This is a genomic window from Kitasatospora sp. NPDC041917, assembly GCF_055589745.1.
In genome coordinates this window covers 1-57,671 of the sequence record NZ_JBVJBI010000009.1, presented here as the reverse complement: position 1 = coordinate 57,671, position 57,671 = coordinate 1, and the positions used below count along the sequence as shown (strand labels likewise).

The window sequence follows — 57,671 nt, the reverse complement described above, 5'->3', positions numbered from 1 at the left end:
TGGGCGCCGCTGGGCAGCGGTCCGGCCGGCTCGCCGATGATCAGCAGCAGCCCGTCCCGCGGTGCGGCGGCCCGCTCCAGTACGGCGGGCAGGGCGGGCCCCACCGGCGCCTCGGTGACCCAGAACACCCCGCCGGCCAGCGGGGTGATGGTCGCGGCGGCGGGCCAGCGGCTGCCGAGCGGTTCCGCTCCCCCGCCGGGCCGGCAGCGCCACCACGTCCCGTTCACGGCCGGCAGGGTGCCGTCCGGCTCGACGCTGACCACCGCGTCCGGCGCGACGACCGTCAACCCGCAGCGCCTGGCGAGCAGTTCGGCGGGCCGGCGGCCGTCCGGGCCGAGCGCCGCCAGCCCGGAGGCGGCCAGCACCAGCACGTCGGCGTCGCGTTCGCGCGCGGCCCGGGCGAGTTCGTCCAGCGAGGCCAGCAGCACGGGCGCCGCGTCCTCGGCGGCGGCGAGGAGCAGCAGGGCCCGCGGCTCGGCGCGTACCGGCGCCAGTGCCTCGGCCAGTCCGTGCGCCTCCGCGCCGGGCGGTGCGATCACGTAGTGCGGGCCGAGCGCCCGCAGCGTCGAGGCGCCCATCACTCCTCCTCCGCCAGCTGCCCGGTCTGCACCTGTACGGTCCGCCGCCGGGTGATGTACAGGCCGCGGCCGGCCGGGAACTGGCGGGGCTTGAGGTTGCCGAACAGGTAGCCCTCGGAGGGCGGGCAGGACATCAGCAGGGTGGGCGAGTTGACCTCCTGGAGCTTGCGGATCAGCGGGTCGCCCAGCGACCGCCCGATGCCGTTGGCGCCGCGCGCGACGACCACGTGGAGGCCGATCTCGGTGCCCTGGGCGAGGTCCTCCAGCAGCACGTTGAAGGGGTGGCCGCCGCTGCCCGAGCCGACCAGGTCGTAGTCGTCGACGAGGATGAACAGCTCGGGGCCGGTCCACCAGTCGCGCAGCCTGAGCCGGGCGGGGGTGATGTCGGCGGGCGGGACGCGGTTCTTCATCGCCCGGGACGCGCCGTCCACGATCTGGCGGAGCTTGTCGACGGCCACCGCGTAGCCGAGCCGGTACTCCTCCGGCACCGCGTCGTACAGGCCGCGCCGGTAGTCGACCAGCATGATCCTGGCCTCGGCCGGGGTGTAGGCGGTGGTGATGGCCTTGATCATCAGCCGCAGCAGGTTGGTCTTGCCGGATTCGCTGTCGCCGACCACCAGCAGGTGCGGGTTCTCCTCGAAGTCGTGCCACAGCGGCGAGACCTCGGTCTCCTCCAGGCCGATCGGCACCCGCAGCCGGCCCTCGGGGGCGGGCAGCCGCTCGGCGTCCAGGACGAGCGGCAGCATCCGCACCTCGGGGGCGCGCGGCCCGGTCCAGTGCGCGGCGACGGCGTCGACCAGGTCGGCGACGCCCTCGCCGAGGTCGTCGGTGTTCCCGGAGCCGTCGATCCTGGGCAGTGCGGAGAGGAAGTGCAGCTGCTCGTCGGTGAGGCCGCGGCCGGGCAGCTTGGGCACCTTGGCGGCGGCCCGCATGTTGATCATCGAGTCGACGGAGTCGCCGAGCCGCAGCTCGAAGCGGGTCTGCAGCTGGTCGCGCAGGCCGCCGGTGATCTCGCCCCAGCGGGTGGTGCCGACGACCAGGTGGACGCCGTAGTTGAGGCCGCGCTGGGACATCAGGGTGAGCGGCTGGACGAGGTCGTTGAACTCCTGGCGCAGGGTGTTCCAGCCGTCGACCACCAGGAAGACGTCGCCGTGCGTCTCGTCGGGCAGCTCGCCCGCGGCCCGGCGGCGGCGGAAGGACGCGACGGAGTCGATGCCGAGCTCGGCGAAGTACTTCTCCCGGCGGGTGATGATCCCGTTGACCTCGGCCACGGTCCGCAGCACCCGCTCGCCGTCGTGCCGGCCGGTGACTCCGCCGACGTGCGGCAGGCCGCGCAGCGCGGAGAGCGTGCCGCCGCCGAAGTCCAGGCAGTAGAACTGGACCTCGCGCGGGGTGTGGGTGAGCGCGAGCCCGGTGATCAGGGTGCGCAGCAGGGTGCTCTTGCCGCTCTGCGGGGCGCCGGCGATGCCGACGTGGCCGCCGGCGCCGGAGAGGTCGGCGGTGAGCAGGTCGCGCAGCTGGTGGAAGGGGCGGTCGACCACGCCGACCGGCAGGCCGAGGGTGCCGTGCCGGGCCCGGTCCTCGGTGGTGAGGCCGCGCTCGGGGTGCGGTACGAGCGGCGGCAGCAGCTCGTCGAGGGTGGGCGGGACGTCCAGCGGCGGCAGCCAGACCCGGTGGGCGGGCGGCCCGGCGTCGCGGAGCCGGCCGGACGCGATCTCCAGCAGCGAGCCGGCCGAGACCTGCTCCTCCTCGGTCTCGGCCGCCGCCACCGGCAGCTGCCGGGGCATCACGTACTCGGTGCCGTACGCGACGACCTGCCCGGCGATGGCGGCCTGCTGGGCGGCACGGCGCTTGGGACGGTACGGGCCGGAGACGTACGCGGCCTTGAACCGGGTGAGGGTGGAGATGTCGCTGCGCAGGAAGCCGTTGCCGGGCTGGGAGGGCAGCTGGTAGGCGTCCGGGACGCCGAGCACGCCGCGGCTCTCCATCGCCGAGAAGGTGCGCAGGCCGATCCGGTAGGACAGGTGGGACTCCAGGGCGCTCATCCGGCCCTCGTCGAGCCGCTGCGAGGCCAGCAGCAGGTGCACGCCGAGCGAGCGGCCGAGCCGGCCGATCATCACGAACAGCTCCATGAAGTCCCGGTGCGCGGACAGCAGTTCGCTGAACTCGTCGACCACCACGAACAGCGTGGGCAGCGGCCGCAGCGCGGTGCCGGCGGCGCGCGCGGTCTCGTAGTCCAGCAGCGAGGCGTACCCGGCCTCGCGCAGCACCTCCTGGCGGCGGACGAGTTCGCCGTGCAGGGCGTCGCGCATCCGGTCGACCAGGGCGGCCTCGTCGGCGAGGTTGGTGATCACGGCGGAGGTGTGCGGCAGGGTGTCCAGGCCGAGGAAGGTCGCACCACCCTTGAAGTCGACCAGGACGAAGTTGAGCACCTCGGAGGAGTGGGTGACGGCGAGCGCCAGCACCAGGGTGCGCAGCAGCTCGGACTTGCCGGAGCCGGTGGCGCCGATCAGCATGCCGTGCGGGCCCATGCCGCCCTGGGCGGACTCCTTGAGGTCCAGGTCGACGGGCCGGCCGTCCGGGCCGAGGCCGAGCGGGACGCGCAGCCGCTGCGGGATGCCGCGCTGCGCCCAGAGGGCCTCGACGTCGTGGGCGTGCAGGTCGGGGATGCCGAGCAGGGCGGTGAGGTCGAAGTCGGTGGCGAGCGGTTCGGCGGCGTCGACGCCGTCGGCGATCCGGTAGCGGGCGAGCCGGGCGGCGAGGCGGGTCGCCGCGGGCAGCGGGAGCCCGTCGGGGCGGCCGAGGTCGGTGACGACGTCCTTGCGGTTGCGGTCGGCGCCGACCATGGTGAGCCGGCCGTCCTCGATCCGCAGCCGCAGGGTGGTGCGGGCCGGGCGCCACTCCAGGGAGTCGGCGAGGTCGATCAGGACGGCGTTGCGGTAACCGGCCAGCGCGGCGCGGCTGCCGGAGTGGGCGCCGGGGCCGTCCAGGACCAGGACGGTGAACGGCTCGTCCCGGGCCGGTACGGCGTCCGGCTCGAAGCCGGGACGGCCGGTGAACTCCTCGCCGAGCAGCTGCTCGACCTCGCCGAGGCTGCCGGCGACCAGCCGGACCGGGCCCGCGCCGTCGGTGTCGGTCGGGTGCAGGGCGTGCGGCAGCCACTTGGCCCACTCCCACTCGGCCCGCCGCTCGGGGTCGGTGACGACGGCGATGCACAGCTCGTCCGGGCCGTGCACCACGGCGAGCTGGGCCAGCACCGCCCGCACCAGCGAGCGGGCGGCCTCGGGGTCGTCGGAGCGCAGCAGCAGGTGGGCGAAACCGCGCAGGTGGATCGCCATCGGCTGGTCGGCGAGCGTGCCGTAGGCGTGGATGAAGCGGCGCAGCGCGTGGGCGCAGAGCGGCTCCAGGTCCTCCACCGGCTTGGTGGCCAGCGGCGCGAGCGGGGTCGCCAGGCGTTGGGCGCCGAGCGCGATCCGGACGTCGCTGAAGTCGGGGTGGGCGGCCCGTCGCTCCCACAGCCGGGTGGTGCCGACCAGCGAGCCCAGTTCGGTCGGTGCCGGGTGCCGCCAGGCCAGGGCCTTGCGCTGGGCGTCGATCGAGCGGCGCACCTGACGGCGCATCTGGGAGAGGTAGCGCAGGTAGTCGCGGCGCTCGGCGCGCAGCTGCTGCTTGCGGTCGCTGGAGCCGCGGATCAGCTGGGTGACCAGCATCCCGACGGCGGACAGCGCCATCATGCCCATCGCGACGTAGCTGAGCATGCCGCCGCTGCCCTCGCCGCCGCCCGGGTGCAGGAACATGAACACCATCGACAGCGAGCCGAGCGCCATCGGCGCCATGCTGATCACGCTGGCCATGCCGCTCTGCTTCTCCGGCAGGCCCGGCGGTTCCTGGAGCTGGATCTCGCCGTCCGGCATCTCGGGCCCCGGACGCCGGGGCGTCCGGTTGATCAGCTCCACGCTCACTCAGGGCTCCTTCTCACCACGGCCGTTCCCTCTGGGTGACGGACGGCGCGGCACCGGAGGTTCAGCGGTGCGGGGTCCGACCGCGGCACACCGGTTGAACGCAGCACGCCGGGCAGGCCGTTCATCCGGGCGGAGAGGCGGACCACCGCCCAGCGAACCGGAGGACCGGCGTGAGCAGCAGTGTCGTGGCAGGACTGTGCCGATTGAGGTTCCATGCGCCGGGGACGGCCTTCGAGCTGGCCGTCCCCGCCGATGTGCCCCTGGCCGACCTGCTGCCCGCCGTCCTCGGGCACGCCGGGCCCGGGCTCGCCGAGGAGGGCCTGGAGCACGGCGGCTGGGTGCTCCAGCGGCTCGGCGAGGAGCCGCTGGACGAGGAGCGCACCGCCGAGGCGCTCGGCCTGCACGACGGCGACGCCCTGTACCTGCGGGCCCGCCACGAGGCCCTGCCGGAGGTGCACTTCGACGATCTGGTGGACGGCGTCGCCACCGGCATGAACGAGCGCGGCGACACCTGGCGCCCGGCCCTCACCCGGGTCCTCTCCCTGGCCCTGGCGCTGACGGCGCTGGCGGCCGGCTGGGTGCTGCTCGCCCTGTCCGGCCCGGCGGCCCCGCGCGAGGCCGCCGCCGCGGCGGTCGCCGTCCTGCTGCTGCTCGGCGCGGCCAGCGCCTCCCGGGCGATGGCCGACGCGGGCGCGGGCGCCGCGCTGGGCGCCGCCGCCGTCCCGTACCTGGCGCTCGCCGCGCTGTTGCTGCCGAACGGGCCGGGCGGGTCCGGCGGGTCCGGTGGGGGCGAGCTGCTCGGTGCCCGGATCCTGGCGGCCTCCTCGGCCGGGGCCGGGGCGGCGGTGCTGGCCCTGGCGGCGGTGGGGGCGGCGGCGCCGCTGTTCCTCGGGGTGGCGCTGGTCGCGCTGCTCGGGGTGCTGTCGGGGGTGCTGGTGCTGGCCGGGATGACGCTCGCCCAGCTGGTGGCGGTGGTCGGGGTGGTGGCCGTGCTGGTCGGCGCCTTCGTGCCCTCGCTGGCGTTCCGGCTGTCCGGGCTGCGGCTGCCGATGCTGCCGCGCAACGCGGACGAGCTCCAGGAGAACATCGAGCCGGTCCCGGCCGCCGCCGTGCTGCCCCGCGCCCTGGTCGCCGACGACTACCTGATGGCCCTGCACACCGCGATCGGCGCCGTCTGCGCCGTCTGCCTGACCGTGCTGCCCTTCGCCGACGGCTGGGCCGGCCCGGCCGAGGCCGGCGCGCTGAGCCTGCTGCTCCTGCTGCACGGACGGGCCGTCGGCAGCATCCGCCAGCGCCTGGCCGTCCTGCTGCCCGGCGTCCTCGGCGGCCTGGTGCTGCTCACCCGCGCCGCCGCCGGCGCCTCCACCACCGACCGGCTGCTCCTGCTCGCGGTCCTGCTGACGCTGACGGCCGCCCTCCTCGTCGCCGCCTGGACCGTGCCCGGCCGCCGTCTGCTGCCCTACTGGGGCCGCCTCGCGGACGTCCTGCACACCCTGTGCGCGCTGGCCCTGCTGCCGCTGGCCCTCCAGGCCTGCGGGGTCTACCACACCCTGCGCGGCCTGGCCGGCTGAGCCGGGCGGGGATCCGCGGGCCCGTCACCGTCCCCCGGTGGCGGGCCCTTCCGCTGCCCGCCCCGGTACGGGCCGGGTCAGTCGAACGGGCGGAGCGGGCCGCCCCGGTCGCCGGCCCGCTCCCGGGCGTCGAGGGCCGCCCACAGGGAGCCGGGCTCCAGCCTCATCGCGGCCGGGGCTCCCGGGTTGACGACGATCCCGAGGCCGGGGGGCAGCCGTTCCAGCAGCGTGCCGGGGCCGACCACCGCGTGCCCGGGGCTTCCCGCGGCCTCCAGCCAGGAGCGCGCGGAGAACACGACCACGGCCGGTTCGCCGTCCGGGAGTCCGAAGCCGCCGACGGTGCCGAACTCGTCCAGCAGTACGGCGACCCGGGCCGAGGCGAGCGCGCGGTAGACGTCGTCGCCCGGCCCGTACCCGGTCGCGGCCAGCTGGACGGCGGCGTCGACCGGGTCGGTCGGTGCGGGCCACTCGCGCGCCAGCGGCGACGGGCGGTACTCCGCGTTCGGCGCGAACTCCTCGACGGAACCGTCCTCGCCGGCACGCCACCGGCCGATCACCGCCCAGTCCGGTGGCTGCCCCTCGCCCTGCCAGTTCGGGTCGACCAGCCCGATCCACTGCCCCGGCGCGGCCCGGGCGGCGGCCAGGATGCGCTCGGGCACCGGCGCCGTGTCGGGTGGCGGCGTGGCGGCCGTCGGTTCGTCGTGGCCCTGTCCGGGAGCGGTCATCGCGGTCCTCGCTGTCTGGTGGCTGTCAGTCGTCGGTCAGGCCGTAGTCGGGGTTCGGGGCGAACTGCTCCGCCGTTTCGTCCCCCATCGGCTCGAAGTCCTCGTCGGCGTCGTCGTCCGGCGGCTCCACCCTGCCGTAGACGATCCACTGGCTCTCCGGGGGCACGTCCGCCTCCCCGCCGTCCAGGGCCCCCTGCTGCAGGGGGTGGTCCGGGGGGATGATCCGGACCGGCCGCCAGCGCAGTCCGGCGCCGAGCAGGATCTCGTTCTCGGCCGGGCTGTGCGAGACCTCCCGGAGGAACGCCCCCGGTGTCCGGTCGGGCAGCATCAGGTACAGCCGGATGAGCCGTTGGCCGAAGGCCCCGTGCAGCCGGCTGCCCGCCGAGACCGAGACGTACGTGGGCTCGGTGACGACCTGCCCGACCTCCAGGACGCCCGGGTGCAGCCCGGGTCCGACGTACGGCGCTCCCCTGCTCACCACGAGGTCCCCCGTCACCGGGCTCTGCTCGATGGAACTGTCCAGGTTCCCGATGACCTCCCGCACCGGGCCCGGGGGCAGGGCGGTGTGGTCCCGGCCCGCCATGGTCAGCTGCCACCGGATCTGCTTGACCTCGTAGTACGAGAACTGCTCGGCGACCTCGCCGTCCCCGGTCTCGCTCGGGGCCGTGTAGAACTCCAGCGCCCCGCGTTCCTCGTCGCTCAGCCCGCGGACGAGCTCCGCCATGGGTTCGAGCCCCTGCCGGTCGTAGTAGGCGTCGCGGCCGAGCCTCTGCTGGTCGGTCCCGAAGAGCTCCAGCTGCGCGACGCGCTCCCGGAACGCCCGCGGCATCGCGTCGAACTCGGCCGTGCTCATGGTCCAGCCCCCGTCGCGCCAGAACAGGTCGGCGGCCCGGGTGCCGTCGATGCCCGCCAGGGCCCAGCCGGACGGGTCGGCCCAGACCTCCGGGTCGTGCTCCGGGAGCTGGTGGTGCCAGCCTCCCGGCGGCGCCGCGCTGTTGTCGGAGTCGGACCCCACCGAGGAGTCGTCGCCGTTCACGATGCTCAGCCCGCCCAGGCCGTTCAGGACGCTTTCGATGTCGTCGGCCGTGTGGTCGCCGACGTGCCCGCCCGGGTTCCCGTCCGCTTCCGCGGCGGGCTCCGTCAAGCCCATCGCCGCGGTCTGCTCCGGGGTCCGGTGGTCCGGCCGGTAGGCCTCGTTCGGGACGAACTCGACCGCTTCCGCGTACCGGCCGCTCGCGTGGTCCAGTTCGATGCCGCGCACCAGTTCGACGCCGACGATGTACCGGCCGTCGATGCCCCCGGGGAACGCGACCTCCTGTTCCTCCTCCGAGAGGCCCGGACGGTTCAGGGTCTCCCGGACGTCGATGCCTCCCGGTGCGTCGATCACGTAGCGGTGCCAGGTCCCCCAGTCGACGTGCTGGGCCGTGCGGGAGCGCGTCGTGCTCACCAGGGCCGACGCCTCGTTGCTCCCCACGTAGTCCTGGAGGTCGGGGTAGCGGTCCTCCTGCCTCGGCCGCATTCCGCCCTCGAAGACCTCGGGGTAGTCGACCATGTCGGAGCGGCTCCGCTCCCACCGGTAGAGGTGGCCGGAGTCGTACCGCCACATCAGGGGCACGGACTGGGCCTCCCGCAGCGCGTCCAGGTCGACGTACCGGCTCGTCGCGACCGGGTTCGGGGGTTCCTGCGCGGCGGCGTGCGGGACGTCGTCCCTCGGCACCAGCGGGACCTCGGGCGCGCCGAACTCGGTGTCCAGGTAGGCGTTCCGCTCGTCGAGGGCGACGTCCAGCGGGCGCAGGTCGGGCCCGTGGTGGTGGTCCTCCGGCGCGCGGTACCGCTCGACCAGCCGGCCCTCCCCGTCGTAGGTGTCCACCCGGCCGTCGGCGAGGTAGCGGGTCTCCCCGCCGCCCGGGAAGCGGTGGATCTCCGTCCCGTCCGGGTGGCGGTGGATCTGCGTCCCGTCGGCGAGGTAGTGGACCTCGCGGTCCGCCAGGTAGTGGACCTCCCGGTCCGGGAGGAAGTGGATCTCCCGGTCCGCGAAGCGCTGGATCTCCGTTCCGTCCGTGAGGTGGTGGACCTCGCGGTCCGCCAGGTAGTGGACCTCCCGGTCCGGGAGGAAGTGGACCTCCTCCCCGGTGGCGTAGCGGTGGATCTCCACACCGTTCTCGTGGCGGACCTCGGGGCCGGACCGCGAGGAGCCCTCGCCGTTCCCCGTGTTGTCCAGCGCGCGTCGTACCGGCGCCGACCGTTCGAGCCGGCCGGCCGCCGGGGCGTGCGACGGGGGCGTACCGTCCGGGGCGGCGCCGGCCGGGTCCGGGTGGAACGTCCGGAACAGCCCGGTCGACCCGTCCGGGCCCGGTTTGACGTACACGCTCGCGGTCGACGGACCGTCGGGGCCGGCCGGCCTGCCGCTGACGCCGGTACGGCCGGTCGGCGCGTGGACCGGCAGTCCGGTCTGCCGGGCGACGGCCTGGGCGTGCTCGGCGGACTCACAGCTGAGCAGCGTGATCGAGGCCGGGCCGCGGCTCGGGCCGCCGTCCGGGTCGCCGTCCGCGTCGGCGTTCACGTTCCGGTGCGCGTCGGCCGCCTTCAGCGCGAGGTCGGCGAGCCGGCGCTTGAGCAGGGCGCCGACCTCGGTGCCGGTGACCCCGTGGGCCTTGGTGCCGTCGGTCAGCGGGAGGTCGAATCCCTCCGAACGGCCGTGCGCGGCGAAGAAGTAGGTGTGCTTCCCGTCCCACGGCACCTGCTGCGGCACTCCGGTCGCGAAGCCGTCGGTGGAGCGCGGCACGAAGCTCGTGACCTCGCTCAGCCCGGGGTACAGCGTCGACCGCTTCGCCCAGTCGGCCTCGTCGAAGAGCGCCTGCCCGGTCTCCCGGCCGGTGGCGTCGGTGATGGTGTGGGTGAGCAGCAGCTCGTCGGGGACGGTCCGTCCGTCCGCCAGGCGCACACCGCCGGAGGCCGGCCCGGTCTCCTCGGTGAGGTCCGTGGCGGGCTCGTCGCCGGTGCGCCGGGGCGGCGGCACGGCGGCCGTGTTGTCCGTCTCGTCGGACGCCGACTCGCGGGCCCTGAGGCGGACGTACGTGACGCCGTCCTCCGTCCGCGTCAGCGTGCGCTCGGTGACCCGCATCCGGGCCCCGGGCAGGAAGAGGACCTCCTCCTCCTCCATGTGCGAGGAGAACGGCGCGATGTCGCGGCCGTTGAGGCCGGTCGCCTCCAGCTCCAGCAGGACCCGGTACTCGTCCTGGCCGTCGTACTTCTTCATGAAGCCCAACGAGGTGCTCTCGTTGGTGCTGAAGCTCGCGAACGTCCGGTGCAGGATGACGTCGCCGCCGTACTCGGGCCCGGCGGGCCGGCCGGTCGGCCGCATCGGGTCCTCCAGGGTGCCGTCGCCGCGGAACAGCGTCCCCCTCGCCGCGGGCAGCAGCCGCAGCGCGTCCGCCAGCAGATGGCTGTGCAGCTGCATCTCCCGCTGGATGCCCGCCAGTTGCTCGGCGGTCAGGGAGTCGGCGAGACTCCACGGTTCGGTCCTCGCCCGCATGCCCTCGTGCAGCTCGGGGATCCCGGTGATCGAGCCGGGCAGCGCGGTGCCCGGGTCCCGGTAGTGCTTGGCGATCAGCGCCGCGATCTTCCCGCGGAGCGCGGGGACGGCGTCGGGGCCCGGGTTCTTGAGCAGCACGTTGATCAGCGAGTAGGCCGGGCCGGTGTAGGTGTACAGCGCCACGAAGTGCGCGGGGCCCAGCAGGTCGGTCACGTCCGTCGCCCTCGCGACGCCGTTGCGGGCCATCCACTGCAGGTACGGGGGCGCGCCGAGTCCCTCGTCCGGGTTGGTCTCGGTCAGCGACTCCCAGCGCCGCCGCGTCTCCTCCAGGACCGTGCCGTTCACCTCCTTCGAGGTGAGGGCCCACTCCAGGTAGGTGCGCTCGTGCGGCAGTCCGGCCGTCAGCTCCGCCGGTGCCGGGTGCTCGAAGGCCGGCCTCACCGGCCCGTCCCAGCCCTCCACCGGCGGGCGCAGCTCCGCCGGCGGGACCCCGGGCACGTTCCGGTACAGCTCGGCACCGTCGGTGTACCGGTGGCCGGGGAAGGCGCCGGCGAGCCGCATGCCCGCCACCACCTCGTGCAGCGAGTGCTCCCCGCCCGTCAGCAGCCAGCCGTACAGCGCCCGGGCGAACAGGTCGTGGTCGCCCTGCCCGAGGAGCCGGTACGCCTGCATGGCCTCGGCCGCGACCCGGGAGGCCGCGCCGTCCGCCGTCCTGATCCCCAGCTCCCGCAGGTCCGCCTGCCGGACGGCGTCGGCCCGCAGGGCCCCGGAATCGTCGAGCCGGAACCGCTCGTCCCGGGCCAGCCGGTGGAACTCCCGCATCACCTCGTGCAGGCTCCCGCCGCTGACGAGGTGGTCGGTGCCCTCCGCCCCGGTGGCCTCGGCGATCCGGCGCAGCGCCGCACGGGCCCGGTCGACCACCCGGGGGTCGCCCGCCGTCCACGCTCCGAGCTCCCGGTCGAAGGCCTCCGTGTGGTGCCGGTACCGCGGTTCGTCGAAGACCGTGTGCCGTACGACCGCTGCCGTGGGCGGCGGCTGGGCACCGGGGAGGACGACGGGCGGGGAGCCGTCGCCGGGGTGGAGCTGCTGGTCGAGCGGCGTGTCGGTGTCGAGCGGCGTGTCGACGCCGAACTTCACCGCTCCGTCGATCCCGCCGTGGACGTCGCCCCGGTCGGCCTCCGGGTACGCCGCCCTGCCGTCGTCGTTCAGGTAGGCACCGAGGTCCACGGTCCCGTCCTGGGCGATGCGCTGCCAGTTGCCGCCGCGGACGATCACCGGACGGCCGTGCGCGTCCATCCCGACGCCGGACGTGACCACCAGGTGGCCCCGGCCGCCGCCCGCCGCGCCGGCCGCGGGAGCCGGCGGGACGAACCAGACCTGGCCGTCGGCGGCGTAGGCCACGGCCTTGGGCAGCCGGGCCCACACGTGCTCCATGACCTCGCGCACGTACTCGCGGTCCGGCCGGACGTTGAGGTCGCAGGCGACGAAGCGCACCGGCTTCTCGCCGTCCCAGCCGTCCTCCTCGTAGAGCTTGAGCAGCCCGCCCGCGACATCCGCCGGGGCGACCACGACATGGCCCATCACGGGCACGCCGTCGGCGGTGTGCATGGCCAGGGTGAGGTAGTCGTTCGCGTGCGGGAGGTTCGGGAAGACCGACTCGGTGAGCGTCCGCCAGTCGGCGTGCCGGTCGCCGACCCAGTACAGCGCCTGGGACTCCAGCACGGTCAGCTCGGGGGCGGGTTCGTACCCGGGGTCGCGCCAGCGCTGCTCGACCTCGGTGACGGCCACCGCGCGGCCGGGGCGCTTGAGCTTGTCGACCACGTCGACCAGGGTCCTCAGGTCACCCGCGTCGACCTCGCCGCCGCCGTCGCCCTTCAGCGTCCGGACGTAGTCGACCAGGTCCGCCCTGGTCACCTGCCGGTCGGCCGGCAGATGCAGGGCCTCGCGGACGAGGTCGGCGGTGCGGCGCAGCCTGGTGAGGTGCGCCAGGGTGATCCGCTCGGTGCCCTGCTGCAGTTCCTGGGCGAGCTTGGCGGTGCGCCAGGCGTTCATGCTCGCCTCGCGGCGGGCCGCCTCCCCCGCGACCAGGTCGGTGACCCGGCCGGCGAGCGGGCGCCCGTGGTCCGCTCCGATGTACTCGGCCAGTGGCCACAGGTCGTCGTGGGTGCGCAGCTCGGGGACGTTGGCGAGCCCGGCCAGGGCCTCGTGCAGCCGCTGGTCCGCGTCGCTCGCCTTCGGGAACGGCGAGGGCGTGGTCCGCTCGGTGGCCTCGATCTGCACGTACGGCTCCCGCAGAGAGGACTGGAGGAGTTGCCGCCCGCCGAGGTCGAAGGTGCTGCCCGGCCGGATCAGGACCTCGGCCTCGCCCTGCTTGTCCGAGAACGGCTGGATGTCGAAGGCGCTGCCGCCGCCGCGCACGGAGAAGTGCAGTAGGGCGCGGTAGGTGAGCGGGAGTTCCGTGCGGGTCTGCATGAACATCATCGCCGTCTGACGGTCCATGCTGGTGCTCACGAAGTCGGGGTTGCGGAAGGTCTCTCCCCCGTAGGAGGGCGACAGCCGCCTGCCGACCGGTCCCGGCAGGCCCAGGACCCGGTCGCCGCGCCAGAGCTCGCCGGAGTACGGGGGGAGCTTGGCGAGCGACTCGGAGATCAGTTCCGCGTGTGCGATCAGCTCCCGCTCGATCTGCGGGAGCCGCTCCTTCACGGCGCTCTTCAGGGCCTTCCAGTCGTCGGCGGTGCGGTTGCGGGGCAGCTTGGTGAGCAGTGGTGCGAGCACCTGGTCGTGCTTGAGGATCGACGGCAGGCGGGCCGGGTCCGGTGTGCGCAGCAGCCCCGTGATCTGGACCTCCAGGGCCCGCTGCCGGGTGAGCGGACCGAACCTCAGGGCCACGTTGATCAGCGCGTAGGCGGGGCCGGTGTAGACGGCCAGCGCGTCGAAGTGCGCGGGGGTCAGCCGGTCGAGCACCTCCCGCGCGCTCAGCGGGTTGCGGCCCAGCCACTCGGCCACGACCCGCGAGGCCCGGGTCGGGTCGTTCGCGGCCACCGTGAACCCGTCGCGGTTGCGCTGCGCGTTCTCCACCACGTCGTCCCGCCAGCCGCCGTCGGCGCGCGGCTTGTGGAGCAGGTCGTGGTAGGCCGCCTCGTGGGGCAGCATGCCGTTCTCGCCCAGCAGCGCGCGCACCTGCTGCTGCGGGATGCCCGGGATGTGCTGGTACAGCGTCGAGACGTCGTCCAGCGCGTTCGGCGGGAGCGGGGGCAGTTCGTCCAGCAGCTGCGCGCCCTTGAGGATCTCGTACAGCGAGTGGTCGCCCAGCGGCAGCATCCAGCCGGTGAGGGCCAGCAGCATGTCCTGCGGTGCGCTGTCCACGACCTTGAGCAGTCGGAAGGCGTTCAGCATCTTCGCCGTGGTGGCCGAGATGCCGGTGCTGAGCGGCATGCCCTTGTCGCGGTGGGCCTCGCCGTACCAGGCGGACTTCTCGTTGAGCATGTAGTGCGCCCGGCCGGGCTTCCACGTCAGCGCCTCCCCGTCGCCGACGCCCTGCTGGTACGCCAGTTCCCGGGGGCTCAGCGGCATGCCGCGGTCCTGGAGGCCCTGCGCCGTCAGGTCGTTCGGCGGCACCGGCTCACGGGCCTGGCGGGCCTTCAGGCTGGCCAGGTACTCGGCACCGGCCTTGAGCGGTTCCGCGCCCTGCTTGATGACGGTGCCGGTGCCGAAGTGGTCCTTGGCGAACATGGTGTTGAGGCCGGGCAGGATCTCCAGCACGGAGCGGGTCCCGCTCCGGAGGAAGTCCTGCTGGGCCGCCAGCTCGCGCAGGTCCAGCCCCATCGCCTCGGCCGTCGCCGTGGGGTCGGGGGACTCCAGCATCCGCTGGAGCACCTGCTTGAGGCCGAACGGGGAGTCCTTGACGTAGGCCGCGTTGTAGAACGCGGTCAGCAGTTCCCGGGTGTTGCCGGTCCGCATCATGGTGCGGAACTCCGCCAGGCCGAGCTGCTCGCCGACCTGGCCGGCGGAGCCCTCCTCCGGCTTCCTGTCGGTGTTGAGGAAGACCTGGTAGAGCTCCCCCTCCGGGGTCTCGGGGTGGGCGGCCCGCAGGGCGTCGTAGAGCCGCTGAACGGCGTTGCGGGCCGCGGCCTGCGCCTGGGGGTGCGCGAAGGCGTAGGCACCCAGCCGCGCCTCGAACTCCTCGGCGCGCCGCCGGTGTTCCGGGGTCGCGTGGAGCGCCTGCTTGGGGACGCCCAGGGGCTGGAGGTCCCGCTGGTCGACGACCGGGTGCTGCGCCGTGGCCTCGGCGAGCGGCTGCGGGTCGTGCAGCTGCGGGCCGTGGACCTCGACGACCTCCACGACCGGCCCGTGGGCCGGCGGCGGGGCGTGCTCCGGCGGCGGGGCGTGGACGCCCGCCCCGTTGTCGACGGTCGGGGTGTGCGCCCCGGCGCCCTCCACCGGCAGCCTCAGATGGAGCCACTGCCCGCCCGCCTCCAGCCGGGGCCGGCCCGAGGCGTCCCAGCCGACCCGCGAGCCGACCACCAGGTGGGTGCGGCCCTGGTCCTGGACCACCCAGAGCTTGCCGTTCCCGACGTACGCCTGCAGCTCCACCCCGGGAAGCCGCTCGCGCAGGGACCGCAGCACCTGGGTGACGTACTCCTGGGCGTCGCAGGCGACGAACCGCAGCGGGCGGCCGTCCCACTCACCGGTGGCGTGGAGCTCCGCCAGCGACTGGGCCAGGTCGTCCGGGTGCAGGGGCCAGCCGTTCCAGCCCGGCGCTCCGTTCTCCGTGACGGCGTGGTAGGCGATGGTGAAGTAGCGCGGGTCCTCCTCGATCGACCGTACGCTCCGCTCCAGGTTCTCGTGCGTGGCCTGGTCGGCGAGCGGGTCCCGCAGGACGCGGACGCCGCCCTCGTGGTGCGGGGTCAGGGAGCGTGCCACCTGGATCCCGACCGGGCGCCGCGACAGCGCCTCGCCGTCCGGGTGGTCGGGCGTGAACTGCGTCCAGTGGTCCGCGGGCGACACCCCGGCCGTGGTGTCGGCGTGCGGGATCTCCAGCTCGACCGGCATCAGCCCGGACAGCGACCGCTCGTTGCCGGGGTCCTGACCGGCCGGGTCGCCGCCCTTGTGGAGGGTCACTTCGAGCTGGACGTAGCCCGTGTAACGGGCCATCGGGGTGTTCGCCTTGGCGTTGGCCACGTTCCGGCCGCCGGCGTCGGTGACGGTGCCCAGCCGCTGCCGGTAGGCGCCGCCGACCAGCAGCGAGCCGGTGCCCTCGACCAGGGCGCCGAGGTCGCCCTGGACGCCGACCTGGCCCCGGAGGTTCCACTGCCGGCCGGTCAGCTGCGTGCTCCGGTTGCCGCCGCCCGACTCGTTCGCCGGGCTCAGCGCGGCCCTGGCGCTGTCCCCGTGGTACTCCAACTGGACGAGGGAGGCTTTGACCGCCACCTGGACGTCGTCGACGAACCAGCGCCGGCTCACGGACGGGGTGCCGAGCGCCCGCTGCGGGCCGACCGCCCCGCCGGTGCCCTGGTGGGCTCCGACCGCAGGGGTCAGCAGGGCGGAGAGCTGGGCATGGCTCAGCCCGGCGGAGACCACGGGCTCCAGCCGCTTCCAGGGTCCCTCGCCGAAGAAGCGCGGGCCCTCGGTCCGCAGGAGGCCCCGCAGGCCCGCGGTGTCGCCGACCCATCGCAGCACGTCGCCCGGGCGCAGGCCGGAGGTGAAGATCTCGGCGGGCGGCACCCGCAGCTCCTGCGGCAGGACGGGCCCGCGGCGCCGTCCCGGCACGGTGGCGGCGGGAGTGGAGCGGTTGGGCTCGGTCAGCACGTCGGCGTGGACGACGGTCTCCGCGACCGTACGGCGCAGCCGCCACTGCGGGACGACGGCGTTGCCGGCCTCGGCCAGGCGGTGGACGACCCCGGGCATCCCGGACCGAGGGGGGCCGGTGACGGGGACCACCGGCCGGGTCTCCAGGGACAGCGGTACGGCGGGACGCCGCTCCATCACCACGGAGAGCCGGATCACGGCCCGGTGCGCCTCGGCCGCGAGCTTGGTCTTGACGGCCGTTCCGGTCACCACGACGTCCCGGCGGTGGTCCAGCGCGTCCTGCCGCCGGGTGTGGGCGACGCCGCCGCCGACCACGGCGGACACGCCGGTGCCCACGGTCCCCAGCACGGTGAGCCCGAGCGAGTCGGCTTGCCCGCTGCCCGAGTTGGTGCCGGCCTCGGAGCTGGTGAAGGCGGTCTGGGTGCTGGAGCCGATGTTGAACTCGACCTGGGGCGCGTCGCCCGACTTGGTCACCCGGTCCACCGAGGCGGTGATCCGCACCGTGCTGCGGCCGTGCGTCAGGACGATCTCGTGGCCCGACGTCATGGGCTTCAGCAGCGGGTGCAGCTTGTCGAAGTCGAGGGCGTCGAGGAGCTTGGCCTTCATCCCCTCCCAGTCCCGGCCGAGCGCCGCCCGGCCCTTCGGCTGCAGCTCGGCGACCACCGTGGTGACCGCCTCGGGACCGGTGTGCACCGTTCCGTCCGCGCCCTCCAGGTGGACCCGGGTGACGATGTCGGAGGAGCCGAGCCGCTTGTCCGGGAGCTGCAGGGCCGGCGGATTGTGGCCCGCCGGGGGCAGCACCACGTCGCGGTGCGGCGCGGCCACCAGGACCGGCGCCGCCGCGGTCGTCCCCGCGAGCGACCGCTGGAACCGCTCCGGCATGAACCGGACGGTGAACACGGCGTCCCCGTCGAACAGTTCGGCCGTCTCCACGCTCTTGCCGCGGCTTCCGGTCCCGCCGGTGCGCTCGATGGTCAGGCCCCGAACGCTGTCCCTGGTGCGGGCGTAGTCGCCGGTGACGGTCACGTGCGGGACGGTGCCCTTGAGCGCGGCCCCGGCCCGCCAGCGGTTCAGCCGGTCCCAGCTGTAGCCGACCACGGTGCGCTGCTGGCTCCCGAGCTCGAACTCGAAGCCGTCCACCGTCCGCCGGTGCCGCAGGGCCAGCGGGGCGACGGTGACCTCCACCTTCCCCTTCCAGCTCCCGGTGTCCACCGCCACGCTGAGCCTGCCGCCCCGGCTGAGCCGGGACAGCGAGGCGGTCAGGCCGGCCCCGTCCAGCTGGGACGCCAGGCGGACGGACGCCTGGGCCGACACCGGGCCGACCGTGCCGAGGAGCCGCTGGACCTCGTCCAGCACGGACGGGCCGCGCCGGCCGACGCCGAGCACCACGTCGGAGTGGCCGAGCCTGTCCGGGACCCGCAGGTTCGCGGGCGCCTGCCCCGTGTGCTCCGGCCCGGGCAGCGGCACGTCGGGCCGCGGCGCCGCCCCGTCGAACGGGTTGCCGATGACCCGGCTGTTCCGTGCCTGGGGCCGGGTGTGCGCCTGCTCCATGCTCAGCGAGGCCTCCAGCACGACGTGTTCGCCGTGCGGCTTGCCGTTCAGCGTCAGCTGGAGCTCGAACCGGGCGTCGTACAGCACCTGCGCGCTGCGGTACTTGCCGCTCGCGTAGCTCTTGGCCGAGGTCCCGCCCCGCCAGCCGTCCCGGTCGCGCACCTCGCGGGTGACCGTGGCGGTGCCCTGGAGGGTGTCCGTGAACGGCTTGCCGCTCTCGTCCAGCACGTTCTCGCGGGTGTGCACCGGCCCCTTGCCGAAGCCCTGGGCCGAGACGTTCCAGGTGTCGGAGTCGAGGAGCCGCTTCGACTCGAAGGTCGTGCTCTCCCGGACCGGGTTGAGGTCCGCCGACGCCTGCTCCCGCCGGTACGTCAACGCGGCGACGTGCGCCGTGACGCCGAGGCCGAGCTTGCTCAGCGGGCCGAGCGCGACCGCGGGGCTGCGCAGCGGAACGTCCTGCGTCATGCCGACCAGGTGGGCGCCGACGGCCGACTGCGAGAACGCCCGCAGGACGTCCTCCCTGACCTCGCCCCAGGCCTTCGCCCCCAGCTGGGCGCGCCCGAGCTCGTCCAGCCGGGCGTGCAGCGGTGCGACGCTGCGCACGTCGCGGACGACCGTGGTCTCGGGCAGCCCGGTGTAGGCGGCCGAGCCGTGCCAGATCCCGGACGGCGGGTGCGGGACCAGGGCGCCGGGCGGCAGCGGCGCGTGGTCCGGGTGCGGGGCGGGCTCCACCTGGCCCGGGGTGACCGGGCTGGTCTCCGACCGGTCGACGACCACCCGGAAGCCGAGCCCGGCGTCGACCGAGCGAGCCTGGACGCGCTGCACCCTGCCGAAGGCCCCGAACTCGACCTCGATCCGCGCCTCGCCCTCGAACACCACCCCGGCCGTCTTCACCTTGGTGCCCAGCGACAGTTCGTCGCCGCCGCCGTTCAGCACGACCTTCTCCCGGCCGGTCCTGACGCCGGCGCCGAGGCCTGCGCCGCCGCTCTTGGCCGATCCGGTCGCGCTGCCCACCAGCGGGAACTGCCACCCCGACTCGGTGGTGTCCTGCTCCGTGTGCGAGCGGGACGTCCCGGTGGCGATGTTGAACTCGGTGGGCGGCAGCTCCGCCGTCGGTTCGATCGTGTGGATCCGGGCGTTCTTCAGGGTGATGACGGCCTTGGGGCCGAGGAGGCCGTCCACCTCGATCGTCCTGGTCTCGCCCGACATCAGCGCCTTGAGGTCCTGGTGCAGCGTGCCCAGGTCGACCTGCTCCAGGAGCCTGGCCCTCAGCGCGGGCCAGGTGCTGCCGAAGTGCTCCCTCGCCTGCGCCTCGAAGCCCGCGACGAACTCGGCCATGCCCTTGGCGGCGGTCCTGGGCGCGTTCAGCTCGACGAGCGGGATGCCCTCGGCCTCCTCGGTCGCCCCCGGCCCGCGCCGCAGCGCCCACACGTCCGTCACGATGTGCGAGCCGGACAGCCTGCCCCCGCCCGGCCCGGCCCCGGGCGGGGGCAGCAGCGGAAGGACGGCCGGCTGCGGAGCGCCGGTCTCCCGGAGCGGAACCGCGACCTGGGCCTGCACGTCGACCGGGGGGACCGGCTCCGAGGACACCTCCCTGAACACGCCGACCGTGCGCCGGCCGAGGTCGAGGAACTCCGCCTTCAGGTGGAAGACGGTGTCGAACAGGGCGGCGGTCTCCGACGTCTTGCCACGGGCCACCATCCGGCTCGCCTGGGCGTCGGCCGTCCCGTGCTGCCAGCCGTGCTGGTAGCCGACGGTCTCGGTCAGGTCGGCCGGCTTGCCGAACTTGAACTTCGCCTGCGCGCCGACGTTCAGCTGGAGCAGGCGGTCGCCGGTCACACCGACCGAGGTCTGCCGCTCCGAGCCGTACTCGAACTCGAAGTCGTCGGCCGCCCTGACGAAGGTGCTGCGGCCCAGGTCGGCCCCGACCCGGACGGTGCCGGTCCAGGTGCCCACCGAGAAGGGCACGTCCCAGACCTCGCCCCGGGACAGTGCCGTGAGCTTGGCTTGGAGGGTCTCCGCGCCGAACAGGGTCTCGGCGAGCGTCCTGGCCGCCGCGTCCTCTCCGTGCAGCACCTGGGCGAACCGGCTCGTGAAGTGCTCCAGGAGCTGGGTGCGGGTGCTGCCGAGCCCGATCAGCACGTCCGAGGCCGCCAGGCCGTGCTCGTCGATCCGGGGCGGACGGGCGGGCAGGACCGGGCCGAGGACGGTGTGCTGCGTCCCGTTCGCCTCGGTGACGACGTCGCCCGGCTGCAGGACGGGGCCGTCGTCCTCGTGCTGTCCTTCGGTCCGCGTCGTGGAGTCGATGAACTCCCGGAAGCCGTCGAGCACTTCATCCTCGCTCGGCCGAACGACCGACCGGCTCTCCCCCTCCACCAAGTCCATGAACGCCCGGAGCCTGCCGAACACCTCCTCCTCGCCCGGCCGCACGACCGACCGGCTCTCCCCCTCCACCGAGTCCATGAACGCCCGGAGCCTGCCGAGCACTTCATCCTCGCTCGGCCGCACGACCGACCGGCTCTCCCGCTCGGTCGACTCCATGAACTCCCGGAAGCCGGTGAACAACTGCTCCTCGGCCTCGGCCCGGCTCACCTGGTTCGCCGGCTCCGGGTGGTCCGCCCGCGGGTCGGCCCCGAAGAGGTGCTCCAGCAGCGGCACCAGCTCGGGCACGTTCTCCCGCACCCACTCGGCGCCGTTGTTGCGCGCCAGCCCCGTCAACGGGTCGCTGCCGTGGTTGTGGCCGAAGTACGCCGTCACCAGCTGCGCGAAGAACTCGTGCTCGTTGCGCGCCGAGTAGTTCCCGACCCGGTTGCCGCCCCCGTCCGTGAGCCCGCCGTCCGGCCACGCCGAGACGGACTCCTCGCCGAACAGCTCCGCCAGCGCGTCGGAGACGCTCCGGTCCGCGAACGCCTGCCCCACGAGCTCCCGCTGCGCCTCGGTCAGGCCGAACTCGTGGATCGCGTGAGCCAGTTCGTGCGCCGACGTGGAGTACCCCTCCGCGTACGTCCGGTGCGGTCCCACCGGCGTCCGGGTGCCCAGCAGGTTCTCCTCCGTGATCAGCACCAGCCCGTGACCGCTCGACCCCCGGACCAGCGACCAGTCACGCCCGTCCCCCGTGCCGTGCCCGGACGCCGCGAAGCCCGGGACCTCCGTCATCGGGACGTCGCGCGGCACCACCACGACGCGCACCCCCGAGGCCAGCAGCCGATCCGCGACCTCCTTGTTCGCCAGCATCCGCACGACCAGGTCCTCGGCCGTCCGCCGCGCCGCCACCGGCTGGTGCGCCCTCGGATCGACCTCGACCAGCAGCCTGGCGGCCGCCTGCACGAAGTCCTCCGGTCCCAACTCCTCGCGCAGGCCCGTCAGGTACGCCTCGTCCGCCACGAGTTCCCGCCGGTCCTCCGACGACAGGTGGTCCAGCGCCTGCACCCACTCGTGCAGCGGCCCGGGCACCGGCATCTCCCCGCCACCCAGCCCCACCGGCGGCCGGCCCACCACGGCCTGTCCGTCCTGCCCGGTCGAAGCGGGCGCCGGGAACGTCGGCGACGGCGGCTGCTGCGGCCCCGTGCCCGTCGGCGACGGCGGCTGCGACACCGGGGCCGGCGGCGGCGGAGTGGGGGCCGGTACGGTGAGCCGCAGCTCCGACGGGAGTTCCGTGGCGACCTGGTCGACGGGAACCCCCGAGTAACCGGCCGGCACCTCGAGGACCGCGGGCACCATCTGCACGCTGCTGCCGCTCTGCCCCGCATCGGGCTTGACCATCATCCACGTACCGCCCGTGGCGACCACCGGGAAGCCGTGGGAGTCGTAGCCGGTCGAGGACGAGGCGACGAAGGTCCGACCGCCCCCGGACGGCACGGGATCGCCGATGTGGCGACCGGGGAACGGCACGAACCAGAGGTCCTCCTTGGGTGCCCGGAGGGTGACCTGCACGCCCCTCATGGAGAGGTACACGTGGAGTGTGGCCAGGTACACGCCGCCCTGCGTCGCACCGAGGCGGGGGACGGCGAGCTCGATGTCCCCCGTCCCGCTCCAGTACCCGTGCTTCTTGAGGTCCGCGATCAGACGGGCCATCTCCCAGGAGGTGACCTGGTGCCCGTCGACCGTCGGGAGCCCGTCCGCGTCGACACGGCCCACGATCTCGAACGACATGGACGAGCTCTCGACGTACCCGAACTCCGGCAGCACCGTGCCGTCCAGCACCCAGCCGTGGAACCCTCCCGAGGTGTCCGTGAGTGGCCGGCCCTGCTGGACCCAGGCGTCGCCCGGCAGTCGGTGCACGACCGGACCGGACACCGGCGGCAAGGTCGGCGGCAGCTGGGCGGCCTGTCCCGTCTGCTGCCCCGCGGCGGCGTTCCCGTCCCCCGTCGGCGATCCGGGCGCGGTGCTCCCGTCGCCCCCCACCAGGTCGTCCAGCTCGATGATCTTTCCCTCGGACTCCTGCCCCGGCTCGTGCACCGGTTGGTCGTCGGCCGGGTCCGGATCGGGGTGCGTCTCCCAGGAGGTGACCTCGGTGCTGAGCCCGACGGTGTGCGGTGCCGGGCCCACGAGCGGCATTCCCTCGCCGTTGCTCACCCTGAACTCGGTCTTCTCGTCCGCGAAGTACGGCCCGAGCTTCTCCGGCCGGCTCCCGTGCTCCAGCCAGACCCAGTTCCCGGGGCCGACGTGCACCTGCTCTCCGACGAGGGACAGGCCGACCTTCTCGGCGACGAGGAGGTGCGTGGTGCCGAGCGGCGAGGCGGCGATCCAGACCTTCCCCGCCGCCGCGAGTGCGTGGATCCTCCGGTCCATCCGCCACAGGTGGTTCAGCATCTGGTCGGCGTACGACCGGTGGGCGTCCGACGCCAGGTCGGTGGCCAGCAGGCGCAGCGGCCTGCGGACGTCCCAGCTGCCGTCCTCCACCAGCTTGAACAGGGCGTGCGCGGCCTCGGCCGGGGTGAGGGCGGTGCCGTGCAGTGCGGGGCGCCCGCCGACGGTGTCCAGCACCACGGTGAGGAAGTCGTCCCGGAACTGCAGCGTCGTCAGGAGCGGCACCAGGGCGTCGTGGTCCGCGGGCCGGTCCCCCAGCAGGTACAGGCCCGGTTCACCCGGGACCACCGGCTCGGTGTCGGCCCGCCCGACGGCCTCCCAGGCCGTCCGCAGGTCGGCCAGGGCCGAGGTGTGGTCGGTGTACTCCACGTCCTGTGCGACCGCCAGCAGCCGGCGCAGGTCGTGATCGCCCGTTCCGGTCCCGCCGGTCACCTGTCCGGTGAACCGCTGCAGGTCGTCCTGGGTGATCCGGTGGTCCGGAGACAGACCGAGTTCGGTGCGGGCCAGGGTGGCGACCAGGGACACGCCCGTGAGCTCGGCGAGGCCGTGCCCGACGGCCTCGTGCAGGGTGGCGGTGATCCGCGCGGCGTCCCACAGGTGCTCGGTCGCCCGGCGGACCAGGACCTCGTCCGGGGCGGCCGCCTGGGCCCGGCGCGCGTCCGGCAGCCCGACGTGGGCGCCCGCGGCCTTGGCCAGCTGCCAGAGGTCCCGGTGGAACCGCACCTCGGTCGCGTTGGCCAAGCGGGCCAGTTGGGACCTGAGCTTCTCGTGGAGCTGCCGGGGCCACTGCGGCGAACCGTCCTGCCACTCGAACGGCCGCGCGGATCCGTTCTCCACGTAGTCGATCCGCTCGTACGGCCCGGTGCTCGTGCTGCCGGTGCCGCTGCCCGTGACCGTGAGGACGGTATCGGGCTTCACCAGGATCTCCCGCTCCCCGTCCCGGTAGCGGGAGAAGGGCGTGATGTCGACACCGTTCTCGCCCGCCAGGCGGATCCGGGCCAGGACCCGGTGGGCCAGCCGGTACTGGGCGAGCTTCTCGTCGGGCGCCAGGAATTCCTGGGCCGTCTCCTCCAGCCGGCTGGTGCTGAGCAGCCCCGCGCTGCTCTGCTTGTTGCCGGGCTTGGCCGCCGTGAACACGCTCTCCGGGCCGTCCAGGCGGCCCAGCCCCCACTCTCCCCGGTAGACGACCCCGGTCACGGCCGGCAGCCGGTCCAACGCCTCGATGATCATCTCGGCGTGGATCCGCAGCTCCTTCTCGATCTCGGGCAGCAGTTCCCGAGCCATCCGGGAGAGTTCCGCGGTGTGCTCGGGCGTCCGGTACTTCGGTCCGGGACTGGCGATGAGCCCGCCGAGCTCCGGGTGGTCCAGGAGCATCGACGGCACCGCCTCGACCTTCCCGGTCAGCAGCGTGTCGATCTGCTTGGTCAGCGCGGTGTGCAGCAACGGTCCGTCGAACTTCAACAGCACGTTGATCAGCGGGTAGGCCTTGCCGGTGTAGATGTTGAGCGCCTCGACGTGGGCCACGCTCAGCCGCGCGCCGAGCTCCTCCCGCGTCAGCCCGTTGTCCATCAGCCACTCCCGCTCGAACGGGTACGGCACCTGCCCCGGCTCGACCATCCGCTGCCACACCCGGCGAACGGATTCCAGGCCCTCCTCCTCGAAGCCGCCGTTGCGGCGGGAGCGGCTCGCCAGGGCGTGGTACACCGACTCGTGCGGGAGCATCCCGAGCTCCCGGCGCAGGGTGCTCTCGGGCAGGCCCGGAACGTGCCGGTACATCGCGGCGGCCTCGGTCAACAGGTGCGACGGTACCGGCGGGAGCTCCCCGGCGAGTTCGGCGCCCTTGAGGATCTCGTAGAGCGAGTGGTCGCCCAGCGGCAGCATCCAGCCGACCAGCGCGAGCAGCATGTCCTCCGCCGGAACGTCCGGGACCTTGAGCGCGCGGAACGCGCCGAGCATCTTCGCCGCGGTCGCCGAGACGCCGGTGCTGAGTTGCATTCCCTTGGTGTTCCGGGTCTCGCCGTACCACGTGGAGGCCGTGTTGACGTCGTGCTTGAAGTTGCCGGGCTCCCACTGGAGGGTCCGGGAGGCCTCGGCGCCCTGGAACGTCGTCTCCCGGGGGCTCAGCGGCATCCGGATCTCGATGAGCTTGCGGTCCAGCTCGGGCGGATTCGTCTCGGTCCGCGGCGTGCGGGCGTCGGAGCTGGCCCGGTACTCCCGCTGGAGTGCCATCGGGGCCCGGTGCGCGACCGCACCGGTGGCGAAGTAGTCCTTGTCGAAGTAGCTGGTCCCGCCGGTCAGCGCGTGCGAGACCTTCCGGGTGGTGCTGTTGAGGTAGTCCAGCTGCTGCGGCACCCGGGTGGTGTCCAGTCCCAGCTCGCGCAGCCGGGCGGCCGGACTCCCGTGCTCGGTCAGGCCGTTCAGCACCTGCTTGAGACCGTACGAGCCGGGCGCCTGCGTGCTGTCGTGGGCGTAGGCAGCGTTGAAGAAGGCCGTCATCAGCTCGCGGAGGTTGCCGTTCGCCAGCAGCTCGTGGAACTCGTCCCGGGTGAGGTGCTCACCGACCTGCCCGGCCGAGGTCGGGTCCTTGCTCAGGAAGACCCGGTAGACCTGCTCGCCGGTCGGGTCGCCGTGCGCCGCCTTCAGTACCTCGTACAGCCGGTACGCACTTCCCCGGGCTGCTTGCAGCGCCCGTTCGTCCCGGTAGGCGAGCAGGCCGACGGACCTCTCGAAGTTCTGCGCGACGGTCTCGTACTCCGGCGCGTTGTACAGGTGCTTGCGGCCTGCGCCGAACTCGTGCGCCTGCGGGTCCGGCGTGACGATCCGGTGCTCGGGCGTGGCGGTCAGCGGTGCGGACCCGCCGTCCTGGTGGGACGGCAGCTCGGTGGCCACCACCTGGACGTGCTCGGCCGGGGCGTGCTCCGCCGGGGTGTGCTCGGCCGGGGCGGTGAGCCGGACCCAGTGGCCGCCCGGCTCGACGCGCGGGAGTCCGGCACTGTCGAAGCCGACGTCGCGGGTGACGACCAGCCGGCGCGAACCGTCGCCCGCGACGCGGTCGGGCACCAGCCACAGGGTGCCGCCCGGGGCGTCCACCTCGACCTTCAGCGCCGGTCGCTGCTCGCGCAGCGCGGCGACGAAACGGCCCGCGTACGAGTCCGCGCCGCCGCGGCCGGCGTCGCAGCCGGCCAGGCGCAGCGGCCGGCCGTCCCACACGCCCCGGTCGTACAGGTCGAGCGCGGTCCTGGCCAACTCGCGGGGCGGGACGGGCTTTCCGTCGACATGCGGCGCGCCGTCCGGTCCCTTGCCGTGGAAGACCAGGGTGAAGTGGGACGGGTCGGAGGGGAAGTGGGCGAGCGCCTCGTCGGTGGCGCGCGGGTCGGAGCCGCGGTCGGCCAGCCAGTGCACGCCGGGGCGGATCTCGGTCGTGACCGGCGGGCGCTCGTGGCGGGCGCCCGGGGCGCCCAGCGCCGAGGCGACGACCGCCGTCAGGTCGTCCCCACCGGGCAGGTCGGCGGTGTCCCGGGCCCGGACGGCACCTCCGCCGTCGGCCCCTCGGTCGGCGGCCCCCCGGTCGTCGGCGCCGCCGTGGTCGCCGCCCGTGGTCCGGATCAGGGCCCCCGCGGCTCCCCCGTCCGGGGAGCGGTCGCCGCCCTCCTCGGGATGTGCTTCCGTCCGGCGGCCGAAGGCGTCCTCGTGTGCGCGCTGATGGGCCTTCCAGCCGGCCGCGTCGAAGTGGGCGAGCGTCCACAGTTCGCGGTAGTGGGCGATGAAGTCGTCGCCGTACTCGCGCTTGAGGTGGTCGGTCAGGGCCTCGTTGAGGTCGTGGCGCGCCGCGAGCCCGTCGAAGCCCTTGGCGGCCTCGCGCAGGGCGGGGGCGGCCTCCTTCTCGAAGGCGGCGTGCTCGGCCAGTTCCCCGGTGAGCTCGCGGCGGCTCTCCTCCCAGTGCTCCTGGCGGCCGGCGAGGTCCTCGTGGGAACGGAAGGACTCGTCGAAGGCGCGGGCGATCCGGTCGCCGTGGCCCTCCGCCAGGCGCTCGGCGGCGTGCGTGGACAGGCCGTGCTCGCGGGCAACGGCCTGGGCCTCCGCGGTGGCCTGCCGGCGGACGGCGAGGCGGGCGGCCTGGTGGGTGAGCCGGTCGTGCAGGGCGGCGGGGTCGGTGAGCCGGTCGAGGGCGCCGCGGAGCGCGGCCGGCTCGCCGACGCGTTCGGCGGCGGCCCGGTCCGCTTCCTCGGCGAGTTCGCGGAGCACCGTGTCCCTGGCCCGCAGCACGTCGGACTCGCCGGCGCCGAACTTCTCGGCGAACTCCTTGCGCGCGGCGTCCTCGGCCCAGGATTCGGCCGCCTTCTCCGTCTCCGCGACGGCCCGGCGGATCGCCGCCTCGCGGACCGCCTGGACGGCGAACTCGTGCGGCAGCGCCCGGTCGTGCCCGGCCAGGGAGCGGGTGAACAGCTCCACGGCCTCGTCGCGGTCCCGGCGCTTGCCGGTCGCCGCGTCGAGCGGGCCGGCCGCCTTCTCGAAGTCGGCGGCGAGGCGGTCGCGCAGCCGGTCCCGGACCGCCTGCATGCTGCTCGACGACAGGTCGGGGCGTTCCGTCACCCCGGCGGCGTCGAGCAGTTCCCGGTCGGCCGGGGAGAGCCGCTCGTACCAGTCGTGGGCGGCCCGCTCGACCCGGTCCTTGGCGAGGGCCAGGGCGTTCGCCCGGTCGGTGTGCAGGGCGAGTTCGTCGCGCGCGTGCTCGGTGAGCCGCTGGAGGGCGTCCCCGGCCCGGGTGTTGGCCTCGGTGGTGAGGCTGTCCGCGTCGGCGTAGATCCGGGCGACCTCCGCCTCCGCCCGCGCCTTGAAGTCCTGCCGGACGAGGTCCACGACGGGAGCGGGGGTGCGGTCGGGGGTGTGGGCGACGCCGGTGTCGCCGTCGGTGATCCGCGGGGCGTTCCAGGCGGCCGCCGCCCGGTCGAAGTGCTGCACCGCCACCCGGACGGCCGCCTCGCGGACGGAGGCGACCCGCACCAGGCCGTCGAGGTCGCCGAGGATCCGCTCGCGCTCCCCCGGCCGGGCGGCCAGCTCCTCGTACATCATCGCCCGGGCGCGCTCGTGGACCGCTCCGCGCAGGTTCGCCGGCGCATCCTCCGGGAACCGGCCGGGGGCGTCGAGGGCCTCGTTCAACAGCCGCTCGGCCTCGTCCTCGCGCCGGTGGCCGCTGCCGTCCGGGTCGGCCCGCAGCTCCTCGGCCGCATCGGTGAGCTTGGCCTCGTACTGGTCCTGGAGGTCCCGCTGGGTCCGGCGCCACTGCTCCGCCCGCTCGCCGTCCGCCTCGGCGCGGATGTGCTCGGGGGCGTCGGTGTAGTGGTAGGAGTCCGGTTCGGTGCCGAAGCGCACGGCGGTGTCCATGGGGCGCAGGTCGCCCTCGGACTGGTGCTGGTACTCCGTCGACTTCGTCGACGCGGTCGTGGTCACGATCGGCTGGTCGCCGTCGGGCGACTTGGAGTACGTGTGCCATTCGCCGCCGCCGACGACCGCCGGGCGGCCCAGCGAGTCGAAGCCGACCTTGTCCGCGACGATCACGTGGCCGGTGCCCGAGGCCGTCTTCATGGTCGTACCGTCGAACCCTGGCGCCACCCAGACCGGCCCGTTCGCCGCGACGGCCTTCAGGTCGGCGAGCTTCGGGTGCGACCAGACCTCGGCCATCACCTGCCTGATGTAGTTCGGGTGCGCGCTGTCGAGGTTGCAGGAGACGAACTCGATCGTGCGGCGACCGCCCGACAGGTGTCCGAGGCTGTCCAGGCCCACGATCACGGCGGCCAGGTCCTTGGCCGATACGGGCACGCCGCTCTCGTCGGTGTGGATCGCGACGGTGTAGCGGTCGTTCCGGACGGGCAGCAGCGACAGCACGTCCGGCAGGTCGGCGCCCGGCTTGCCCGCGACCCACCCGGGCTGCCGCCCCTCGCCCTCGGGCAGGAAGTTGCCGCGGTCCCACGGGACGTCGCCGTCGCCGCCCGTGCGGAGGTAGTCCAGACGCTCGTGGACGACCGGCTCGGGCTTCGGCTGTGCGTCGGGCTTCGGTTGCAGGTCGGGCTGCGGCTCCGGCCGGGGCCTCGACGGCCCGTCGGACCCGTCGGACCCGTCGGACCTGTCGGACCCCTTGGTCTCCTTGGTCTCCTTGGTCTCGTTCGGGTCCTTGGGGTCCTGGGGGTCCTTGGGGTCCTTGGGGTCGTGCGAGTCCTTCGGCTTCGGGTCGAGGTCCTGCCGCTCGCGGGTGCCCTGGTTCCCGCCGTCGTCGTGCTGCCGGGGCGGTGCGGCCGGCTGCTCCGCCGTCATCGGCGCCTCGGCCGACGACTCCGTCCTGGACCGCGTCACAGGCGGGGCGGACCCCTCCGAGGTCTGCTCCGCCGTCCTCTGCTCCGCCCTCCTCTGCTCCGCTTCGTGCCTCGGTGCCTGCTCCGGCGTCTCCTTCGGGCCCCCCGTCGTGTTGGCCGGCTTCGGCGCCTCCGGCCTCTCGTTGTTCGAGGAGGACTTGGGCGCCTCGGACGACGTCCTCGTCGAGCCGTCGCCGCCGGTCGTCCTCGGACTGCCCGCCGGGGGCTTCGCCGACTTGTCCCCGGCCGGGGCCGCGGAGCCGTCGGAGTCCGTCCTCAGGTTCTCCGGCCGCGAGGCGTCCAGCGGGCCGGTCCCGGGCAGCTTGCCGCCGATGCCCTCGGGGCCGCCCACCGCCCCCGCCCCCTCCGGGCGGGAGACCCACAGGGAGGTCGGGTGGCCCATCAGGTTGGACACCACGGCCAGCGGGAAGCGCGCGTAGTTGGGGAGGTTGATGTCCTCCATCCGCAGTCGCAGCGGGCCGCCGGCGATGTGCCCGAGGTGGCCGAGCGCGCCCATGGCGACGCCGCCGTAGAAGCTCTCGACGCTGACGGTGAACTTGTGGTTCTCGCCGAAGGCCAGGTTGTACGCGCCCTCGGTGACGATGTTCTGGACGCCGCCCTTGAGGTAGTTGCCGACGCCCTCGCCGAACCGGTACAGGAACTGCCCGGCGGTCTGCGGGTGCAGGCCGTCCATCAGGCTCACCGCGCGCCCCGCGAGGTCCTGGGTGGCCTGGATGGTGTCCCGCAGGTGCTGCTGCTCCGCCTGGAGGAACTTCAGGTCCCTCATCCCGCTGTCCAGCGCGCCGCCGCCGAGCTGCTTCAGCTCGTTCTGCATGTGGCCGATCTGCTTGGTGATGCCCTGCAGTTCGGCCCTGAGCGTGCCCGACTCCATCCTTCCGCTGGCCGCGATCAGTGTCGACACCAGCTTGTTGACGGTTCCGAGGTCGATGGCGTAGCGGGCGCCCTCGCTGACGAGCCGCGAGGCGATCAACCGGCCCGCGGCGTTGGAGAGTTCCTTGTCGATGCCGAGCTCGGCGAGCTGCCGCTCGAAGGTCTCCCCCATCTTCTGGGTGAGCTTCTCGACCTTGCTGAGGTGCTCGGCGACGTTCTCGATCCCCTTCTCGCCGGCCTCCTTGCCGAACTTCTCCCCGACCTTGTCCGCGAGCTCCTTGAGGGCGTTGTCCTGGACCTTCTTCTCGGTGTTCTTCGCGACCTCCTTGGCGGTGTTCTTCGCGGCTTCCTTGGCGGTCTTCTTCGCGAGGTCCTTGGCGACGTTCTTCTCGGCCTGCTCGATGGCGGTCTTGAGCGTGAGGCTGCCCTCCTTCCGCATCAGGTTGAGGGCCTCCTTCAACGTGCCGGTCGGGAGGTTCTTCAGCAGGCCCTTGAACTCGGAGCCGGCCAGCGCCTTGAGGTCGGCCTGCAGCCCCTTGCTGACGCCGCGCCCGAAGATCCGCCCGAAGGCCTTGCCGAGACCGAAGGTGAACAGCTCCAGCGGACCGGTGAGCAGGCCGTTGATCGCGCCCATCTCGATCGACTGGATGAAGGATTCCTTCTCCCACTTGTCCTTGTGGCCCTGGCCGATCTGGATGCCCTGGATGATCCCGTCCATCAGCATGGCGGTGGTGATGGAGAGGAACTCGTGCAGCAGGAGCTGCTTGAACAGCCAGATGAAGACCTGCTTGATCACCGCGCCCGCGGTCTCGTAGGCGACGAAGATCCCCGCGAGCGAGCCGCCGAAGGTGATCGGCGACATGGCGATCGCCCAGGCGATCTGGGCCACCAGCTGGATGAGCTGGGCGATGATCATCCACTTGGCGTACTCGACCTGGTTGGCCACCTTGTGGGCGAAGTCGCCGAGCTGCTTGGCCATCTGGCCCGCCGCCGAGACGTAGTCCGTGCCGCCGGTCTCGCCGATCAACTGGCGCATCTGCTCCAAGAAGGCGTCGGCCGCCTGGCCCTCGAAGCTCTCGGCGCAGAGCTTGACCAGCTCGACCAGGTAGCCGCGGAGCTCGGGGACCTTCTCGTGGATGGCCAGGTAGTCGTCGCCCGCCATGCGCAGGTGGTCCTCGTTCGCCTCCGGCCACTTCATGCCGGTCACGATGCTGAAGAACTTCGCCAGGCCCGGCGGCAGCATGATCGACACGGTGGTGCACTCCTGGCAGTGGACGAGCGGGGAGGGGGGTGCCCGGCGGCGGAGGTCCGACGGACCGGTGGGGCCCGCGCCCGGGCACGGCGGCGGGCCGGAGGCCGCGTCAGGCGTTCTTGGCGTCCTGGTCGGCGTCGTTGAGGATGTTGGAGGTGTTCGTCCCGCCCCTCCCGGCGCTCTCGACCGTCTTCCGCACCTTCTTGAACAGCGCCGTGATCGACGTGGTGGGCTCGTCGACGTTGTCGTGGTACGTCGTGCCGATCTCGTCGTTGCCGGCCGAGTTCTTGTTGTACGCGTTGATCTCCCCGGTCTTGACCTCGAACTCCTGGAAGAGGTCGGACAGTTCGGGGTACTTGGAGAACTTGTCGGTCAGGTCCGACAGCGCGGTCAGCCTCGGCTTAGCCACGGAACTCCTCCTGCCGGTCGCGCTTGCGCCGCTCCTCGGCCGCAGCCGCGTCGGCGAACCCGGGCCGCATCTGCCGCAGCGGGGCGAAGAGGTCGTCCAGTTCGGTGCCGCCGGTCATCGAGGCCGCCAGGGTCTCGCCGAGGCCGCTGAACCCGCTCATCGTCTCGGCCACCCGGTCGCCCATGTCGGCCCGCGCGGTGTTGAGCACGTCGATGAGGGCCTTGGACAGCTCGCCCGGGGCCATCGAGCGGTAGGCGGTGGTGTGGAAGGTCAGCGACACCACCTGCCCCTGCGCTCCGACCACGGCGGTGACCAGCCGGTCCTTGGAGGTCACCGAGGCGGTCGCCGTCTCCAGCTCCTTGGCCGCCGCGGCCATCCTGGCCTGCTGTTCCCCCAGCGCGGCCATCGCCTGCTCGATCTGTGCGGTGAACGGGAACTCCACGCCCGCACCTCCCTCTCTTCCCGAGGGTGCGTCCCGGGCCCGGAGGTGTCGGGCCCGGGACGCACCGGTCCATGGGGTCGTACGGTCCTCTCTACGGCTGCGCCCGCCCGCCCGGTTCGACTCCGGCCGAGAGCGCCCCGATCAGCGGCCGATGACGCCCGTCACCGCACCGGAGTCGGTGCCCCAGACCTCCTCGTCCTCGGACAGCCAGGTGGTGCGCTGGCGCTCCTTGTCGCCCTGGCCGCCGGCGGCCCCGGCGCCGGCACCGGCACCCATCGGCGGCATCATCGGGCCGCTCATGCCGCCGGCGCCGCCGGTGGTCGAGATGCCCCGTCCCATCAGCTGGGACTCCTCGGCGGCGGCAGTCGCGGCCCGTCCCGCGGCGGAGCGGCCGGCCTGCGCCTCGGCGGCGAGTTCGGCGGCCTTGGCCGGGTCGAGCATCGCCGCCGTCCTGCCGCCGATGCCGATGGTCGGCGGGCCGGACGCACCGATGCCGCCGATGCCACCGCGGCCGCCCGAGCCGCCGAACGACTGGCCCGCCAGGTCCGAGCCACCCTTGAACGAGGTGGTGATGCCACCCGTCCCCGTCCCGGTGGAGATCCCGCCGAACGACGGCAGCCCGGTCCAGTTGCCCCCGGTGGAGATCCCCCCGCCGGGGTAGCTGACGCCGGTGCCGGGGCGGCCGGCGATGATGGCGTGCGCCTGGTCGTTCATCAGCTGCTCGAACTGGGAGACCGGCCTGCCGTCCGACCCCCGGACGATGCCGTCCTTGTCGATCGTGTCGTCCTTGCCGAGCACGACCGTGTTGCCGTTGGCGTCCTTCAGCAGGTTGCCGTCCGGGCCGGTGACGGTGCCGTCGTCGTTCCGCTTGGAACCGACCGGCACCTTGAACGCGCCCCCGCCGGTCGTGTTGTCGGTGCCCGGCACGGTCGTCGGCTTGCTGACCGTCGTCCCCGGGGGAACCATGATCGGCTTGCCGTCCTTGTCGAGCACCGGCTTGCCGTCCGGGCCGATCACCTCGCCCTTGCCGTTGACGGTGCTGCCGGGCGGCACGGTGATCGGCTTGCCGTCCTTGCCGAGGAGCGGCTTTCCCTTTCCGTCCAGCAGCGTCGACTGGCCGCCGCCACCGGGGCCCTTGTTGCCACCGATGCCGCCGGGGTTCCCGGGCACCGTCGTGGGCGGTGGAGGCGGGATCTTGCCCGTGCCGGAGCCGCCCCCGGGTCCCTTCTTGTCCTTGTTGTCACCGATCCCGCCGATCCCGCCGATCCCGCCGGTGCCGCCACCGCCCGCACCGCCGCCCGCACCGCCGTCACCCGCGCCGCCGCCGCCGGTACCGGGCGGCGGCTTGGGGCCCTCCTGGGTCGGCGGCTTGTCGGCCGGCAGCCACTTCTGCGGGGGTTCGAGCTTCTGGAGGACGGCGGCGGCGTGCGCGTACGCCGTCTTGAAGGTGGCCATCACCTCGGTCGCCTGCTTGTCCAGGACGATCTCGATCCACGAGGTCCAGATCTTCTTGGAGATCTCGTCGATCCACGCCTTCAGGGCTTCCTTGTCGTCCGGCGACGGGGCCGCTCCGGTGGCCGTGAATTTGAAGGTGCGCGTTCCGTCGCCGTTCGTGGTCATCGTCGGCGTCACGTAGGCCGTGGCCGCGCCGAAGGCCGAGTGGACGCACTCGGACGGCCAGGAGAACGACGCCCCCTTGCCGTCCTCGTCCAGGTCGTCGTTCTTGAGGGCCCACTTCGTCCCCGCCTCAAGTCGGTCCTTCGGGACCGCCCGCCAGGCGGCGTAGCCGCTGTACAGCCCCTTGTACGCGGCGCGCAGCGCCTCCCCGGTCTCGCGCAGGCACTTCGCCTTGGCGTCGGCGTCGTCGCCGAGCTCGACGTGCACCTGGATGAGCTGGTTCCGCAGCCCGATGAGGACTTCCTTGAACCGGCCCGCCGCGCTGCCCTGGAACTCGCTGCCGGCGCCCTCGACGCTGTCGGCCCAGCCCTGGACTTTCCCCTGCTGTTCCTTGACCCAGGTGTTGACGGCCGAGATGACCGTCGCCGCCTGATCGAACGTCGCGGCATTGGTGCGGTCGTTGAAGCCGCCGCCCCAGATCAGCGGGCCGAGGATGTTGTCCGCGGCGTGCCCGAAGTGCCCGAGCGGGGTATCGGTGTCGCCGGCGGGCGGCTGGAGCTGCCAGAAGTTCCAGTCGACCGTGACGCCGACGATGGTGCTCCTCTCGTAGACGTCGCCGTCGGCCTTCGGATAGACCCACTCGGCCCACATGTCGAAGCCGGCCTGGCCCTTGTCCTTGTCGTACGGCTTCAGTGCGTCGTTCGTCGACTTGAGGGTGCTGCTGACCTGGATCCCGGTGATCCACGGTTTGCCGATGACGGCGTCCCGGCTCGTGATCGAGCTCTGGGTCGAGGCCGCGAACGCCGCCAGGCCGTCTTCCCACGGATAGTGCTTCGGTGCTGTTTCTGCCATGACTTCCTCCCGGAGGCACACGGGGCGGAGCGGGAACGGAACGGGTGCCGGCCCGGTCGTCGGACGGACGATCCGCCCGACGACCGGGGGGCTCAGCCGGTGCTGGTCGGGGGCTTGGAAGTGCCGCCGCCCAGGACGTCCTTGAAGAGCTCCATCGTCTCCGCCTCCGTCAGGCTGTGGTCCTCGCCGTCCGCGAACATGACGCCGGCCATCTCCAGATCCAGCTTGGTGTGCTTGGCGTCGGTCTGGATCGTGGTCAGTGCGTCCTTCACACTGCCCATGAAGGCGTCGACGCCCGTCTTCAGCGTCTGGATCTCCACCACACTGGTGTTGCCCGGCAGCACGGGCGGACAGTTCTGCACCGTGGTCGCCTCCGTGCCGAGGTCGATCCGGAAGGTCTCCAGATTCCCGGCGAACGCCTTGAGGCCGCTGGTCGAGACCTTGATCGTGCTGTCACCCATGGGGGACCGCCTCCGCCCTCTCGACTAGCCGAACTGCTTTCGCGCGTTCTGGTCGGCCTCGTTCATGATGTGGTGCATGTTGGTGAGCTTCCCGCCGGCGGCGATGATGTCCTGGTTCATCTGTCCGGCGTTGGCCGTCACGGCCTGCTTGAACTCCGTGAAGGCGTCGGCCGCGGCACCCTGGAAGTTTCCGCTCTCGGTCAGGGAGTTGAGCTTGCGCTCCACCTCCCACAGGGCGTCGTCCATCAGCTGGCCCGCCTGGCCCAGCTCGCTCGCCGCCTGGGCGACGGTCTCGTGGTGGAGCTGGATGCTCCCGAAGTTGTCCATCGACATGAGCTCGTTCCTTTCCTCTCCGTGGCGCGCCGTCAGGCGCCGTTCAGCGCGTCGACGATGCCGTCGGCGGCGTGCAGCCGGGCCTCTTCCTCGGCGTGGCTGAGGACCTGGTCGGCGACCTTGGTGGACTCCGCGAAGCGCTCGAACGCGCCGATGACCGTGTGGTAGCGGGTCATCCAGTCCTCGACCTTCTGCTGGAAGGTCGAGCTGGCCCCGGAGATGTATCCGCTGGCCAGTTCCTGCTTGATCCGCTCGACCGTGCGGCCGGCGGTGATCATGCCCTCGATCTGCTGCTCGATGTCGGACAGCGCCTTGCGGATCGCCTCGTCCTGTTTGTTCAAGTTCGCCGGCGTGCTCACCAGGTGCTCCTTTCTCTCCGCGCGCCGGTCGCGCGCGGCTCTGATCGACTCAACGGGACCGCCGCGACCGGCGGTTCAGCCGCACGTCGCCGTCGTGGCGGCGGGCCCGGCGGCGTCGAGCGCAACGCCCGCGACGGGCACGCCGGCGGTTCCGGGAACCCCTGCGGTGACCGCCGCGACGGTGGGCGCGGACGAGGCCGCGGCGTCCGCCAGGGCCGCCGGGTCGAGGCCCGGGCCGGCCGGCAGCAGGGCCACCACCGCGGCCGGGACGGCGACCGGCGTCGCGCCGCCGTAACCGAGCTGCTTGACGACCGCCGCCGAGGGCAGCGGGTAGCGCACCCCGGCCTCGGTGACCAGGTACTCGGTGCCACCGGCGCCGGCGCCCGACAGGGCGCGCACCAGGGCGCCGCGCCCCGGCCGGACGGCGATCCGATCGGCGACGGTGCAGGCCGCGCCCGCCGTGCCGCTCGCCGGACCGGCCGGGGCCGCCGGGGGGCGGCCCTCGTAGGCCCGGCCGGCGGGCAGCACGGTGACGGCGGTGGTCGGGGCGCCGGCGCCGGTGTGCAGGTCCGCGCAGACGCCCTCGCCGTGCAGCGGGGCGACCAGCGTCGGCGGCGCCTCCGGGAGCCCCGGGGGCGGCGGTCCGCCGGGCGCGGTGTGCCCGGCGAGGTCCAGGGCGCCGATCGGCGCGGGCGCCGGGGCCGCGCTGCCGTACGCCTCCTTCTGGGTGCGCGGGTCACCGAGCAGCAGGGCGTACAGGGTCGGGGTGAGCGGGGCGAGGCCGTCCTTGGTGAGCAGGTAGTGCGCGCCGCCGGGGGCCTCGAAGAGCTGGCCGATCCGGGTCGGCTTCCCGCCCAGCGCCGGGCCCGCCTCGCCGCGCCGGGCGACGGCGGGCGCCGCGAGGTCGGGCCCGGCCGGCAGCGCGTTCAGCACCCCGGCCGGCACCGGGAACGGCGTCGCACCGCCGTAGCCGAGCGCCTGGAGCGCCTGGTTGGCGGTGTCGACGCGCAGCCGCTGGCCCTGCCAGAGCAGATGCGTCGAGCCGTCCGGGGCGGCGACCAGCAGACCCTGGCCGGGCGCCAGCGCCCGCCCCTCGGCCGCCGGGTCCACCAGCAGGGCGAGCTTCGGTACCGGGGTGCCGGTCGGGCCGGGCTGGGCGGTGGCGCAGACCAGCCAGGTGCCGCCCGCCAGGTCGGCGGCCGGCGGCAGCCCGTCCGGGGCGCCGACGATCCCGACCGGGGCGCCGCGCGGCGCGTCCGCGATCGACGCCCGGCTCACCTGCCGCACCGTCATCTGCTCACCGGCCAGCAGCCTGGCGCTGGTGTCGTTCAGCACCGGGTGCAGCTGCCCGCCGATGGACAGGTACCGGGCACCGGTCTCCTCGACCACCACCAGCGTGCCGGGCTTGGCCCAGCCGTCACCGCCACCGGGCCGGATCACCCCGTACACCGTGACGCCCAGCCCGATCAGCACCCCCACCGCCAGGCCCGTCATGGTGCCCCGGGTGGTACGCCCGGTGGGGGTGTCCGGCGCGTCGGGCTCCGCCCGCAGCATGCCCGAGGCCAGCCTGCTCATCACGAACAGGTGTGCCTGCACCTGGTCGCGTCGGGACTGCATCCAGTTCCTCCCCGGTTCCTCACGGACGCACCCGCTGCTTCGCGGCCGCACCGCTGCGCGCGCCCACTACGGTCCTACGGCCCCCCGCACCGGCCGGGTTCACCGCCCCCGCCCGGCCCGCGGCGGCCGGACGTCGCCGCCCGGGCCCACCGGGACGGGGCCGGGCGCGCCAGGACGGGGCCGGCCCCCACCCGTCACTCGCATCGGCGCCGCGAAGTGGCATGCCCGGGGTGCCTGGCCGAGGCTGGGGCGGGGGTCCCGCCTCAGAGGGGTACGGTGCCGATGTTCGAGACGAGCTTTGCCTTCCCGCGTTCGCTGGAGGAACCGGTGGCCGGCGCCCGGGGCCGGGTGGCGGTGGTCGGGGCGGGCGTCGCCGGGCTGGTGTGCGCCTACGAGCTGCAGCGCCGCGGATTCGACGTCGTCGTGTACGAGCGGGCGAACCGGCCGGGCGGGCGGGTGCGCACCCACCGCTTCTGGGACGGCACCCACGTGGACCTCGGCGCCATGCGCATCCCCGGCAACCACCACTGCGTGCTGCACTACGTCTCCCGGTTCCGGCTGGCGACCCGCCCCTTCGTCAACGCCAACCCGCACGCCTACTACCACCTGCGCGGCCGGCGGGCCCGGGTGCAGGACGTCGCGACGCTGTTCCCCGCGTACGAGCTGCGCCCGGCCGAGCGGCAGCCCCCGGGCCCGGTGCTGGACCACCTGCTCGGTTCGGTGTGGCGCACCCTGACCGTGGAGCAGCAGCGCCGCACCCTGGAGGGCCACTGGGACGACCCGGCGCTGGAGCGGGCGGCCTCGGTGTCGCTGTGGCAGTTCGTCCACGAGCACCTGTCGCAGGACGCCTGGGACCTGGTCGGCCACGCCACCGGCCTCGCCCACTACGAGCAGTCCTCGCTGCTGGAGGTGCTGGTCGACTACTTCGGCCTGTTCCACCGCGGGCAGGTCGAGCTGGTCGACGGGCTGGAGGCGCTGATCCACGCCTTCGTCGGCTCGCTGCGCCCCGGCACGCTGCGGCTCTCCACCCAGGTCGACGAACTGACGCTGACCACGGACGGCGTCCGGCTGCACGGCCGGCGGATCGGCGCCCGGCTGCACGAGGACGTCGACTACGTCGTGTGCTGCGTCCCGGCGCCCGCGCTCGACCGGATCACCGTCACCCCGGGCCTGCCGCACGCCCAGCGGCACGCCATCCGCGGCATCAGCTACGCGAGCAGCATCAAGACCGTCCTGCACCTCACCCGCCGCCGCTGGGAGCTGGAGGACGGCATCCACGGCGGCGGCAGCTTCACGGACCTGCCGATCCAGCAGTGCTGGTACCCGTCGGACAACGCGGTGCGGGCGAAGAAGGACGGGGTCAACGGCAGCTCCGGCCCCCGCTGGGCGGTGCGCGACCCGCTGCGCTCGGCCGAGCCGACGGCCCTGCTCGGCGCGTACCTGTGGGGTGCCAACGCCCGCCGCTTCGCCGCACTGGAGCCGGCGGACCGGGACGCGCTGGTGCTGGACTGCCTGGAACGGCTCCACCCGGGCATCACGGGGGACGTGGACGACATCGTGCACTGCAACTGGGACGTGCAGACCGGCATGGGCGGCGGCGCCTTCGCCCACCTGACGCCCGGCGAGCACACCCGCTACCTGTCCGTGCTCGGCTCCCCGCACCCGGCGGGGCAACCGCGGATCTTCTTCGCCGGCGAGCACCTGTCCGGCGCCCACGCCTGGTGCCAGGGCGCGGCGCAGTCCGCCCTCGGCGCGGTGGGCGCGCTGCTCGACCGGGCGGGGCACCCCCGGGTCGTCACCCGGGTGGGGGCGGTGTGACGGAGGACGAGGCCCGTCCGGCGCCGGACCCCGCCCCGGCGCCGGACCTCGCGGACCCGAACCCGACGGACCCGGGCCCCGCCGCGGACCCCGCCGCGGGCCCTGGCCCGGCACTCGGCCGGGCCGAACTGCTGGCCCCGTTCCGGCCCGGCCGCGGCGAACTGATCGGCATCGAGGTCGAGTGCGGCCTGGTCGACCCGGTCACCGGACTGGCCGCCCGCTACGACGGCGAGCGCGGCGTGCTGGCCGTCCTGGAGGCCGTGCTGGCCAGGTGGGGCGGCGAGCGGCAGGAGGACGCCGGACGGCTCACCGGGGTCCGGCTCCCGGACGGCAGCCAGATCACCCTGGAGCACGGCGGCCAGATCGAGTACTCCTCGACGCCCGTCCCGTCCGTGGCCAGGGCGGTGGACGACATGCGCGCCGCCCTGGAGCAACTCGCCGAGCTGGTCGGCCGGTTCGGCCTCGCCCTGCTGCCCGGCGCCTACCTGCCCTTCGACCGGCTCGCCGACATGCGGTGGGTGCCGATAACCCGGGGCGCCATCATGCGGGACTACTTCACCGGGCTCGGCGAGCCCGGCAGCCGCGCCCGGTACGTGATGGCACTGTCGCTGTCCACCCAGGTCACCCTGGACTACCTCTCCCCCGCCGACTTCACCCGCAAGCTGCGGATGCAGACCGCCGCCGCCCCGGTGATCTCCGCCCTGCTCGTCAACTCGCCTCTACAGGAGGGAAGTTCCTCCAGCGAGCGGCTGTCCCACCGGTGCTGGGCCTGGCTGCGGATGGACCCCCGCCGGGGCGGAGTGCTGCCGCCCGCGCTGCGCCCCGACGTCACCGTCGGGTCCGTCGTCGACTGGGCGCTCGACATCCCGCTGATCCACTACCGCACCCCGGACGGCCGCTACCACCCGGCTCCACCCGGGCGCACCTTCGCCGAACTGCTCCGGCACGGCTACCCGGACGGCTCGCGGCCGACCCCGGCCCACTGGAGGGCCCACCTCAACCAGCTCTGGACCAGCACCAGGGTCCGCGACACCCTGGAGCTGCGCGCCTCGGACGGCCCGCCGTACCCGTTCGTCCCGGCCGTCCCGGCGCTCTGGGCCGGGCTCAGCTACCACCCCGCCTCCCTCTCCGCCGCCTGGGAGCTGCTCGGCCGCTACACCCTGCACGACCACCGGGCGGCGCTCGCCGAGCTGCCCGCCCTCGGCCTGGCCACCCGCCTCGGCGGCGACCCGGTCCGCCCGCTGGCCGCCGAGCTGCTGCGGCTGGCCCGGGCCGGCCTCGCCGCCCGGATCGCGGCCGGCCTCGAACCGCCGCACGTGCTCGGGTACCTGGACCCGCTGGAGGAGATCCTCGCCACCGGACGGACCTTCGCCGAGCAGTGCCGCGAGCGCTGGCACGGGGACCTGCGCCGCGACCCGGCCCGCTACGTCGCCGCCTACCGGGTCTGACGCCCCGGCGGACCCCGCGGCGGACACCTCCGCGTCAGCAGTTCGTCAGCGCGGTGTCAGCAGCCCGTCAATCCGGCCCGCGGCGGCCGCGAACCGGCGGAAGCTGGACGGACCGCACCTGCACGACCCGCAGGTCCTCCCGGAGGTGAGCCGCATGTCCGTCCTCGCTGGGTTCCGTTCCGTCGTCCCCGACGTGCCCCGCCACGGCCACGGCCTGCGCACCGCCGTCGCGCGGGTGCTGGACCGGCTGGCCGCCAGCCCGCTCGACAACACCGTGCTCGGCGCGATCGGTACGCCCCGCCCGGCCGGCCGCCCGTCCGGCCCGCGCGCCCGGCGGCGGCCCGGCGCGGACCGCCATTCGGCGCAGCGCTCCCCCGCACGGCACGGCCCCGACCCGGGGTGCGCGCCTATGGTGGGCGAATGACCGATCGTCGGACCGCCCGGCCCGGCGTCGCCCGGGTGGGGTACCTCGTCGCCGCCGCCGCTTTCGCCGTCTGCATGGCGGGCACCACCCTGCCCACCCCGCTGTACGGGCTGTACCAGGAGAAGCTCGGCTTCTCCGAGCTGACGGTGACGGTCGTGTTCGCGGTGTACGCCTTCGGTGTCATCGGCGTCCTGCTGCTGATCGGCAACGTCTCGGACTCCGTCGGCCGCCGGCCCGTGCTGCTCTGCGGGCTGGTCTGCTCGGCGGCCAGCGCCGTGGTCTTCCTCACCGCGGACAGCGTCGCCCTGCTCTGCCTGGGCCGCCTGCTGTCCGGGTTCTCGGCCGGCCTGTTCACCGGCACCGGGACGGCGTACGTGCTGGAACTCGCCCCGCCCGGGCACCGGGCCCGCGCGGGCTTCGTCGCGACCGCCGCCAACATGGGCGGGCTCGGCTGCGGGCCACTGCTGTCGGGCGTGCTCTCGCAGTACGCACCCAACCCCCTGGTCCTGCCGTTCGTCGTGCACCTGGGGCTGCTGGCCGTCTCGTTCGCGCTCACCTGGCTGCTGCCCGAGACGGTCCCCGGGGCCCGCCCGCTGCGCACGGCCCGGCCCGACCGGCCGTCCCTGCCGCCGGAGGTCCGGCGGGTGTTCGTGCCGGCCGCGGTCGCCGCCTTCGCCGGCTTCTCCCTGCTGGGCCTGTTCACCTCGGTCAGCCCCGCCTTCCTCGCCGTCGACCTGGGGGTCCACAACCGCGCGGTGATCGGCCTGGTGGTCTTCACGGCCTTCTTCGCCTCCACCCTCGGCCAGCTCCTGGTGCCCCGGCTCGGCACCGCCCGGGCGATCCCGCTGGGCTGCCTGGTGCTGATCGCCGGGATGGCCCTGCTGGCCGCCTCGCTCGCCCGGGAGACCCTGCTCCCGCTGGTGCTCAGCGCCCTGGTGGGCGGCGCCGGGCAGGGCATGGGCCTGCGCGGGGCGGTGGGCGAGGTGGCCGCGGCCGCTCCCGCCGAGCACCGCGGCGGCGCCCTGTCGGCGCTGTTCGTGGTCGCCTACTTCGGCATCTCGGTCCCGGTCATCGGGGTGGGCCTGCTCACCGGACCGCTCGGCCTGGCCCAGGCGGGTCTGGTCTTCGCCGCCTGCATGGCCGTGCTCGCCGCCGCCTCCGGCGTCTACCTGCTGCGCCAGGCGCGCCGCGTCGGGAGCTGACCCCCGCGCGCCCCCGTACACGCCCGTCGCGCGCCGCCCGCGCACGCCCGCCGGGTGCCGCCCGCACCCGCTTGCCGCGCGGGCCGGGTGCCGATAGACACGAGCCAGATACCTTGCGTGACACCCGGAGGTCCCCGCCATGAGCGTGACGAGCCGCTACCTGGACGCCTGGGAGGCCTTCTGGCGCGATGCGCCCGGGGAACCGGGCGCGGTGATCTGGGACGCCGAACCGGCCCTCGGTGCCGAACGCCACCTCACACTGTTCCGCCCCCACCTGGCCGACCCCGCACTGCCCGTCGTCGACCTGGGCTGCGGCAACGGCACCCAGACCCGCTTCCTCGCCGAGCACGTCCCGCTCGCCCTCGGGGTCGACCTGTCCGCCGCCGCGGTGGACCGCGCCCGGCGCGGCGACCCCGCCGGGCGGGCCGAGTTCACCCGGTTGGACGCCACCGACGCCGAGGCCGTCCGGGCCCTCCACCGGCGCCTCGGCGACGCCAACGTGTACGTGCGCGGGGTGATCCACCAGAGCGAGCCGGCCGACCGCCAACGCGTGGCCGAAGGCATTCGCATCCTGCTCGGGGCCCGCGGCCGGGCCTTCGTGTTCGAGCTCGCCGAGGCGGCCAAGGGCGTGCTGGAGGCGCTGGTCCGCGGCCCGTCCGGCCCGCCCCCGAAGCTGCGCCCCGTGTTCGCCCACGGGCTCGCCCCGGCCGAGGTCGCCGACGCGGTCTTCCCCGAGCTGTTCCGCGCGGCCGGACTCGACGTCCTCGCCACCGGTGAACTGCCGCTGGCCACCACCGAGTCCACCCCCGACGGCGCCCGGATCGAGCTGCCCGCGCACTGGCTGGTCGCCGGGCCGCGCGGGTCCGCGCCGCTCTGAGCCCGGCGCGGCCGACCGGCCCTACTCGGGCCGGATGTTCAGGTTGCCGCGCAGGACGTTCGCCGGGTCGTAGGCCTTCTTCACGGCCGCGAGCCGGGCGTAGCGCTCCGGGCCGTAGATCTCCCGTGCCTTCCGGTCGCCCTCGCCCTGGACGTAGTTGGCGTACGCCCCGCCGGTGCCGAAGGCCTCCAGGCCCTCCACCGTCGCCCGCGACCAGGCGATGTGCTCCGCGTCCCGCGCCGGGTCGGTCCAGTGCGCCTCCGCCGTCACCTGGTAGGGCGCGGCGCGGCCGGGGAAGGCGGAGTCCTCCTCGGGGACGTCCGCGATGGCGCCGCGCAGGAACTCGAAGTCGATCGAGCAGAGCAGGGACGGGTTGGCCCTGGTCGCCTCGACCAGCCGGGCCACGGCCTCGGGCGAAAGATCCTGGAGGTAGCGGGACTTGACGAAGTAGCGGTCGCCCTTGGGCTCGCTGCTGTCGCCGAGCGCCTGCAGCTGCGGGTAGGTCATGGGGATGCTGACGCGGGCCGCGGGCCCGACCTCCCGGTAGAGCGCCTCGGTCCGCGCCCGGCCCTCCTCCGGGTCCCCGGTCCACACCGCCAGGAGCAGCAGCGCGTGCCGCCCCCGCAGGTGCTCCGGTATCCACTCCTGCTCGCCCGCGCGCTTCAGCCCGCCGACGACGTGCAGGCCGGCCGGCTGCCGCGCGGTGTACGCCCGGTAGGCGGCCAGGGCCTCGGGGACGTCGTCCAGCGCGTGGACGCCCATGCTGAAGAGCGCCGGTCCGACCGGGCGCAGCCGCAGCGTGAAGCGGGTGACCACGCCGAAGTTCCCGCCGCCGCCGCGCAGCGCCCAGAGCAGTTCGGGGTGGCTCTCCTCGGTGGCCTCGACCACCGAGCCGTCGGCGAGGACGACCTCGGCGGCGAGGATGTGGTCGCAGGTCAGGCCCCAGCGGCGGGCGAGCCAGCCGTATCCGCCGCCGAGGGCCAGTCCGCCCAGGCCGGTGTGGGAGATGACGCCGGCGGGGCAGGCCAGTTCGTACGGGGCGGTGGCCCGGTCGAGGTCGCCGAGCAGGCAGCCGCCCTGGGCCTCGGCGGTGCGGGCCCCCGGGTCGACGGTGACGGCGCGCATCGGCGACAGGTCGATCATCAGCGCGCCGTCGGCGACGGCGCTGCCGCCGACGTTGTGGCCGCCGCCGCGGACGGTGACGTCGAGGCCGTGGGCCGCCGCGTGGCGCAGCGCCTCGCTCACGTCCGCCGCGGTGCGGCAGCGGGCGATGCGGGCGGGGCGGCGGTCGTGCATCCCGTTCCACACCGCGCGCGCCTCGTCGTACCCGGCGTCGCCGGGGCTCAGCCAGTGCCCGGGCGGTGTCGCCCGTGGCAGAACGTCGTCCTCCGGCATGGCGGCACCCCCCGTGATCGATGCATGGCGTACACACGATAGGTGGCCCGTCGACACTGTGTGCGTGAAGATTTGATGATCCATCAGATTTCGGCCATCCTCCGTTCCGGGCCGAACCCTCCCGGACGGGTCACGCCGGCGACCCGGCCGGCCCCGATCGCCGCTGGTCAGCCTCGGACCGCCCGGCGGATCGCTCAAGTCCCGCAGCCGACCGGGATCTTGGCGCATTTGCGGGGCCGGAGCGACGAAAGCGCTCGAACAACGGGGCCCGCCGTGTTTTGCTTCCCTGCACATGACATCGGTCGGCACGACGGCAACGGGGTGAGGGATGGCTGGGACCGAAGGCGCTCCGGACCGGCCGCGTCCGTCGGGCGTGGCCCGCTACCGCACCCGCGGCGTTCCCGGCCTGCACGACCGCTTCATCCGCGACGCCCGCTCGCACGACTGGGAGCCGGCCGAGGTGGTCCACCGGGCCCTGCGGGACCGGACCGCGACCGCCCAGCCCTCCGAGCTCTCCTGGCTGCTCGCGAGCGGCAGCACCTACGCCGAACAGGTCGGCATGGACGTGGCGGCCGGCCTGCTGCACGCCTGCCCCGAGGGCGACATGAAGCTGGTGCTGGCCACCGCGGTGGCCGACGAGGCCAAGCACTCGGCGGTCTTCCACCGCTACGCGCACGCCGTCGCCGGGTCGGTCAAGGATCCGGGCGACGCCGTCGAGGAGTTGTCGCGCGACCTGTGGTCCCTGGACGACTACACCGCCCGCTTCCTGGCCCACACCCTGGCCGAGGGCTTCGCCGCCGACGAGTTCCGCTGGTTCGACGAGGGCCTGCGCGAGGAGGGCCTGGGCGAGGTGTACCGGCTGGTGCGCCGCGACGAGTCCCGCCACGTCGCGCTCGGCATGGCCTACCTCACCCACGGCCCCGGCGCGGATCGACTGCGCCGCATGCCCGCCGAGTTGCTGCTCGCCGCCGAACAGGTGGTGCTGAAGCACAACGACGTGGACAAGCTGGCCTCGCTGGTGCACCGGCTGCTGCCCGGTACTCCGGCACCACGGGTCGCCGCCTGGCTACGGGCGCGACACGCCACCCGCATGCGGGTGCTCCTGAACGTCCGGGACGACCGGCAAGAACTGTCCCGGCGCCGAAAATCCACGCGAGAACACATGGAGGTGTGATGGAGATCAAGAAGGTTGCCGTCCGCGCTGAGACCAAGGCGGCCAACAAGTACAGCGTGAGCACACGTCGCGCGAGCAAGTAACGAACACTGGTTCATACCGAGGCGGCCGCACCCCCGGTGGTGCGGCCGCCTCTCCACTGTCCTCTTCACCGTCCGAGAGTCCGAAAGGCCAGGGAATGCGTATCGCGCTCGTCTCCATGCCGTGGCAGGCCCTGGAGATGCCGTCGCTCCAGGTCGGTCTCCTGCACGCACTCGTCGCCCGGGAACGGCCGGCCGACGAGGTCGCCGAGTACCACGGGTGGCTGCGCTGGGCCGAGTTCCTGCTGGAGCACAGCGACGGCGAACTGACCCCGACGGAGTACATGACCGTCGCCGACGACCAGGTGTTCGACGGCTTCGGCGACTGGGTCTTCTCCGGCAGCCTCTACGACGACGACCAGTGGGGCACCGAGCAGCTCACCGCCTACGCGGCCCGCACCGGATCGTCGATCGACAGCCTGCTGCGGATGCGCCCGCACGCCGCGCGGTTCATCGCCGAGGCCGCCCGGGAGGTGCTCGCCACCGACCCCGACGTGGTCGGCATGACCACCACCTTCCTGCAGAACGTGCCCTCGCTCGCCCTCGCCCGGGAGATCAAGCGCCTGCGGCCCGAGGTCGTCACCGTGCTGGGCGGCAGCAACTGCGACAGCGTCATGGGCCACGCCCTGCACCGCAACCACCCCTTCCTGGACCACGTCGTGCGCGGGGAGGCCGAGAGGACCTTCCCGGCGCTGCTCGCCCACATCGAGCGCGGCACGGCCCCCGCGGACGTCCCCGGGGTCTGCTGGTGGGACGGCGGCACCTCGCGTGCCAACCGGGAGGCCAAAGGCACCGTTCCGATCGGACTGCTGCCCAGCCCCGACTTCGACGCCTGGCAGGAGTCCTTCGACTCCTCCCCGGTGGCCGAGTTCGTCGAGCCCAAGCTCGTGGTGGAGGGTGCCCGCGGCTGCTGGTGGGGCGAGAAGCACCACTGCACCTTCTGCGGGCTCAACGGCAGCCTGATGGAGTTCCGTTCGAAGAACGGCGAGCAGCTCTGGTCCGAGATCGAACGGCTCGTCCAGCGGCACAAGTTGCTCGATGTCATCACGGTCGACAACATCATCAGCATGGACTACTTCCGTGACTTCCTGCCACGGGCCGCCGACAGCGGGTGGGACCTGCGCATCCACTACGAGGTGAAGTCGAACCTCAGCCAGGACCAGATCGCCCTGCTGGGCCGCGCCCGGGTCACCCACGTCCAGCCCGGCATCGAGAGCCTGAACAGCCGGGTGCTCGGTCTGATGGACAAGGGGGTCACCGGCGCCCGCAATGTCCGTACCATGCGGGAGTGCGAGAACCACGCGCTCACCTGCGTCTGGAACTACCTCTACGGGTTCCCGGGCGAACGCGACGAGGACTACACGGAGATCATCGACCAGATGCCCGCCCTGCGCCACCTCCAGCCCCCGGGCGGTGCCACCCGCATCGCGCTGGAGCGGTTCAGCCCGCACTTCACCAACCCCGCACTGGGCTTCACCGAGCGCCGCCCCGCCGACATCTACCAGCACGTCTACCAGCTGCCGCGGGAGGAACTGGAGGACCTGGTCTACCTGTTCGACGCCCCGGCCACCGGCATCCAGGGCGAGCTGGAACGACGGCTGGCGGAGGAGATCGACCGCTGGACGGAGGCCTACCCGTCCTCCCGGCTCCTGCTCGAACCGGCCGCGGACGGCGGCGAGGAGGGGGACCTGCTCGTCCACGACGAACGCGAGGGCTGGCCGCGGCGCACCCACCGGCTGACGCACTGGCGGGCCGCCGCGTTCCGCGAGCTGGAGCACGGCCGCACGCTCCCCGCCCTGCACCGCCGCCTGGCCGAGGCCGGGTACGAGGTCCCGCTGGACACGCTCACCGACTGGGGGCGCGAACTCCTCGCGCACGGACTGGTGTTCAAGGACGACGACACCCTGCTCGCGCTGCCCACCCGGGCGGTGCCGGTCCGCGCCCCCGACCTGGACACCGCCTTCCCGGCCGCCCTCCCCACCCCCGAGGAGGTGGCGTGATGCCGATCGCCAAGCCCTCCCTCGCGGCGCCGGACCTGCCGGACCTGCCGGACACGGTCCCCCACCGGCTGGACGGCCGGCTGGTCGTCCTCGCCGCGCCGGTCCCCCTCGGCGCGGGCGGGCGGCCCGCCGCCGAGGCCGTCCGGCTGCTGCGCGAGTGCCAGAGCCACGTACTCCCGGTGCGGTGGTCCCTGGCCCCGGACGACCCGGCGCTGCGGGACCCCTCCGCCGCCGACTTCGCCCTCCACCACCTGCACCACCTGCCGCCGCCCTCCCCGCAGGCCCCCGGGACCGCCGAGCCCGCCGGGGCCGCGGAGGCCGGACCCGCCCTGGCCGAGTGGCGCTCCGCCTACGCGTACGGGCGGTTCTACTACCGGCAGGGACCGGGCTTCCTCCAGGTCAGGGACCGTCGGGACCCGGACGCCTCGGCCCGCTTCGCGCTCGACCACCCCGACCTGGTGGCCACCTTCCGGGCCTGCCTGACCCCCACCGCCCTGGACGACCTCAGCAGTACGGGCCGTGAGGCCGTGTCCGTCCTGGCGTCCGAAGGCCTCGTGCTCGTCACGCGGGGCTGGGCGGTGACACTGCCTCCACGCATCCGCCACTGGACCGTGCCCGACACAGGAGTCTGATACATGGGATCTTCCACGGCCGAGGAGTCGTCCGTACCCGCGGAGTCCGGCCCGCCCGCGACCCCGCCCCCGGCCCCGGAATCCGTGCCACTGCGCCGGCACCGTCCGCTGCTGCTGCTGGTCACGGAGCAGATGACCAGCTCGGTGGGACGCCAGGTCACCGCGCTGGCACTGCCGCTGCTGGCCATCGCCCACCTGCACGCCGGCCCGCTGGGCGCCTCGGCGCTGATGGCGATGACCTACCTGCCCGGCGTCCTGCTCAGCCCCCTCATCGGCGTCGCCGTCGACCGGGCCCGACTGCGGCGGATGCTGGTCTCGCTGTCCTGGCTACAGGTCCCCGCCATCGGCAGCGTGCCGCTCGCGGCCGCGCTGGACGGCCTGACCTGGCCGCACCTGTTCGCCGCGGCCGCCGCCTCCGGGGCGCTGAACTCCGCCCAGAGCGTCGCGCTGCAGTCCTGTCTGCCCCGCGTGGTGCCCGCGGAACGCCTGCTGCCGGCCAACTCCTCGCTCACCGGCGCCCGGACCATCGGCCTGATCGGCGGGCCCGCGCTCGGCGGCCTCCTGATCAGCGTGATCGACCCGGCCCCGGCGCTGCTGGTCGAGTGCGCCGCCTACCTCGTCGGCGGGGCCCTGTTCCTCGCGCTGCCGACCTCCCTGAACCGGCCGGCGAACGCGGGCAGCGGCGCGCGCTCCCGCCTCGAAGCCCTCCGGGAAGGCCTGGCGGTCATCCGGCGCGAGACCCTGCTGCGCCGCCAGGCCCTGGCCGCGGCCGGACTCAACCTGGGCGGCGGGGCCGGCGGCGGCCTGTTCGTCCTGTACGCCGACCGGGAACTGCAGCTGCCCCCGTGGCAGCTCGGCGCCGTCTACGCCGCGTACGCCGTCGGGATGGGCTCCGGTGTGCTGGCCGCGACCTCCGTCACCCGTTCGCTGGGCATGGCCCGGGCCATCCGGCTGTGCGCCGTGGGCGCGGGGGCCGCCCTCTTCCTCATCCCGGCGGCCTCCCTGGGGCTGCCCTTCCCGGTCCTGGTGCTGTACCAGCTGCTGTTCGGACTGCTGGCCACCGTCTGGTCGATCGCCATGACCACGGGACGCCAACTCGTCACCCCCGCCCACCTGCTGGGCCGCGTGAACGCCTTCCTCCAGGCCGTGCTGACCGCCACCCTGCCCGTCGGCGCCTTCGTCGGCGGGTGGCTGGCCTCCCGGGTCGGCATCGTGCCGGTGCTGGTCGGGGCGGCGGCCGTCGCCCTGGCGGGCGCGAGCAGCCTCTGGTTCCCGCGCGACATGCTCGCCGAGATCGAGCGGGCGGCGGAGCGGAAGAAGGCCTGAGCCCGCCCCCGGGTCCCGCCGGCCCCTGAGCTCCGTCGTCCCCGCACCCGTCGTCCCCGCACCACGTCCCCCGAGGAACAGGAGGCCGCATGTCCGGCGCAGCGGGAACCGTGCTCATCACCGGAGCGAGCAGCGGCATCGGAGCGGCCACCGCACGCCGGCTCGCCGCCCGCGGGCACGACCTGGTGCTGATCGCCCGGCGCGAGGAGCGCCTGAAGGCGCTGGCCGCGGAGCTGTCCGCCGACCACGGCACCGCCGCCGTCGCGGCGCCCCTGGACCTGGAGCGCACCGACGAACTGGCCGACGCGCTGACGGACGTCCTCGCGGCCCTGCCCGGCCCGCTCGCCGGCGCGGTGCTGGCGGCCGGGCACGGCCGCGGCCACGGACCGGTGCGGGAGGCCGACAGCACGCCGTGGGAGTCCCAGCTGCGGGTCAACCTGCTCGCCCCGATGATCGTCACGCGCCTGCTCCTGCCCGAACTGGACGCCCGGGGCGGGGACCTGGTGCTGGTCGGCTCCCTGTTCGGCACCCGGCCCTCGCCCGGCTACGCGGCCTACGCCGCCACCAAGCACGGGCTGGCGGGCTTCGTCCGCTCGCTCGCCGAGGAGGAACGGCCGCCCGGCGGCTGCCGGATCTGCCTGATCTCCCCCGGCGCCACCAACACCGAGTTCGCCTCGGTCCTGTCCGGGGCCGCGGCCCCGCGCGTCCACGAGGTCACCGACTGGCCGTACCACCCGCTGCTCGCCGAGGACGTGGCGGCCGCCGTCGCATGGGCGATGGGCCGCCCCGGCCACGCCCGGATCGCGGAGATCACCCTCGACGCCACCGACGCCCGGTACTGAGCCGCCCCGGTACCGAGCCGCCCCGAACGCGCGGCCGCGACGGCCGGTGACGCGCTACGCCGTCCCGCCGTCCGTCCGCACCTCGGGGCGACCGGGCTCGGCCCAGCGCGTGTGGAAGCTGCCCGGACGGTCGGTGCGGCGGTAGGTGTGGGCGCCGAAGAAGTCGCGCTGCCCCTGGATCAGCGCGGCGGGCAGGTGCTCGCTGCGCAGGGTGTCGTAGAAGGCGAGCGCGGCGGAGAACGCCGGCACGGGGATGCCGTGCTGGGCCGCGCCGGCCACCACCGTGCGCCAGGCCGCCTGGGCGTCGGAGACCTCGGACGCGAACCGCTCCTCGGCGAGCAGGCTGACCAGGTCGGGGTTGGCGGCGTGGGCGGCGCGGATCCGGTCGAGGAACGCGGCGCGGATGATGCAGCCGCCGCGCCAGATCCTCGCCACCGCCCCCAGGTCGATGTCCCAGCCGTACTCGGCCGCGGCGTCGCGGATCATGGTCCAGCCCTGGTCGTAGGCGATGACCTTCGACGCGTAGAGGGCCTGTTCCACGTCGCGGGTGAAGCGCTCGGCCTCGTGCGGGCGCAGTTCCTGCCGGGTCCCCCCGGGCAGCGGCCGGTAGGCCGCCCGCAGTTCGGCCCGGGCGGAGGCGACCCGGGCGAAGGTGGCCTGGGCGATGGCGGTGACCGGGGACCCGAGGTCGAGGGCGGTCTGCACCGTCCAGCGTCCGGTGCCCTTCTGCTCCGCGGCGTCCTGGACGATGTCGACGAAGGGCCTGCCGGTGGCGGCGTCGGTGTGGGCGAGCACCTCGGCGGTGATCTCGATCAGGTAGGAGTCGAGCCGCCCCTTGTTCCAGTTCCGGAAGGTCTCGGCGATCTCGGCCGGGGTGTACCCGCCGACCTCCCGCAGGAGGTGGTAGGCCTCGGCGATGAGCTGCATGTCGGCGTACTCGATGCCGTTGTGCACCATCTTCACGAAGTGTCCGGCCCCGTCGGTGCCGATGTGGGTGCAGCACGGATCGCCGTCCACGTGGGCGCTGATCCGCTCCAGCATCGGGCCGAGGACGGCGTAGGACTCGGCGGAGCCGCCGGGCATGACCGAGGGGCCGTGCAGCGCGCCCTCCTCCCCTCCGGAGACGCCGCTGCCGACGAAGTGGATGCCGCGTTCGCGCAGCGCCCGCTCCCGGCGGCGGGTGTCGGCGAAGTGCGCGTTGCCGCCGTCGATGATCATGTCGCCCGCTTCCAGCAGCGGGGCGAACTCCTCGATGACCTCGTCGGTGGCCTGCCCGGCCTTCACCATGATCAGGAGCCGGCGGGGCCGTTCCAGCGCGGCCACCAGCTCCGGCGGCGATCCCGCCGGGACGAACGCGCCCTCGTGGCCGAACTCCTCGACCAGCGCCGTGGTCCGTCCCGGCGTGCGGTTGTGCACCGCGACCGTGTAGCCGTTGCGGGCGAAGTTCCGCGCCAGGTTGCGGCCCATCACCGCGAGCCCCGTCACGCCGATCTGTGCGGATGCCTCCATGGGCGGGTGCTTCCTTCCTCGGGGAGTTCCCCGGCCGGGCCCGCGGGTCCTGCGCCGCGGCCGCCCGGGCCGGCCGTACCCATGCTCACAACCCGCGCCCTCCCGCCGCGCGGGGAACTCCCCCGTTCAGGTGCCCCGGGCCCGCGGCGACGCCCGGCGACTCAGCGGACCGCCTCGACCGGCTCCGGGTCCGCCTCGGGATCCGTCTCGGGATCCGTCTCGGGGTCCGTCTCCGGCCGGCGCACGGACATGTGCCCGGTCGGCAGGTCCCGGTGGCCGCGGATCGGGGAGCAGTAGAGGAAGAGGGCCGCCGCCGGTACGCCCGCGGTCAGGATCCACAGGGCCGGGCGCAGACCGAGCCAGGTGCCGAGCGCGCCGCCGAGCACGGCGCCCAGCGGCATCGTGCCGTAGTTGAGGAACGCGGAGCTCGCGACGAGCCGGCCGAGCACGCCGCTCGGGCAGTAGCTCTGGACGAACCCGGACTTGAGCACGTTGCCCGCCACCACGCCGATCGACACCCCGGCGTAGGCGAGGACGACCATCGTCAGCCCCCAGCCCCGGCCGGCCAGCGGGATGAGCAGGGCCAGCGCCGGCAGCACCAGCTCGAACATCAGCAGGGAGCGGCCGGTGCCCAGCCTGGCGCTGACCCGGCGCACGACGAAGGCTCCCAGCACGCCGCCGACACCGCTGACCATCGCCAGGCTGCCGATCGTCCCGGAGGACAGGCCGATCTCACGGACCAGGAAGACCACGGTGAGCGACTGGTACCCGGACAGGGCGAGGTTGGACGCCGCTCCGAAGAGCGCCAGGCTCCGCAGGAAGGGGTCGCCGAAGAGCAGCCCCAGTCCTTCCCGGATCTCCTTGGCCATGGCGCCGCGCGGTCTTTCGAGCCGCTCGGGGGCGGCCTCCCGGTGCCGGATGCCGACCAGGCAGAGCGTCGCGAGCAGGAAGGTCGTCGTGTTGACCAGCATCCCGTTGGCCGCGCCCGCGAGTTGGATGAGCAGGCCGCCGCAGCCGAGCCCGACGATCTGCGCGGCGGAGGCGCTGCCCTGGAGCTTGGCGTTGCCCTCGGCCTGGTCCTCCGGCTTCACGAGGTCCGGCAGGTAGGCGGTGTACGCGGTCTGGAAGAACACCGTGGCGGCGCCCGCGAGCAGGGCCACGAGCAGGAGTTGACCGACCTTCAGCGCCCCTGCCCAGGCCGCCACGGGAACGCTGGCGAAGAGCGCGAAGCAGACGATGTTGGCCCAGAACATCACCTGCCTGCGCCTCAGCCGGTCCACCCAGACCCCCACCGGCAGCCCGATGAGCAGCCACGGCACCCAGGGCGCCGCGCTCAGCAGGCTCACCTCGAAGGTGTCGGCGTGCAGGGTCGAAACGGCGATCAACGGGACGGCGAGAACCGTGACCGACTGACCGAAGCGCCCCGCGGTCTCGCCTAACCAGAGGAGCCGGAAGTCCCGGTGGCGGCGGAGCAGGCCACCACGTGTGTCGTTGCCCATCGATCGCTCCAATGTCTCAAGGAAGGGAAGCCGAACCGTCCGAAGCCGCCCGCCGGCCGGGCCCCCTCCCGCTCGCCGGGCGGTACCGGGACGAGTGGGAGGGCCGTCGCGCGGCCCGTGTGCCGACCGGCACACGGGCCGCCGATCCAGCAGCTAGGACCCGTCGCGCTCGCCCGCGAGCCGGGCGGCGAGGACCGGGCCGATCTGGGCGAGCTGATCCGGCCTCGTCATTTCACCATGCCGTCCGGTCACCCGGTGCACCTCGATCCGGCCCGTGACGTGGGGCTGCCAGTCCTCGGGCCGCACCGGGGGGAGCGGCTCCTCCCTGGTCGCCTCGAAGAAGAGCACATCGCCCCTGAACGTACGGGACTTGAACGAGTCCAGCACTGCGATGTTCCCGAGGAAGACCCTGGCCATGGCCTCCAGCGTGGCGTCGTCGAGCAGTGCGAACGGACCGTCCGCCGCCGCCGCGGAATCCGGGTCGTAGCCGAGCGACTCCAGGAGCGCCCGCACGGCCTCCTCGCCGCTCAGCGCCTCGGCCGACCCGGCCGGGGTCCCGGTGCCACCGGCCGGGAAGCCGTCCATCAGGGTGAGGACCTCGATCTCCTCGCCCTCCTCCTGGAGCCGGACGGCGAGTTCATGGGCCACGACCCCGCCGAACGACCACCCCAGCAGCGCGTACGGGCCCTGCGGCTGCACGGAGCGGATCAGTGCCAGGTAGTCGTCGACCATGGCGTCGAGGCTCTCCGGAACGGCCTCGGGGGCCAGCAGGCCGCGGGCCTGGAGACCGTACAGGGCACGGTCGCCGTCGAGGTGGCGGAGCAGTCCCGAGTAGACCCAGCTGATGCCGGCCGCGGGGTGCACGCAGAAGAGCGGCCGGGCCGCCGGGCCGCTGCTCCTGCGCAGCGGCAGCAGGGTGGCGAGGGCGCCGTCGCCCTGCCCCGCGTCGTCCAGCCGTCCGGCGAGGGCGGCGGCGGTGGGGGCGTCGAAGACGTCCCGGATGCCGATCTCGGCGCCGAGGGCGGTGCGGATCCGGCTGATCAGCCGGGCCGCGAGGAGCGAGTGACCGCCCAGGAGGAAGAAGTCGTCGTCGATCCCCACCGACGGCACCCCGAGGACCTCGGCGAACACCGCGCAGAGGATCTCCTCCTGCGCCGACCGCGGAGCCCGCCCGCCGCCGCCCGCACCGGCGACCGGCGCCGGCAGCGCCCGCTGGTCGAGTTTGCCGTGCGACGTCATCGGCAGCGCCTCCAGCACCACGACCGCCGACGGCAGCATGTGGCGCGGCAGCCGCCCCGCGGCGAAGCGTTGCAGCTCCTCCGGGTCGGCCTCCCGGTCGGCCACCGGCACCACGTAGCCCACCAGGCGCTGGTCCCCCGGCCGGTCCTCCCGCGCCACCACGGCGGCCTGCGCCACCGCGTCGTGCGCCTGCAGCACCGCGGCGATCTCGCCCGGCTCGATCCGGAAGCCGCGGATCTTCACCTGGTCGTCCGCCCGGCCCACGTACTCCAGGGCGCCGTCGGCCCGCCACCGCACGAGGTCGCCGGTGCGGTACATCCTCTCGCCCGGCGCCCCGAACGGATTCGCCACGAAGCGCTCGGCGGTCAGGGCCGGCCGGCCCACGTAGCCGCGCGCCAGGAGCTCCCCCGCGATGTACAGCTCGCCGGGGACGCCCGGCGGGACCACCCGCAGCCGGTCGTCCAGGACGAACAGCCGGGTGTTGCGGATCGGCCGGCCGATGACCGGCCGCTCGTACGCGCCGATCACGGCGTTCGTGCTGTACACGGTGCACTCGGTGGGACCGTACTGGTTGTTGCCGGCCACCCCGGCCCGCCGCAGGTCCGCCCAGAGCGCCTCGTCGACCGCCTCGCCGCCGACGTCGACGATCCGGGGGCGGGAGGAGCGCTCCGCGGAGAGCATGCCCAGCTCGATCAGCTGCCGGCAGTAGGTCGGGGTCGTCTCGATGTAGTCGATCCCCTCGGCCTCGATGTAGTCGACCAGGAGTTCCGGCGTCCGGCGCGTCCCGTCGTCCACCAGGTGCAGCTCGTGGCCGTCCAGCAGCCAGAAGAGCAGCAGCCAGCTGGCGTCGAAGGTCGTCGCCCCGATCATGGCGGCGCGCAGGGGGCGGCCGGCGGAGGCGATGTCGGCCCGGTAGACGTCCTCCCGGTGGCTGTGGACGAGGTTGGCCAGCGAGTGGTGCTCGATGAGCACGCCCTTCGGCTTCCCCGTCGACCCGGAGGTGAAGATGGCGTACGCGGAGTGCTCCGGGCGCAACGGCGAGAGCCGATCGGCGTCCGACACGTCGGCGTCGGACCGGCCGGCCAGTTCGGCGCCGACCGCGGGCTCCGCCAGGTCCAGCAGCTGCGGCACGCGCCCGGCGAGGCCCGCGAACCGCGCGGCGGTCCCCCGGCCGGTGACCACGAGGGCGGGCCCGCAGGTGTCCAGCATGTACGTGACCCGCTCGACGGGGTACTCCGGGTCGACGGGGACGTAGCAGGCGCCGGCCTTCAGGATCGCCAGCAGCGAGACGATCAGGTCGGTGCCCCGCGGCAGCAGGACGGCCACGGTCTGCTCCGGCCCCACCCCGCGGTCGATCAGCAGCCGCGCCAGGCGGTTCGCCCGCGCGTTCAGCTCACGGAACGTCAGGGCCTCGCCCTGGAAGACGAGCGCGTTCGCGTCCGGCATCCGCCGGACGCTCCCCTCGAAGATCTCCGGGACCGGTCGGGTGTCCGCCGGGACGCGCCCGGTGTCGTTCCACTCCACGAGGATCCGCCGGCGCTCGGCCGGGGTCAGGACGTCGACCGCCTCGATCGACCGGTCCGGGTCCGCGACCACGGCGGCCAGCAGCCGGAGCAGGCGGTCCGCCAGCAGGCTCATGGTGGTGTGGTCGAAGAGGTCGGTGGCGTAGTGCAGGACGGCGAGGATGCCGGCGGGCGCGTTGGAACCGTCACGGTTCTCGACGCAGGTCAGGTTGAGGTCGAACTTGACCGGCGGCGTCCCGAAGGACTCGGGCTGCGCGGTGAGGCCCGGCAGCAGCAGGGTGCCCTCGTCGTTGTTCTGCAGGACCAGCATCACCTGGAACAGCGGGTGCGTGGAGCTGGAACGGACGGGGTTCAGCTCCTCCACCAGCCGCTCGAACGGCAGGTCCTGGTTGGTGAACGCCGCCAGGTCGGTGTCACGGACCCGGCCCAGCAGCTCGCCGAAGGTGGGGGCCTGCGACACGTCGGTCCGCAGCACCAGCGTGTTCACGAAGAACCCGACCAGCTCGTCCAGGGCCTGGTCCGAGCGCCCGGCCACGACCGTGCCGATCGGGATGTCCGTGCCGGCGCCCAGCCTCGACAGCAGCGCCGCCAGCGCCGCGTGCAGCACCATGAACAGAGTGACCCCGTGACGGCGCGCCAACGCGTCGAGTTCGGCGTGCAGTTGGGCGTCGAGGTGGAACTCCAGCAGCTCGCCCTCGTGCGAGGCGCTGGCAGGGCGGGGGCGGTCGAAGGGCAGAGCGACCTCCTGCGGCGAGCCCTTCAGCGCCTCCGCCCAGTAGGCGAGCTGCTGGTCCATGGTCTCGGCGAGCTGATCGTGCTGCCACAGGGTGTAGTCGGCGTACTGGACGGTGAGCGGCTCCCACTCCGGGGTGAGCCCGGCCAGCCGGGCCCGGTACGCCGAGGCGATGCCCGACCAGAGCGGGCCGGAGGACCAACCGTCACTGGCGATGTGGTGCAAGGTCAGGACGAGGACGGACTCGTCCCCGCCGAGGGTGAACAGCGCGACCCGCAGGGGGAGTTCGGAGGCCAGGTCGAAGGTGGCGAACGCCTCGGCCGAGATCCGCTCCGCGACTTCGTCCGCCGTGCACGGCTGGACCCGGAACGGGACCTGGGCGGCGTCTGCGGGCAGAATCAGCTGGCGGGGCTGACCGTCGTGCGCGGGATAGATCGTGCGCAGGGCCTCGTGCCGGGCGACCACGTCACCGATCGCCGCGCGCAACGCCTCAATGTCCACCGTGCCGTGCAGGCGGAACGCGAAGGGGCTGTTGTAGGTCGCGGAGGCGCCTTCGAGCTGGTCCAGGAACCAGAGTCGTTGCTGCGCGAACGACAGCGGCAGCACCTCCGGCCGCGCGCCCGCCACCAGCGCCGGACGGGCCGGGCCACCGTCCTTCAGCTTCTCCACGACGCCCACGACGGTCGGGTTGCGGAACAGGTCACGGATGCCCAGCTCGGCGTTCAGGGCGGTGCGGATCCGGCTGATCAGCCGCGTCGCGAGAAGCGAATGACCGCCCAGAGCGAAGAAGTTGTCGTCGATCCCCACCGACGGCACATCGAGCACCTC

At 73.9% G+C, this 57,671-nt stretch carries 26 protein-coding genes (1 of these 26 running past the window's edge); 11 read left to right on the top strand and 15 right to left on the bottom strand.

The genetic code is table 11. The features are described from left to right. Together ACZ6EM_RS13320 and eccCa are read right to left on the bottom strand one after the other, a co-directional pair. A protein-coding gene (locus ACZ6EM_RS13320) for a hypothetical protein (protein WP_465772388.1) crosses the window boundary here: on the bottom strand, positions 1-578 show its 5' portion. Its footprint begins 1,870 nt before the window's first position; only the first 578 of its 2,448 coding nucleotides appear in the window; the start codon lies at positions 576-578; the stop codon falls past the left edge of the window. Continuing rightward, positions 578-4,540 carry a type VII secretion protein EccCa gene (gene eccCa, locus ACZ6EM_RS13315; protein ID WP_401050780.1) on the bottom strand — a complete coding sequence of 1,321 codons (3,963 nt, stop codon included), beginning with the start codon at positions 4,538-4,540 and terminating at the stop codon, positions 578-580. Before eccCa ends, ACZ6EM_RS13320 begins: the two co-directional genes overlap by 1 nt. Before the next feature lie 203 nt (positions 4,541-4,743). Between eccCa and eccD the strand changes: the two genes are divergently transcribed. Further along, positions 4,744-6,111 (top strand): type VII secretion integral membrane protein EccD, encoded by a 1,368-nt coding sequence (gene eccD / locus ACZ6EM_RS13310; RefSeq protein ID WP_465772387.1) that lies wholly within the window; start codon positions 4,744-4,746, stop codon positions 6,109-6,111. 77 nt (positions 6,112-6,188) lie between these two features. On the opposite strand, the gene ACZ6EM_RS13305 is transcribed toward eccD, so the two are convergent. The 9 genes from ACZ6EM_RS13305 to eccB form a co-directional block, all read right to left on the bottom strand. Then, entirely contained in the window at positions 6,189-6,836 is a 648-nt protein-coding gene (locus ACZ6EM_RS13305; protein WP_452179625.1) for a type VII secretion system-associated protein, read from the bottom strand. A gap of 25 nt (positions 6,837-6,861) precedes the next feature. After that, entirely contained in the window at positions 6,862-31,023 is a 24,162-nt protein-coding gene (locus tag ACZ6EM_RS13300) for a scabin-related ADP-ribosyltransferase (RefSeq protein WP_465772491.1), read from the bottom strand. A gap of 118 nt (positions 31,024-31,141) precedes the next feature. Then, positions 31,142-31,441: a hypothetical protein gene (locus ACZ6EM_RS13295; RefSeq protein ID WP_359899434.1), complete on the bottom strand. Its 300-nt coding sequence runs from the start codon at positions 31,439-31,441 to the stop codon at positions 31,142-31,144. Then, complete coding sequence (locus ACZ6EM_RS13290) at positions 31,434-31,883, bottom strand: YbaB/EbfC family nucleoid-associated protein (RefSeq protein WP_359899436.1); 450 nt, start codon at positions 31,881-31,883, stop codon at positions 31,434-31,436. The genes ACZ6EM_RS13295 and ACZ6EM_RS13290 overlap by 8 nt, the downstream gene beginning before the upstream one ends. Before the next feature lie 141 nt (positions 31,884-32,024). After that, a complete protein-coding gene (locus tag ACZ6EM_RS13285) occupies positions 32,025-34,352 on the bottom strand; it encodes a hypothetical protein (protein ID WP_465772386.1) in 2,328 nt (775 codons plus the stop codon). 92 nt (positions 34,353-34,444) lie between these two features. Further along, positions 34,445-34,813, bottom strand: a complete 369-nt coding sequence (locus ACZ6EM_RS13280) for a hypothetical protein (RefSeq protein ID WP_401052724.1) — start codon at positions 34,811-34,813, stop codon at positions 34,445-34,447. A 24-nt stretch (positions 34,814-34,837) separates the two neighbouring features. Continuing rightward, positions 34,838-35,146 (bottom strand): WXG100 family type VII secretion target, encoded by a 309-nt coding sequence (locus ACZ6EM_RS13275; protein WP_401052727.1) that lies wholly within the window; start codon positions 35,144-35,146, stop codon positions 34,838-34,840. A gap of 32 nt (positions 35,147-35,178) precedes the next feature. Continuing rightward, positions 35,179-35,505 carry a hypothetical protein gene (locus tag ACZ6EM_RS13270; protein ID WP_359899443.1) on the bottom strand — a complete coding sequence of 109 codons (327 nt, stop codon included), beginning with the start codon at positions 35,503-35,505 and terminating at the stop codon, positions 35,179-35,181. A gap of 75 nt (positions 35,506-35,580) precedes the next feature. Then, complete coding sequence (eccB, locus tag ACZ6EM_RS13265) at positions 35,581-37,122, bottom strand: type VII secretion protein EccB (RefSeq protein ID WP_452177825.1); 1,542 nt, start codon at positions 37,120-37,122, stop codon at positions 35,581-35,583. A gap of 282 nt (positions 37,123-37,404) precedes the next feature. Here eccB and ACZ6EM_RS13260 point away from each other — a divergent pair, with 282 nt between their 5' ends. The 5 genes from ACZ6EM_RS13260 to ACZ6EM_RS13240 all read left to right on the top strand — a co-directional run bounded on the left by ACZ6EM_RS13260 (position 37,405) and on the right by ACZ6EM_RS13240 (position 42,891). Further along, the gene (locus ACZ6EM_RS13260) at positions 37,405-38,940 is read left to right on the top strand and encodes a flavin monoamine oxidase family protein (protein ID WP_465772385.1); all 1,536 of its coding nucleotides are present in this window, start codon (positions 37,405-37,407) and stop codon (positions 38,938-38,940) included. Next, positions 38,937-40,388: a glutamate-cysteine ligase family protein gene (locus tag ACZ6EM_RS13255; protein ID WP_465772384.1), complete on the top strand. Its 1,452-nt coding sequence runs from the start codon at positions 38,937-38,939 to the stop codon at positions 40,386-40,388. Before ACZ6EM_RS13260 ends, ACZ6EM_RS13255 begins: the two co-directional genes overlap by 4 nt. 154 nt (positions 40,389-40,542) lie before the next feature. Then, positions 40,543-40,812 carry a hypothetical protein gene (locus tag ACZ6EM_RS13250; RefSeq protein WP_452177822.1) on the top strand — a complete coding sequence of 90 codons (270 nt, stop codon included), beginning with the start codon at positions 40,543-40,545 and terminating at the stop codon, positions 40,810-40,812. Then, complete coding sequence (locus ACZ6EM_RS13245) at positions 40,809-42,014, top strand: MFS transporter (protein ID WP_401051810.1); 1,206 nt, start codon at positions 40,809-40,811, stop codon at positions 42,012-42,014. Before ACZ6EM_RS13250 ends, ACZ6EM_RS13245 begins: the two co-directional genes overlap by 4 nt. Positions 42,015-42,153: 139 nt before the next feature. Then, entirely contained in the window at positions 42,154-42,891 is a 738-nt protein-coding gene (locus ACZ6EM_RS13240; RefSeq protein ID WP_452177821.1) for a methyltransferase domain-containing protein, read from the top strand. A gap of 21 nt (positions 42,892-42,912) precedes the next feature. Here ACZ6EM_RS13240 and ACZ6EM_RS13235 read toward each other — a convergent pair whose 3' ends face one another. Continuing rightward, positions 42,913-44,286, bottom strand: coding sequence for an FAD-binding oxidoreductase (locus tag ACZ6EM_RS13235; protein WP_401051805.1), 1,374 nt, complete (start codon positions 44,284-44,286; stop codon positions 42,913-42,915). A 328-nt stretch (positions 44,287-44,614) separates the two neighbouring features. Between ACZ6EM_RS13235 and ACZ6EM_RS13230 the strand changes: the two genes are divergently transcribed. From ACZ6EM_RS13230 to ACZ6EM_RS13210, 5 genes are all read left to right on the top strand, one after another. Further along, positions 44,615-45,460, top strand: coding sequence for a ferritin-like domain-containing protein (locus ACZ6EM_RS13230; RefSeq protein WP_380545078.1), 846 nt, complete (start codon positions 44,615-44,617; stop codon positions 45,458-45,460). A gap of 178 nt (positions 45,461-45,638) precedes the next feature. Then, the gene (locus ACZ6EM_RS13225; RefSeq protein WP_452177820.1) at positions 45,639-47,540 is read left to right on the top strand and encodes a RiPP maturation radical SAM C-methyltransferase; all 1,902 of its coding nucleotides are present in this window, start codon (positions 45,639-45,641) and stop codon (positions 47,538-47,540) included. After that, on the top strand, positions 47,540-48,172 hold the full coding sequence (locus ACZ6EM_RS13220) for a DUF5825 family protein (protein WP_452177819.1): 633 nt from the start codon (positions 47,540-47,542) through the stop codon (positions 48,170-48,172). Before ACZ6EM_RS13225 ends, ACZ6EM_RS13220 begins: the two co-directional genes overlap by 1 nt. A 3-nt stretch (positions 48,173-48,175) precedes the next feature. Further along, positions 48,176-49,498, top strand: a complete 1,323-nt coding sequence (locus ACZ6EM_RS13215) for an MFS transporter (protein WP_359912541.1) — start codon at positions 48,176-48,178, stop codon at positions 49,496-49,498. Between the two features lie 89 nt (positions 49,499-49,587). Further along, positions 49,588-50,340 carry an SDR family oxidoreductase gene (locus tag ACZ6EM_RS13210; RefSeq protein ID WP_401053852.1) on the top strand — a complete coding sequence of 251 codons (753 nt, stop codon included), beginning with the start codon at positions 49,588-49,590 and terminating at the stop codon, positions 50,338-50,340. Between the two features lie 54 nt (positions 50,341-50,394). Here ACZ6EM_RS13210 and gndA read toward each other — a convergent pair whose 3' ends face one another. From gndA to ACZ6EM_RS13195, 3 genes are all read right to left on the bottom strand, one after another. Then, positions 50,395-51,849, bottom strand: coding sequence for an NADP-dependent phosphogluconate dehydrogenase (gndA, locus tag ACZ6EM_RS13205; RefSeq protein WP_452177818.1), 1,455 nt, complete (start codon positions 51,847-51,849; stop codon positions 50,395-50,397). A 161-nt stretch (positions 51,850-52,010) separates the two neighbouring features. Beyond that, positions 52,011-53,348: an MFS transporter gene (locus tag ACZ6EM_RS13200; protein WP_465772383.1), complete on the bottom strand. Its 1,338-nt coding sequence runs from the start codon at positions 53,346-53,348 to the stop codon at positions 52,011-52,013. Between the two features lie 153 nt (positions 53,349-53,501). Further along, positions 53,502-57,671: non-ribosomal peptide synthetase (locus tag ACZ6EM_RS13195; protein WP_465772382.1), on the bottom strand; the 4,170-nt coding region annotated here is incomplete at its 5' end.

What these genes read in the sequence shown, in the direction of transcription:
- ACZ6EM_RS13305 (WP_452179625.1), bottom strand. Translation starts at nt 6,836, where the DNA reads ATGACCGCTCCCGGACAGGGCCACGACGAACCGACGGCCGCCACGCCG.
- ACZ6EM_RS13300 (WP_465772491.1), bottom strand. Translation starts at nt 31,023, where the DNA reads ATGCTGCCGCCGGGCCTGGCGAAGTTCTTCAGCATCGTGACCGGCATG.
- ACZ6EM_RS13285 (WP_465772386.1), bottom strand. Translation starts at nt 34,352, where the DNA reads ATGGCAGAAACAGCACCGAAGCACTATCCGTGGGAAGACGGCCTGGCG.
- ACZ6EM_RS13280 (WP_401052724.1), bottom strand. Translation starts at nt 34,813, where the DNA reads ATGGGTGACAGCACGATCAAGGTCTCGACCAGCGGCCTCAAGGCGTTC.
- ACZ6EM_RS13275 (WP_401052727.1), bottom strand. Translation starts at nt 35,146, where the DNA reads ATGTCGATGGACAACTTCGGGAGCATCCAGCTCCACCACGAGACCGTC.
- eccB (WP_452177825.1), bottom strand. Translation starts at nt 37,122, where the DNA reads ATGCAGTCCCGACGCGACCAGGTGCAGGCACACCTGTTCGTGATGAGC.
- ACZ6EM_RS13260 (WP_465772385.1), top strand. Translation starts at nt 37,405, where the DNA reads ATGTTCGAGACGAGCTTTGCCTTCCCGCGTTCGCTGGAGGAACCGGTG.
- ACZ6EM_RS13250 (WP_452177822.1), top strand. Translation starts at nt 40,543, where the DNA reads ATGTCCGTCCTCGCTGGGTTCCGTTCCGTCGTCCCCGACGTGCCCCGC.
- ACZ6EM_RS13245 (WP_401051810.1), top strand. Translation starts at nt 40,809, where the DNA reads ATGACCGATCGTCGGACCGCCCGGCCCGGCGTCGCCCGGGTGGGGTAC.
- ACZ6EM_RS13240 (WP_452177821.1), top strand. Translation starts at nt 42,154, where the DNA reads ATGAGCGTGACGAGCCGCTACCTGGACGCCTGGGAGGCCTTCTGGCGC.
- ACZ6EM_RS13235 (WP_401051805.1), bottom strand. Translation starts at nt 44,286, where the DNA reads ATGCCGGAGGACGACGTTCTGCCACGGGCGACACCGCCCGGGCACTGG.
- ACZ6EM_RS13230 (WP_380545078.1), top strand. Translation starts at nt 44,615, where the DNA reads ATGGCTGGGACCGAAGGCGCTCCGGACCGGCCGCGTCCGTCGGGCGTG.
- ACZ6EM_RS13225 (WP_452177820.1), top strand. Translation starts at nt 45,639, where the DNA reads ATGCGTATCGCGCTCGTCTCCATGCCGTGGCAGGCCCTGGAGATGCCG.
- ACZ6EM_RS13220 (WP_452177819.1), top strand. Translation starts at nt 47,540, where the DNA reads ATGCCGATCGCCAAGCCCTCCCTCGCGGCGCCGGACCTGCCGGACCTG.
- ACZ6EM_RS13215 (WP_359912541.1), top strand. Translation starts at nt 48,176, where the DNA reads ATGGGATCTTCCACGGCCGAGGAGTCGTCCGTACCCGCGGAGTCCGGC.
- ACZ6EM_RS13210 (WP_401053852.1), top strand. Translation starts at nt 49,588, where the DNA reads ATGTCCGGCGCAGCGGGAACCGTGCTCATCACCGGAGCGAGCAGCGGC.
- gndA (WP_452177818.1), bottom strand. Translation starts at nt 51,849, where the DNA reads ATGGAGGCATCCGCACAGATCGGCGTGACGGGGCTCGCGGTGATGGGC.
- ACZ6EM_RS13200 (WP_465772383.1), bottom strand. Translation starts at nt 53,348, where the DNA reads ATGGGCAACGACACACGTGGTGGCCTGCTCCGCCGCCACCGGGACTTC.